This is a genomic window from Enterobacter sp. Lyrl_3, from assembly GCF_051948675.1.
GTDB classification, from domain to species: Bacteria; Pseudomonadota; Gammaproteobacteria; order Enterobacterales; family Enterobacteriaceae; genus Enterobacter; species Enterobacter cloacae.
This window is the reverse complement of sequence record NZ_JAYJLI010000013.1, coordinates 57,672-103,578: the sequence shown is the minus strand read 5'-3', so window position 1 is coordinate 103,578 and position 45,907 is coordinate 57,672. Positions and strand designations below refer to the sequence as shown.

The 45,907-nt window shown below is 54.3% G+C and carries 44 protein-coding genes (1 of these 44 running past the window's edge); 22 read left to right on the top strand and 22 right to left on the bottom strand.

Annotated elements, in window-relative coordinates; genetic code table 11:
* Positions 1-39 precede the first annotated feature (39 nt).
* Together mobB and mobA are read right to left on the bottom strand one after the other, a co-directional pair.
* Positions 40-543, bottom strand: a complete 504-nt coding sequence (mobB, locus tag VF709_RS19515; RefSeq protein WP_038420850.1) for a molybdopterin-guanine dinucleotide biosynthesis protein MobB — start codon at positions 541-543, stop codon at positions 40-42.
* On the bottom strand, positions 543-1,124 hold the full coding sequence (gene mobA, locus VF709_RS19510) for a molybdenum cofactor guanylyltransferase MobA (protein ID WP_038420849.1): 582 nt from the start codon (positions 1,122-1,124) through the stop codon (positions 543-545). The genes mobB and mobA overlap by 1 nt, the downstream gene beginning before the upstream one ends.
* 68 nt (positions 1,125-1,192) lie before the next feature.
* Between mobA and VF709_RS19505 the strand changes: the two genes are divergently transcribed.
* The 3 genes from VF709_RS19505 (at position 1,193) to dsbA (ending at position 3,175) form a co-directional block, all read left to right on the top strand.
* Positions 1,193-1,462: a YihD family protein gene (locus VF709_RS19505; protein ID WP_013099387.1), complete on the top strand. Its 270-nt coding sequence runs from the start codon at positions 1,193-1,195 to the stop codon at positions 1,460-1,462.
* A 75-nt stretch (positions 1,463-1,537) separates the two neighbouring features.
* Entirely contained in the window at positions 1,538-2,524 is a 987-nt protein-coding gene (locus tag VF709_RS19500) for a serine/threonine protein kinase (RefSeq protein WP_038420848.1), read from the top strand.
* A gap of 27 nt (positions 2,525-2,551) precedes the next feature.
* Positions 2,552-3,175: a thiol:disulfide interchange protein DsbA gene (dsbA, locus tag VF709_RS19495; RefSeq protein ID WP_013099385.1), complete on the top strand. Its 624-nt coding sequence runs from the start codon at positions 2,552-2,554 to the stop codon at positions 3,173-3,175.
* Positions 3,176-3,198: 23 nt separating this feature from the next.
* Here dsbA and VF709_RS19490 read toward each other — a convergent pair whose 3' ends face one another.
* On the bottom strand, positions 3,199-4,107 hold the full coding sequence (locus VF709_RS19490) for an acyltransferase (protein WP_013099384.1): 909 nt from the start codon (positions 4,105-4,107) through the stop codon (positions 3,199-3,201).
* Between the two features lie 439 nt (positions 4,108-4,546).
* On the opposite strand from VF709_RS19490, the gene polA reads away from it, so the two are divergent.
* Positions 4,547-7,339 carry a DNA polymerase I gene (gene polA, locus VF709_RS19485; protein ID WP_020686869.1) on the top strand — a complete coding sequence of 931 codons (2,793 nt, stop codon included), beginning with the start codon at positions 4,547-4,549 and terminating at the stop codon, positions 7,337-7,339.
* A gap of 166 nt (positions 7,340-7,505) precedes the next feature.
* Entirely contained in the window at positions 7,506-7,553 is a 48-nt protein-coding gene (locus tag VF709_RS19480) for a spot 42 RNA, inhibition of DNA synthesis (protein ID WP_071892919.1), read from the top strand.
* 97 nt (positions 7,554-7,650) lie between these two features.
* Here the strand turns inward: VF709_RS19480 and yihA are convergent, their stop codons facing one another.
* Positions 7,651-8,280 carry a ribosome biogenesis GTP-binding protein YihA/YsxC gene (yihA, locus tag VF709_RS19475; RefSeq protein WP_020686870.1) on the bottom strand — a complete coding sequence of 210 codons (630 nt, stop codon included), beginning with the start codon at positions 8,278-8,280 and terminating at the stop codon, positions 7,651-7,653.
* Positions 8,281-8,859: 579 nt separating this feature from the next.
* On the opposite strand from yihA, the gene yihI reads away from it, so the two are divergent.
* Entirely contained in the window at positions 8,860-9,375 is a 516-nt protein-coding gene (yihI, locus tag VF709_RS19470) for a Der GTPase-activating protein YihI (protein ID WP_013099380.1), read from the top strand.
* A gap of 188 nt (positions 9,376-9,563) precedes the next feature.
* A complete protein-coding gene (hemN, locus tag VF709_RS19465) occupies positions 9,564-10,937 on the top strand; it encodes an oxygen-independent coproporphyrinogen III oxidase (protein ID WP_013099379.1) in 1,374 nt (457 codons plus the stop codon).
* Positions 10,938-11,004: 67 nt separating this feature from the next.
* On the opposite strand, the gene VF709_RS19460 is transcribed toward hemN, so the two are convergent.
* The 4 genes from VF709_RS19460 to glnA all read right to left on the bottom strand — a co-directional run bounded on the left by VF709_RS19460 (position 11,005) and on the right by glnA (position 15,294).
* Positions 11,005-11,115, bottom strand: a complete 111-nt coding sequence (locus tag VF709_RS19460) for a YshB family small membrane protein (RefSeq protein ID WP_032618432.1) — start codon at positions 11,113-11,115, stop codon at positions 11,005-11,007.
* A gap of 110 nt (positions 11,116-11,225) precedes the next feature.
* The gene (glnG, locus tag VF709_RS19455; protein ID WP_013099377.1) at positions 11,226-12,638 is read right to left on the bottom strand and encodes a nitrogen regulation protein NR(I); all 1,413 of its coding nucleotides are present in this window, start codon (positions 12,636-12,638) and stop codon (positions 11,226-11,228) included.
* An 11-nt stretch (positions 12,639-12,649) separates the two neighbouring features.
* Entirely contained in the window at positions 12,650-13,699 is a 1,050-nt protein-coding gene (gene glnL, locus VF709_RS19450) for a nitrogen regulation protein NR(II) (RefSeq protein ID WP_008501857.1), read from the bottom strand.
* A 185-nt stretch (positions 13,700-13,884) separates the two neighbouring features.
* Positions 13,885-15,294 carry a glutamate--ammonia ligase gene (glnA, locus tag VF709_RS19445; protein WP_013099376.1) on the bottom strand — a complete coding sequence of 470 codons (1,410 nt, stop codon included), beginning with the start codon at positions 15,292-15,294 and terminating at the stop codon, positions 13,885-13,887.
* A gap of 386 nt (positions 15,295-15,680) precedes the next feature.
* Between glnA and typA the strand changes: the two genes are divergently transcribed.
* Positions 15,681-17,504 (top strand): ribosome-dependent GTPase TypA, encoded by a 1,824-nt coding sequence (gene typA / locus VF709_RS19440; RefSeq protein ID WP_013099375.1) that lies wholly within the window; start codon positions 15,681-15,683, stop codon positions 17,502-17,504.
* 80 nt (positions 17,505-17,584) lie between these two features.
* Here the strand turns inward: typA and ompL are convergent, their stop codons facing one another.
* From ompL to yihU, 7 genes are all read right to left on the bottom strand, one after another.
* Positions 17,585-18,271, bottom strand: a complete 687-nt coding sequence (gene ompL / locus VF709_RS19435; protein WP_013099374.1) for a porin OmpL — start codon at positions 18,269-18,271, stop codon at positions 17,585-17,587.
* A gap of 74 nt (positions 18,272-18,345) precedes the next feature.
* Positions 18,346-19,770: an MFS transporter gene (locus VF709_RS19430; RefSeq protein WP_044159142.1), complete on the bottom strand. Its 1,425-nt coding sequence runs from the start codon at positions 19,768-19,770 to the stop codon at positions 18,346-18,348.
* Positions 19,771-19,812: 42 nt separating this feature from the next.
* Positions 19,813-21,195: an MFS transporter gene (locus VF709_RS19425; RefSeq protein WP_013099372.1), complete on the bottom strand. Its 1,383-nt coding sequence runs from the start codon at positions 21,193-21,195 to the stop codon at positions 19,813-19,815.
* A 45-nt stretch (positions 21,196-21,240) separates the two neighbouring features.
* Positions 21,241-23,265, bottom strand: a complete 2,025-nt coding sequence (locus VF709_RS19420) for an alpha-glucosidase (protein WP_149896926.1) — start codon at positions 23,263-23,265, stop codon at positions 21,241-21,243.
* Positions 23,266-23,282: 17 nt separating this feature from the next.
* On the bottom strand, positions 23,283-24,524 hold the full coding sequence (gene yihS / locus VF709_RS19415; RefSeq protein ID WP_013099370.1) for a sulfoquinovose isomerase: 1,242 nt from the start codon (positions 24,522-24,524) through the stop codon (positions 23,283-23,285).
* A gap of 14 nt (positions 24,525-24,538) precedes the next feature.
* Entirely contained in the window at positions 24,539-25,414 is an 876-nt protein-coding gene (gene yihT / locus VF709_RS19410) for a sulfofructosephosphate aldolase (RefSeq protein ID WP_149896927.1), read from the bottom strand.
* A gap of 17 nt (positions 25,415-25,431) precedes the next feature.
* Positions 25,432-26,322 carry a sulfolactaldehyde 3-reductase gene (gene yihU, locus VF709_RS19405; protein WP_013099368.1) on the bottom strand — a complete coding sequence of 297 codons (891 nt, stop codon included), beginning with the start codon at positions 26,320-26,322 and terminating at the stop codon, positions 25,432-25,434.
* A gap of 155 nt (positions 26,323-26,477) precedes the next feature.
* Here yihU and VF709_RS19400 point away from each other — a divergent pair, with 155 nt between their 5' ends.
* From VF709_RS19400 to fabY, 6 genes are all read left to right on the top strand, one after another.
* Positions 26,478-27,374 carry a sugar kinase gene (locus VF709_RS19400; RefSeq protein ID WP_044159133.1) on the top strand — a complete coding sequence of 299 codons (897 nt, stop codon included), beginning with the start codon at positions 26,478-26,480 and terminating at the stop codon, positions 27,372-27,374.
* Positions 27,375-27,408: 34 nt separating this feature from the next.
* Positions 27,409-28,209 (top strand): DeoR/GlpR family DNA-binding transcription regulator, encoded by an 801-nt coding sequence (locus tag VF709_RS19395; RefSeq protein WP_020686879.1) that lies wholly within the window; start codon positions 27,409-27,411, stop codon positions 28,207-28,209.
* 119 nt (positions 28,210-28,328) lie between these two features.
* Positions 28,329-28,928: a glucose-1-phosphatase gene (gene yihX, locus VF709_RS19390; RefSeq protein WP_013099365.1), complete on the top strand. Its 600-nt coding sequence runs from the start codon at positions 28,329-28,331 to the stop codon at positions 28,926-28,928.
* The gene (locus VF709_RS19385) at positions 28,922-29,803 is read left to right on the top strand and encodes a virulence factor BrkB family protein (RefSeq protein ID WP_013099364.1); all 882 of its coding nucleotides are present in this window, start codon (positions 28,922-28,924) and stop codon (positions 29,801-29,803) included. The genes yihX and VF709_RS19385 overlap by 7 nt, the downstream gene beginning before the upstream one ends.
* Positions 29,800-30,237, top strand: coding sequence for a D-aminoacyl-tRNA deacylase (dtd, locus tag VF709_RS19380; protein ID WP_013099363.1), 438 nt, complete (start codon positions 29,800-29,802; stop codon positions 30,235-30,237). The genes VF709_RS19385 and dtd overlap by 4 nt, the downstream gene beginning before the upstream one ends.
* A 44-nt stretch (positions 30,238-30,281) precedes the next feature.
* The gene (fabY, locus tag VF709_RS19375) at positions 30,282-31,223 is read left to right on the top strand and encodes a fatty acid biosynthesis protein FabY (RefSeq protein ID WP_013099362.1); all 942 of its coding nucleotides are present in this window, start codon (positions 30,282-30,284) and stop codon (positions 31,221-31,223) included.
* Between the two features lie 12 nt (positions 31,224-31,235).
* Here fabY and VF709_RS19370 read toward each other — a convergent pair whose 3' ends face one another.
* Positions 31,236-32,153 (bottom strand): alpha/beta hydrolase, encoded by a 918-nt coding sequence (locus tag VF709_RS19370; RefSeq protein ID WP_114519389.1) that lies wholly within the window; start codon positions 32,151-32,153, stop codon positions 31,236-31,238.
* A 199-nt stretch (positions 32,154-32,352) separates the two neighbouring features.
* Between VF709_RS19370 and VF709_RS19365 the strand changes: the two genes are divergently transcribed.
* Both VF709_RS19365 and VF709_RS19360 read left to right on the top strand, forming a co-directional pair.
* Positions 32,353-32,595: a ribbon-helix-helix domain-containing protein gene (locus VF709_RS19365; RefSeq protein ID WP_020686881.1), complete on the top strand. Its 243-nt coding sequence runs from the start codon at positions 32,353-32,355 to the stop codon at positions 32,593-32,595.
* A 2-nt stretch (positions 32,596-32,597) separates the two neighbouring features.
* Positions 32,598-32,969 carry a type II toxin-antitoxin system VapC family toxin gene (locus VF709_RS19360; RefSeq protein WP_080292722.1) on the top strand — a complete coding sequence of 124 codons (372 nt, stop codon included), beginning with the start codon at positions 32,598-32,600 and terminating at the stop codon, positions 32,967-32,969.
* Positions 32,970-33,008: 39 nt separating this feature from the next.
* Here VF709_RS19360 and fdhE read toward each other — a convergent pair whose 3' ends face one another.
* The 4 genes from fdhE to fdnG are packed head-to-tail and all read right to left on the bottom strand — an operon-like array spanning position 33,009 to position 38,532.
* A complete protein-coding gene (gene fdhE / locus VF709_RS19355; protein ID WP_047354398.1) occupies positions 33,009-33,938 on the bottom strand; it encodes a formate dehydrogenase accessory protein FdhE in 930 nt (309 codons plus the stop codon).
* The gene (gene fdoI, locus VF709_RS19350; RefSeq protein ID WP_013099357.1) at positions 33,935-34,570 is read right to left on the bottom strand and encodes a formate dehydrogenase cytochrome b556 subunit; all 636 of its coding nucleotides are present in this window, start codon (positions 34,568-34,570) and stop codon (positions 33,935-33,937) included. The genes fdhE and fdoI overlap by 4 nt, the downstream gene beginning before the upstream one ends.
* Positions 34,567-35,469, bottom strand: coding sequence for a formate dehydrogenase subunit beta (fdxH, locus tag VF709_RS19345; protein WP_014833793.1), 903 nt, complete (start codon positions 35,467-35,469; stop codon positions 34,567-34,569). Before fdxH ends, fdoI begins: the two co-directional genes overlap by 4 nt.
* Positions 35,470-35,481: 12 nt before the next feature.
* A complete protein-coding gene (gene fdnG / locus VF709_RS19340; RefSeq protein ID WP_440232183.1) occupies positions 35,482-38,532 on the bottom strand; it encodes a formate dehydrogenase-N subunit alpha in 3,051 nt (1,016 codons plus the stop codon).
* Positions 38,533-38,915: 383 nt separating this feature from the next.
* On the opposite strand from fdnG, the gene fdhD reads away from it, so the two are divergent.
* The 6 genes from fdhD (at position 38,916) to VF709_RS19310 (ending at position 44,973) form a co-directional block, all read left to right on the top strand.
* Positions 38,916-39,752 carry a formate dehydrogenase accessory sulfurtransferase FdhD gene (gene fdhD, locus VF709_RS19335; protein WP_149896928.1) on the top strand — a complete coding sequence of 279 codons (837 nt, stop codon included), beginning with the start codon at positions 38,916-38,918 and terminating at the stop codon, positions 39,750-39,752.
* 114 nt (positions 39,753-39,866) lie between these two features.
* Positions 39,867-40,079: a DUF1471 domain-containing protein gene (locus tag VF709_RS19330; RefSeq protein WP_013099352.1), complete on the top strand. Its 213-nt coding sequence runs from the start codon at positions 39,867-39,869 to the stop codon at positions 40,077-40,079.
* Between the two features lie 406 nt (positions 40,080-40,485).
* Positions 40,486-41,184, top strand: a complete 699-nt coding sequence (locus VF709_RS19325) for a DUF1120 domain-containing protein (protein WP_013099351.1) — start codon at positions 40,486-40,488, stop codon at positions 41,182-41,184.
* Positions 41,185-41,258: 74 nt separating this feature from the next.
* Entirely contained in the window at positions 41,259-41,942 is a 684-nt protein-coding gene (locus VF709_RS19320; RefSeq protein WP_038420837.1) for a fimbria/pilus chaperone family protein, read from the top strand.
* Between the two features lie 20 nt (positions 41,943-41,962).
* Positions 41,963-44,392: a fimbrial biogenesis outer membrane usher protein gene (locus VF709_RS19315; RefSeq protein WP_187170891.1), complete on the top strand. Its 2,430-nt coding sequence runs from the start codon at positions 41,963-41,965 to the stop codon at positions 44,390-44,392.
* Positions 44,383-44,973, top strand: a complete 591-nt coding sequence (locus tag VF709_RS19310; protein WP_045901596.1) for a hypothetical protein — start codon at positions 44,383-44,385, stop codon at positions 44,971-44,973. Before VF709_RS19315 ends, VF709_RS19310 begins: the two co-directional genes overlap by 10 nt.
* A 39-nt stretch (positions 44,974-45,012) precedes the next feature.
* Here the strand turns inward: VF709_RS19310 and VF709_RS19305 are convergent, their stop codons facing one another.
* The gene (locus VF709_RS19305; protein WP_020686891.1) at positions 45,013-45,336 is read right to left on the bottom strand and encodes an AzlD domain-containing protein; all 324 of its coding nucleotides are present in this window, start codon (positions 45,334-45,336) and stop codon (positions 45,013-45,015) included.
* Positions 45,336-45,907, bottom strand: the 3' portion of a protein-coding gene (locus tag VF709_RS19300; RefSeq protein WP_038985297.1) for an AzlC family ABC transporter permease. 88 nt of this gene lie beyond the right edge of the window; 572 of the gene's 660 nt are visible here — the last part of the coding sequence; the start codon falls outside the window, past its right edge; the stop codon is at positions 45,336-45,338. Before VF709_RS19300 ends, VF709_RS19305 begins: the two co-directional genes overlap by 1 nt.

The window sequence follows — 45,907 nt, the reverse complement described above, 5'->3', positions numbered from 1 at the left end:
TGCTTTTTGTTTTTCTCCCTCTTCCTGCGGGAGAGGGCATCAGACCGCACACCACCCCACAATAAACTCAGCAATTCTATCCTCATCATTTAAATCCAGCACCGGAACCTCAACATCGAGAGCGACATCGCTGGCCACCGCAATGACATGCTCATCCAGCGTTAACTCGCTAACATCATGCCCGGCATCGTTTCTGAACAGCAGGATCTTTGCAACGGCCTCATGCTTAAACCCCTCAACCAGCACCAGATCAAGCGTGGAGTGATCCATCCGACTGACCAGATACGCGAGATCCAGCGGTGCTTCATCGGGCGTTTCCGTCATTAATGCCCACCGCTCACGACTTGCCACCATGGTTTGCGCGGCACCTGCCTTACGCAGTTCATAGCTGTCTTTACCCGGTTTATCGACGTCCATATTGTGGTGGGTATGCTTAATCAGCCCTGGGCGGATGCCTCTGGCACAAAGTGCGGGTATCAGCTTTTTAAGCAGCGTCGTTTTCCCGGTACCACTCCAGGCGGCGATAGCTAAAACAGGCGTCATTATTTCTCCTGCATGGTCTGTAAATCTTCCGTCGTATTCACGTTCACAAAGGCAGACTTCCAGTCGCTAAAATCAACGGAGTGGCCGCCTGACTGACGCATAAACACCATGACTCTTCGCTCTCCCGCCGTCAGGTAATCCTGCAGCGCTGGAACTAATGATCTATGACTCAGCGTAATAGCAGGATGGTCGCGCTCACCGTCATGCACCCAGACAACCGGTGCACCATCACGAAATTGCACGAGACGCTCCACAAGGCAGGAGGGAATAAACGGCGTATCACACGGGCAGAAAACAAACCACTCTGCCTCAGACTGCTGCATGACCGAGAGCATGCCGGCCAACGGTCCTGGGTAATCCCCAAGAGTATCCTGATAAACGGGGTATCCGCTGCGCTGATAAATATCGATATGGCGATTGGCACTGATGGCCATTGCCGCAACCTGATCTGCAAGCGTGTCAGCAACATGCTGCCAAAGTGGCTTACCGTTAAGCTGCTGAAGCCCCTTATCTTTTCCCGCCATGCGCGTTGCCTTGCCACCCGCCAGAACCACTCCGATGATTTCCTGACCCGGATTCACGAATATCGCCTCTTTTATTGTGGGATTGACCCTGCTAACGTGTCACTCTAAATGAAAGGAGCACCACCATGAAATGTAAACGTCTGAATGAAGTCATTGAACTCCTCCAGCCAGCCTGGCAAAAAGAGCCAGAGCTGAATCTGATGCAATTTTTACAGAAACTGGCGAAAGAGTCAGGTTTTGAAGGTGAACTGACAGACCTTTCTGACGACATCCTGATCTATCACCTCAAAATGCGTGACTCTGCCAAAGATGCTGTTATTCCTGGTATTCAGAAAGATTATGAGGAAGATTTTAAAACCGCATTGCTGCGCGCCCGAGGCGTAATTAAAGAGTAAAAGCTTGTAAGCGGCGGCACCGAAATCGCCACAAGATGATATCCTGAATCATTCGTATAATTTCCGGATGATCGGATGAACGACCAGGCTTTTACTTTCCAGACATTACACCCGGATACCATTATGGATGCGCTGTTTGAGCAGGGTATTCGGGTGGATTCCGGGCTAACCCCGCTAAATAGCTACGAAAACCGCGTCTATCAATTCCAGGACGAGGATCGTCAGCGCTTCGTTGTTAAGTTCTATCGCCCCAAGCGCTGGTCCGCTGAACAAATTCAGGAAGAGCATCAGTTTGCTCACGATCTACTGAATGACGAAGTTCCTGTTGCCGCACCGATAAAATTCAATAACCAAACGCTGCTTACGCACGAAGGGTTCTACTACGCTATATTTCCCAGTCTGGGTGGTCGCCAGTTTGAAGCGGATAATATCGACCAAATGGAGTGGGTTGCCCGCTATCTGGGACGCATCCACCAGACGGGACGCAAAACGTCGTTTATTGCCCGCCCGACTATCGGTATTCAGGAATACCTTATTGAACCCCGCCAGGTCTTCGAAACCTCAGCGCTTATTCCCTCTGCATTAAAGGACGCGTTTCTCAGCGCGACGGATAAACTTATTGGGGCGGTAAAAGCCTGCTGGCGCGATGATATTTCTGTCCTGCGTTTGCATGGTGATTGTCATGCCGGGAATATTCTCTGGCGCGATGGCCCTCTGTTTGTTGACCTCGATGATGCGCGGATGGGGCCAGCGGTGCAGGATTTGTGGATGTTGCTCAACGGCGACAAAGCCGAGCAACGTATGCAGCTTGAAACGATTATTGAAGCCTATGAAGAGTTTAGCCCTTTTAATTCAGACGAAATTGCCCTGATAGAACCTTTACGTGCGATGCGTTTTGTTTATTATCTCGCATGGTTAATCAGGCGTTGGGATGATCCCGCATTTCCTCGTAATTTCCCGTGGCTTACCGGAGAGGATTACTGGCGCAACCAGATATCCACATTTACTGAGCAGGTTAAGGTTCTTCAGGAACCCCCACTGCAACTAACGCCGATGTATTAATTGGACACACCCAGGAGAGAGTTAATCATGAAAAAAATTTGGCTGGCGCTGGCAGGTATGATTCTGGCATTTAGCGCTTCTGCTGCACAGTTTACCGACGGCAAACAGTACATCACACTGGACAAGCCTGTCGCTGGCGAGCCACAGGTTCTCGAGTTCTTCTCGTTCTATTGCCCACACTGCTATGAGTTTGAGCAGGTGCTGCATGTTGCTGACAACGTGAAGAAAAAGCTGCCGGAAGGCACCAAAATGACTAAATACCACGTTGAGTTCCTGGGCCCATTGGGTAAAGACCTGACTCAGGCGTGGGCGGTTGCGATTGCGCTGGGTGTGGAAGATAAGATCACCTCCCCTATGTTTGAAGCGGTGCAGAAAACCCAGACCGTCCAGACCGCAGCAGATATTCGTAAAGTGTTCGTTGACGCAGGCGTGAAAGGTGAAGACTACGACGCCGCGTGGAACAGCTTTGTCGTGAAATCGCTGGTTGCTCAACAGGAAAAAGCCGCAGCCGATCTGCAGCTCCAGGGCGTTCCGGCGATGTATGTTAACGGCAAATATCAGCTGAACATGCAGGGCATGGACACCAGCAGCATGGATATCTTCGTACAGCAGTACGCAGACACCGTGAAATACCTGGTCGAGAAGAAGTAAACCCAATGATATAAAAACGCCGGTCAATGACCGGCGTTTTTGTTTGAAGCTTTGATGTTCTCTATCTGCTCATCTTTCTCTTTCCAGAGCGTATTAAGCCAAAGCTGGAAACGACGTTTGAAGTTCTTATCGTTAACGTAATCCCCATGCAGTTCGGTATCAATTGGCACCAGATCGACACGAACCACGATACGCGTCAGCTTGCCGCTAAGCATATCGAAGAAAGGCGTCTTGTCGTTTTCCGGATAGCAGAGCGTCACGTTCAGTAATTTATCGAACTGTGCCCCCAGCACGTTAAGCGCCATGGCAATACCCGCCGCCTTGGGTGGCAGCAGGTTCTGATAAGGGGAGCGAGTCTGAAGACGCTTCTCTTCTGTAAACCGCGAGCCTTCGACAAAATTCACAATCGTTGTCGGATGTGCGCGAAACTTCTCGCAGGAACGACGCGTCGTTTCCACATCCTTACCCCGCCGCTCCGGGTGGCGAATCAAATAGCTGCGCGAATAGCGTTTCATAAACGGCATATCCAGCGCCCAGCAGGCCAGGCCGATAAACGGTACCCAGGCCAGCTGCTGCTTCAGGAAGTATTTGTTCATCGGGATATGCTTACGGAACAGCACACATAACACCACGATGTCGGCCCAGCTGTGGTGATTACAGATCAGCAGATACCAGTTCTTTTTGTTGAGTCTTTCCAGACCCTCAACGTCCCACTTCAGGTGAGGATTCAGGCGCAGCAGGATGGCCAACCCTTCGCACCAGCAGTACATCATGAAATTACAAAACGCCGACACGGCTCGCCAAACCGTAGGCAAAGGTAACAGCAGTTTAATTATCCCGGCGATGATGATCGGTACAGAACAGGCGATCGTTACCAGAATAGTTAAAATGATGCTTAACAGTAATGTTATTGCAGCGAGCAATCTCGACATGATGAGCTTTTTCAAATGGTTAGCTGTAAGTTAGCGACCGACTATCCGGTGCAGGGCGCTGATTTTATCAGAAATCAGACAAAATAATGGGGCTTTCATACGGAGAGTTGACAGGCAGCATCTCGCTGCAGAAGATTTCACTACTATTACGCAGCAAACCGGGCATATATCCACATATGCTATATTCTCATTAGCTAGCAATATAATTCATTATTCTCATATAACTAATTGATAAATAGATGATAATTATGTGTCTTTACGCTTTTTTTGCCTTTGTTAGTCATATGAAGTGAAAGTATTCACAAACTTATCCACAGTTTAAATTTTGCGAGCGATCCTCACGATCGTAAAATCTTTTCCTGTATCAGGCGCTAATAACTGATGTTTTCATCCTTCTGTGGCATCCTTTAGTCATAAATTGATTAAAGGCACGGACATTATGGTTCAGATCCCAGAAAACCCTCTTATTCTCGTCGACGGCTCTTCTTACCTGTATCGGGCGTATCATGCGTTTCCTCCTCTGACCAATAGCGCAGGGGAACCTACCGGCGCGATGTACGGTGTACTTAACATGCTGCGTAGCCTGATCCTTCAGTATCAGCCAACCCATGCGGCAGTCGTTTTTGATGCGAAAGGCAAAACTTTCCGCGACGAGTTATTTGAGCATTACAAATCTCACCGTCCGCCAATGCCTGACGATCTGCGTGCGCAGATTGAGCCGCTGCACGCGATGGTGAAAGCGATGGGGCTGCCACTGCTGGCGGTTTCTGGTGTTGAAGCGGATGACGTCATTGGCACCCTGGCGCGTGAAGCCGAAAAAATGGGCCGTCCGGTTCTCATCAGTACTGGTGATAAAGATATGGCGCAGCTGGTGACGCCAGGGATCACTCTGATTAACACCATGACCAACACCATCCTCGGCCCTGAAGAGGTGGTCGCAAAATATGGCGTGCCGCCAGAGTTGATTATCGATTTCCTCGCGTTGATGGGCGACTCATCGGATAACATCCCAGGCGTGCCAGGCGTTGGCGAAAAAACGGCACAGGCACTCCTTCAGGGACTGGGCGGGCTGGATACGCTGTATGCAGAGTCTGACAAAATCGCCGGGCTCTCCTTCCGTGGCGCAAAAACCATGGCCGGGAAGCTGGAAGAGAATAAAGAGGTGGCTTATCTCTCCTATAAGCTGGCGACGATTAAAACCGATGTTGAGCTGGAACTGGGATGTGAGCAGCTTGAGGTGCAACAACCATCTGCGGATGACCTGCTGAGCCTGTTTAAGAAATACGAATTTAAGCGCTGGACCACCGACGTGGAAGCCGGTAAATGGCTGCAGGCAAAAGGCGCCAAACCGGCTGCGAAGCCAAAAGAGACGATTGTCATTGATGCCGACGATCAGGCTGAAGAAGAAGCCGCAGCGCTCTCTTTTGAGCACTACGAAACCATTCTTGAAGAGTCACAGCTGGTTGCCTGGATCGAGAAACTGAAAAAAGCACCGGTGTTTGCTTTCGACACGGAAACCGACAGCCTGGATAACATTACCGCCAATATGGTGGGCCTGTCCTTTGCGACAGAGCCGGGTATCGCTGCCTATGTTCCCGTCGCGCACGATTACCTGGACGCACCGGAGCAACTCTCTCGCGAACGCGTGCTGGAACTGCTGAAGCCGATTCTGGAAGACGACAACGCGTTGAAGGTGGGGCAAAACCTCAAATACGACCGCGGTATTCTGCAAAACTACGGTATTGAGCTGCGCGGTATCGCGTTTGATACCATGCTGGAATCTTACATTCTGGACAGCGTAGCAGGCCGTCATGATATGGACTCCCTGTCTGACCGCTGGTTAAAGCACAAAACCATCACGTTTGAAGAGATTGCCGGTAAGGGCAAAAATCAGCTCACCTTTAACCAGATTGCGCTGGAAGAGGCGGGACGCTATGCGGCAGAAGATGCCGACGTCACGCTGCAGCTACACCTGAAAATGTGGCCAAAACTGCAGAAGCACGAAGGGCCGCTAAATGTATTTCAGAACATCGAGATGCCGCTGGTACCTGTTCTTTCACGAATCGAGCGCAACGGCGTAAAAATCGATCCGACGGTACTGCATAACCACTCGGGCGAACTCGCCCAGCGTCTGACCGAACTGGAGCAAAAGGCGCATGAGCTTGCCGGTGAGCCGTTTAACCTCTCATCGCCAAAACAGCTGCAAACCATCCTGTTTGAAAAGCAGGGGATCAAACCGCTGAAGAAAACCCCTGGCGGCGCACCGTCCACCTCTGAAGAGGTACTGGAGGAGCTGGCGCTGGATTATCCACTGCCAAAAGTCATTCTGGAGTACCGTGGTCTGGCAAAGCTGAAATCGACTTACACCGATAAGCTGCCGCTGATGATCAACCCGAAAACGGGTCGTGTGCATACTTCATACCATCAGGCTGTGGCGGCCACCGGACGTCTCTCCTCGACCGATCCAAACCTGCAGAACATTCCGGTTCGAAATGAAGAAGGGCGTCGCATTCGTCAGGCGTTTATTGCACCTGATGACTATCTGATTGTTTCTGCTGACTACTCGCAAATCGAGCTGCGCATTATGGCGCACCTCTCGCGTGATAAGGGCCTGTTGACGGCCTTTGCCGAAGGGAAGGACATCCACCGGGCAACCGCTGCGGAAGTCTTTGGTCTGCCGCTGGACAGCGTGACAAACGAGCAACGCCGCAGCGCGAAAGCAATCAACTTCGGCCTGATTTACGGCATGAGCGCCTTCGGTCTTTCACGTCAGCTTAATATTCCGCGTAAAGAGTCGCAGAAGTATATGGATCTCTACTTCGAGCGATATCCGGGCGTACTGGAATATATGGAACGCACCCGCGCGCAGGCGAAGGAAAAAGGCTACGTTGAAACCCTGGACGGTCGTCGTCTCTACTTACCCGACATTAAATCCAGCAACGCGGCGCGCCGTGCCGGGGCAGAACGCGCTGCAATCAACGCCCCGATGCAGGGAACCGCAGCTGACATCATCAAGCGCGCGATGATCGCCGTGGATGCCTGGCTGGAAAAAGAGAAACCGCGCGTGAAAATGATCATGCAGGTACACGATGAACTGGTGTTCGAAGTGCACAAAGACGATCTCGATAGCGTGTCGAAGACGATCCACGAACTGATGGAAAACAGCATGAAACTCGATGTGCCGTTGCTGGTGGAAGTGGGAAGTGGTGAAAACTGGGATCAGGCTCACTAATGGTTCGGCGAATAACGCGCTTTTTATGTAAGTTAGCAACATAACGACGTGCGTTTTGTGACGATCATTAGAATTCCCTATGTAAAGAATGAAAAAAAACTACAAAAAGTGCTTTTTCTGCAGCAAAAAAAGGGGTAGAGTTAGCGGCGTAGGGTACAGAGGTAAGATGTTCTATCTTTCAGACCTTTTACTTCACGTAATCGGATTTGGCTGAATATTTTAGCCGCCCCAGTCAGTAATGACTGGGGCGTTTTTTATTGCGGCAAAGAAAATTTCGGACAAAAAAAGCGCGGCCATGGCCGCGCCCGGTATTACTCTTCTTCCGCTTCTGTTGCGGGCTCCAGCTCACTGAACCAGCTGTCGAGCTTCTGACGCAGCTTATCCACACCCTGCTTTTTCAGCGAGGAGAACGCTTCAACCTGCACATCTCCGTTGAATGCCAGTACCGCTTCACGAACCATATTCACCTGCGCTTTACGCGCGCCGCTCGCCAGCTTATCCGCTTTTGTCAGCAGCACCAGAACGGCAATATCGCTTGCCACAGCCCAGTCGATCATCTGCTGATCAAGGTCTTTCAGCGGGTGGCGAATATCCATCAGCACCACCAGGCCTTTCAGGCACATGCGCTTTTCCAGGTATTCACCCAGCGCGCGCTGCCACTTGATCTTCATCTCTTCCGGTACCTGCGCGTAACCGTACCCCGGTAAATCGACCAGGCGTTTGCCTTCGGCCACTTCAAACAGGTTAATCAGCTGGGTACGGCCAGGTGTTTTTGAGGTACGCGCCAGGTTCTTCTGATTGGTCAGCGTATTCAGTGCGCTGGATTTCCCCGCATTCGAGCGGCCAGCAAAGGCCACTTCGATGCCGGTATCAGAGGGCAGGTGGCGAATATCGGGCGCACTGGTGACAAAATGCGTCTGTTGGTAGTTCCAGGTAGTCACGTGGTCGTCTCCAAAAATCGTAATCTGCGGGGGATTATACCTGAATGCAGGCAAAAGGCTTTTTTGATTGCACCTGGTCTGTAGGCTTAAGCCCTGGCCGATGTGAGACATCGGCTATAGATGTTATGAGAAATTTCAGAGAAATCGCAGGTGTAAAAAAATACAAACTGTTTTAAATCATAAGATTAATATTGAGTGATTATCTGAAAATCCGTTTTTGTACCCTTTCGTTGCTTGTTAGTTTAAATGAACAAGGTAAAGTGTGCGTCAAGGCGGGGATGCCAACAGGATAATGACTTAGGGATAAGGGTCAGGAGCGCCAGGAGGCGAAGACGCAGGATTGTCAGGATGACCAGCGCCTGGAGGCGTTTTAACAGGAAAAGGAACCGTATCACGGACGGTATCAGCCAACGGATAAACAGGGTTTGTTGTAGGCAAACACGGAATGTCTGACCCGTTAAGGGTTATGAGTCAGGAAAAAAGGCGACAGATTGCTCTGTCGCCTTTTTTCTTTGCTTGCTTTCTGCTAGATTTCGCCGCAATTCTATACTGAAGAAAACGACTTAAAGATAAAACATCATGAAAAAACCGACCTCCGCAGCGGGCGCGAAACGCCCTGCCAAAGCACGCCGCAAAACGCGCGAAGAACTGAACCAGGAAGCGCGCGATCGCAAACGCGAAAAAAAACATCGCGGTCATGCTGCGGGTAGCCGTGCAAACGGTGGCGGTGCATCTGGCGCTTCTGCTAAAAATAAGCCGCAGAAAGATCCACGTATCGGCAGTAAAACTCCCATTCCACTGGGCGTGACAGACACCCCGGTCACTAAGCAGCACAAACCAAAGAGCGAGAAACCTATGCTTTCACCGCAGGCTGAGCTGGATTTGCTGGAGAACGATGAGCGCCTGGACGCGCTGCTGGAACGTCTTGAAGAGGGTGAAACCCTGACCGCTGAAGAGCAGTCCTGGGTGGATGCCAAACTGGATCGCATCGACGAACTGATGCAGAAGCTGGGCCTGTCATACGACGATGACGAAGATGAAGAAGAAGACGAAAAGCAGGAAGATATGATGCGTCTTCTGAAGGGTGGAAACTAACATTTGCACCCGGCAGGAACGATAGTCCTGCTTATAACCCTTCCGGTTATATGTTATCTGGTGTGGTTATTCGTTAAACTACGGCGGTTGTCGCGGCGACAGAAGTGGCTGCGCACCCGAATGATGGTCCGCAATGGGGCCAGAACGGGCCGCCGTATACGAACGCGACACCAACGGAAGGAGTGAGCATGTCTGTACCATCTATCGACTGGGATTTGGCCCTGATCCAGAAATATAACTATTCCGGGCCGCGTTACACCTCATACCCCACCGCGCTGGAGTTCTCCGATGCCTTCGGTGAGGGTGATTTTCAGCAGGCCGTCGCGCGCTATCCAGAACGCCCGCTGTCGCTCTACGTCCATATTCCGTTCTGCCATAAGCTCTGCTATTTCTGCGGCTGCAATAAAATTGTCACCCGTCAGCAGCATAAAGCCGATCAGTATCTGGATGCGCTGGAGCAGGAAATTTTGCATCGCGCGCCGTTGTTTACTGGCCGTCATGTCAGCCAGCTTCACTGGGGCGGCGGTACGCCAACCTATCTGAATAAAGCGCAGATCAGCCGTTTGATGGCGCTTCTTCGCAGCAATTTCCATTTTAATGACGACGCCGAAATCTCGATCGAGGTCGATCCGCGTGAAATTGAGCTGGATGTGCTGGATCATTTACGTGCCGAAGGCTTCAATCGCCTGAGTATGGGCGTTCAGGACTTCAATAAAGAGGTCCAGCGTCTGGTGAACCGCGAGCAGGACGAAGAATTTATCTTTGCCTTACTCAACCATGCGCGTGAAATTGGTTTCACCTCAACCAATATCGATCTGATTTACGGCCTGCCAAAGCAGACGCCGGAGAGCTTTGCTTTTACGCTGAAACGCGTGGCTGAACTTAACCCGGACCGCCTGAGCGTGTTTAACTATGCGCATCTGCCGACGCTCTTTGCCGCGCAGCGCAAAATCAAAGATGCCGATCTGCCTTCTGCTCAACAGAAACTGGATATTCTCCAGGAAACCATTACCTCGCTGACCGAGACCGGATATCAGTTTATCGGTATGGATCACTTTGCCCGTCCGGATGACGAGCTGGCTGTTGCTCAGCGCGAAGGGGTACTGCACCGTAATTTCCAGGGCTATACCACCCAGGGCGATACCGATTTGCTGGGGATGGGCGTTTCCGCCATCAGCATGATTGGCGATTGCTACGCGCAAAACCAGAAAGAGTTGAAGCTCTACTATCAGCAGGTGGATGAAAAGGGCAACGCGCTGTGGCGCGGCATCGCGTTAACACGTGACGACTGCATTCGTCGTGATGTGATTAAGGCGCTTATCTGCAACTTCCGTCTCGATTTCAGCGACGTTGAGTCGCAGTGGGATCTGCACTTTAGCGATTATTTTGCAGAAGACCTGAAGCTGCTGGCACCGCTTGCGAAGGACGGGCTGGTGGATGTGTCGGAGAATGCGATTGAGGTCACGCCGAAAGGACGTTTATTGATTCGTAATATCTGCATGTGCTTTGACGCTTACCTTCGGCAGAAAGCGCGTATGCAGCAGTTCTCGCGGGTGATTTAAGCCGCAAAAGCATGAAACGTAGGCCGGGTAAGGCGAAGCCGCCACCCGGCTTTTACATTTTTACCCGCTAGCTAAACAGACCAACCAGCGCCGCACACAACACTGCAGCAACTGCGGTTTGCGGCGTGTGGCTTTCTGCGGCTCCGCTAGAGAGCATATGTACTAATGTTTCCAGCATGATGTTCACCCCCAATTTCCGGGCACGATCATACAAAACTCATCGACACAGTAAAGCGCAAAATAACGGCAATTTGCGCTCAATTAGTAATCTTTACACAGCGGTGAAGATTACTCCATTCCAAGCTCTTTAAGCTTACGCGTCAGGGTATTACGTCCCCATCCCAGCAGGCGGGCTGCTTCCTGTTTATGGCCCTGCGTATGACGAAGCGCGGTGGTTAACAGCGTGCGTTCCATCTCCGGCTGCGCCTCAGAGAGCAAATTTTGATGACCGGAACGCAGCGCGCGATCGGCCCACTGCGCCAGCAGCGTCGCCCAGCTGTCCGGCAGCGCATGGCCCGTACTGCTTTCAGGGGCAGTTGCTTCAAACAGCTCGGCCGGCAGATCCTGAATCAAGACCTCCTGTCCGGCGGCCATGACGGTGAGCCAGCGACAGGTATTTTCCAGTTGACGCACGTTACCCGGCCAGGCCAGGCGGGTGAGGGCGGCATCGGTTTCCGGGTGAAGCTGTTTGGCTTCGACACCCAGTTCACGCGCGGCGACCTGCAGGAAGTGACGCGCCAGGCGAGGGATATCTTCGCGACGTTCACGTAGCGGCGGCAGATGGACGCGGATGACGTTCAGGCGATGGAATAAATCCTCACGGAATTTTCCCTCCTGCACGCGTTGCTCCAGGTTCTGGTGTGTCGCGGCAATAATGCGTACATCCACTTTCACCGGCGCATACCCGCCCACGCGATAAAACTGTCCGTCGGCCAGCACGCGCAGAAGACGGGTCTGAACATCCAGCGGCATATCGCCAATTTCATCCAGGAATAATGTCCCCCCGTCAGCCTGTTCGAAGCGGCCCTGACGAATGGTATTTGCCCCGGTAAAGGCGCCTTTTTCATGGCCGAACAGTTCGGATTCAATCAAATCTTTCGGGATAGCCGCCATATTCAGGGCGATAAACGGCGCTTTTGCCCGCGGGCTATGGCGATGTAAGGCGTGCGCGACCAGCTCTTTACCGGTGCCCGATTCGCCATTAATCAATACGCTGATGGACGAACGCGACAGACGGCCAATAATGCGAAACACATCCTGCATCGCCGGTGCTTCGCCAATGATGTCCGTGGTAGGGCCGAAATCGGGCGCATTACGGGGCTGTTGCTGCTCCTGGTAATGGCTAATGGCGCGCTCAACCAGCGCGACCGCTTCGTCGATATCAAATGGCTTGGGCAGGTAGTCGAATGCCCCTTGCTGATAGGCGCTAACGGCGGCATCCAGATCGGAGTGTGCCGTCATTATGATGACCGGAAGCATAGGGTGGCGTTGTTTGATCTGCTTTAAAAGCGCCAGCCCGTCCATACCCGGCATACGAATATCCGACAGCAGAACATCCGGCGTTTTGGTGGTGAGTGCGTCGAGCACTTCGCTGCCGCTCTCAAACGTCGTGCAGCTTAATCCCGCCCCTGTGAGCGCGCGTTCAAGCACCCAACGGATGGAGCTATCGTCATCGACTACCCAGACTATCCCTCGTTGCATAAACGTCACCTTTATTTTTTAATCGGCAGGAAAACCGAAAACTCGGTATGTCCCGGCCAACTGGTAAATTCAATTTTTCCAGAGTGTTGATCGATCAAACTGCGGGCAATGGATAATCCCAGCCCGGTACCGCCTTCGCGACCGCTGACCATCGGGTAGAACAGGGTGTCCTGCAGATGAGATGGGATCCCCGGCCCGTTGTCCTCAACGTCGATGCGTGCCGCCAGCCGATAGCGCACGCCATGCAAGGTGAGCTGGAATGCGGTACGGGTACGCAAAATGATTTCGCCGCCTTCCGGTCCCAGAGCCTGCAGCGCATTACGCACAATATTCAGCAGGACCTGCTCAATCTGGTCCGGATCGTGCGCCAGTTCCGGCAGGCTGGGGTCATAATCACGCACCAGCGTAACGTTCTCCGGCAGCTCCATTGAGACGAGCTTCACCACCCGTTCAGCCACTTTATGAATGCTTTCGGTGACGTGCATACCCGGCTGTTGCGGCCCGAGCAGGCGGTCAACCAGGTTACGCAGACGATCGGCCTGCTCAATGATGACGTTGGTATACTCCGCCAGCGCAGGGTCCGGCAGCGCTTTGGTTAACAGCTGCGCCGCCCCGCGTAATCCGCCCAGTGGGTTTTTGATTTCATGCGCCAGGCCCCGCACCAGATCGCGGGCAGCAATTTGCTGCGCATGCTGAAGTTGCTCCTGGCTCAGTCGGCGCTGATTGTCCATCGGCGCCATTTCGAGCAGGATCAGCCCTTCAGGAAGACGTTGCGCGGTAAGCGACAAAATATGCGAGCGCCCGTCGATCACCAGCGTCACTTCGTTATCGGTGAACCCCTGACCGGCCTGCAGACTTTCCTGCATCAGGCCAATGTTCAGCGAAAAATAGCTCAATAATTCTGGCAGCGGAGTGCCAAACAGTTTGCGTGCGCTTTGGGCGAGCAGTTGCTGCGCCGCCGGGTTGGCGTAATGAACAGCCAGCTCGTCGTCGACCAGCAAAATGCTGTTAATTAACGAATTGAGGATCTGCCCAGCATCGGGCAGCGTGCCAGTTGCCATTCAGCAGTCTCCTGGAGTTGGTTGCACTAATTTAGTGCAGTATAGCTTTTTCGTCGTAAAAAGCGCGTGAGATCAGGTTGTTGGTGGAGAAAAAAGCCCATCCGGAGATGGGCTGAAAGTTTCCACGGCAACAAAAAAAAGCTTTCGGGGCCGCGCCTGAAGGGTGGCGCGAAACCCGTTGTAACTTAAACGCTGTAGTACAGTTCGAATTCAACCGGATGCGGAGTCATGCGCACGCGGTCGTTCTCTTCAGTACGCAGGGCGATGTAGGCATCGATAGCGTCGTCAGTGAACACGCCACCCGCAGTCAGGAACTCGCGGTCAGCGTCCAGTGCCTGCAGGGCTTCTTCCAGAGAGCCTGCAACCTGTGGGATCTCTTTCGCTTCTTCTGGCGGCAGGTCATACAGGTTTTTGTCCATCGCTTCGCCTGGGTGGATCTTGTTCTTGATACCGTCCAGACCGGCCATCAGCAGTGCTGCGAAGCACAGGTATGGGTTAGCTGCTGGATCCGGGAAGCGCACTTCGATACGACGCGCTTTAGGAGAAGCCACCACCGGGATACGGATAGAAGCAGAACGGTTACGCGCTGAGTAAGCCAGCATAACAGGTGCTTCGTAGCCTGGGACCAGACGCTTGTAAGAGTTGGTGGTTGGGTTCGCCAGGGCGTTGATCGCTTTAGCGTGTTTGATTACGCCGCCAATGTAGTACAGCGCCTGCTCAGACAGACCTGCATATTTGTCACCAGAGAACAGGTTGGTACCGTTCTTGGACAGGGACATGTGGCAGTGCATACCGGAACCGTTGTCGCCAAACATTGGTTTTGGCATGAAGGTCGCGGTTTTACCGAAACGGTGTGCAACGTTGTGCACAACGTATTTGTAGATCTGAATTTCGTCCGCTTTTTTGGTCATGGTATTGAAGCGGGTTGCCACTTCGTTCTGACCAGCAGTCGCCACTTCGTGGTGGTGAGCTTCAACTACCAGGCCCATCTCTTCCATCACCAGACACATGGTGGAACGGATGTCCTGTGAAGAATCGACCGGAGGAACCGGGAAGTAACCGCCTTTCACGCCAGGACGGTGACCTTTGTTACCACCTTCGTATTTGGTGGAGGAGTTCCATGCACCTTCGATGTCGTCGATAGCCACGTGGGAGCCAGAGATAGAGGCACCGAAACGAATGTCATCGAACAGGAAGAATTCTGGCTCTGGCCCGAACAGAACGGTGTCTGCGATGCCGGTAGAACGCAGGTACTCTTCTGCACGTTTAGCGATGGAGCGTGGGTCACGGTCGTAGCCCTGCAGCGTGCCTGGCTCGAGGATATCGCAACGGATGATCAGGGTTGGCTCTTCGAAGAACGGATCAATGACCGCCGTGGTCGCGTCTGGCATCAGAACCATGTCAGATTCGTTAATGCCTTTCCAGCCACCAATGGAGGAGCCGTCAAACATTTTGCCTTCTTCAAAGAATTCGGCGTTTACCTGATGAGCAGGAATAGTGACGTGCTGTTCTTTACCTTTAGTATCGGTGAAGCGCAGATCAACAAACTTCACTTCATGTTCGTTCAGCATCGTCAAAACGTGTTCAGCGGACATACTTAACTCTCCAGATTGGTCATTGTCGTCGTGGTAACGAGGTCTTCAACTTCTATCAAGGTGGCTATGAGGCCATCTTTTTGCCGTATTTTTATAAAGCGAAATCTGTGCCAACTTTTAAAACACCCCAAAAAGGCGTTATCATGCGCACCATAGTGCAAAAGTGCTGCACCACAATGGTTATGTTGCACCAGTATAGTGCTTCAGTGTGAACACTGAGCACCATATTGGTGCAATTTTCGTTAAAGTGCCCTTTTTACGCTCCGTGAAAGCGATCACAAAGCATCTCTGCAATACTTGTTTGCGGGGGATGTTTGTGATCCTGTTTTGTAGTGCGATTAATCCGTGTACAATAACGCGCTATTTCTAATGCCTGAGGCAAAGTTGTGATCGAAAATTTGCGTAACATCGCCATCATCGCGCACGTTGACCATGGTAAAACTACCCTGGTTGATAAGCTGCTGCAGCAATCCGGTACGTTTGATGCACGTGCCGAAACTCAAGAGCGTGTGATGGACTCCAACGATTTGGAGAAAGAGCGTGGGATTACCATCCTCGCGAAAAACACCGCTATCAAATGGAATGACTACCGTATCAACATCGTTGATACCCCAGGGCACGCCGACTTCGGTGGTGAAGTTGAGCGCGTGATGTCCATGGTGGATTCCGTGCTGCTGGTGGTTGACGCCTTTGACGGCCCAATGCCGCAAACGCGTTTCGTGACCAAAAAAGCATTTGCCCATGGCCTGAAGCCTATTGTTGTTATCAACAAGGTTGACCGTCCTGGCGCACGTCCTGACTGGGTTGTTGATCAGGTGTTTGACCTGTTCGTGAACCTTGACGCGACCGACGAGCAGCTGGACTTCCCTATCATCTACGCTTCGGCGTTGAATGGTATTGCGGGTCTGGATCACGAAGATATGGCGGCAGACATGACCCCGCTGTATCAGGCGATTGTCGATCACGTACCGGCTCCGGATGTTGATCTTGATGGTCCTCTGCAGATGCAGATCTCCCAGCTGGACTACAACAACTACGTTGGCGTTATCGGTATCGGCCGCATCAAACGCGGTAAAGTGAAGCCGAACCAGCAGGTTACTATCATCGATAGCGAAGGCAAAACCCGTAACGGTAAAGTGGGCAAAGTGCTGACTCACCTGGGTCTGGAGCGTATCGACAGCGATCTGGCTGAAGCGGGTGATATCATCGCGATCACCGGTCTGGGCGAGCTGAACATCTCTGACACCATCTGCGACCCGCAGAACGTGGAAGCGCTGCCAGCCCTGTCTGTTGATGAACCAACGGTAACCATGTTCTTCAACGTCAACACCTCTCCGTTCTGTGGTAAAGAAGGTAAATTCGTTACCTCTCGTCAGATCCTTGACCGCCTGAACAAAGAGCTGGTGCACAACGTTGCGCTGCGCGTTGAAGAAACGGAAGACGCTGATGCCTTCCGCGTATCCGGTCGTGGTGAACTGCACCTGTCTGTTCTGATCGAAAACATGCGTCGTGAAGGTTTCGAGATGGCGGTTTCCCGTCCGAAAGTTATCTTCCGCGAAATCGACGGCCGTAAACAAGAGCCGTTCGAAAACGTAACGCTGGACGTTGAAGAGCAGCACCAGGGTTCTGTGATGCAGGCTCTGGGTGAGCGTAAAGGCGACCTGAAAAACATGAATCCAGATGGCAAAGGCCGCGTACGTCTCGACTACGTGATCCCAAGCCGTGGCCTGATCGGCTTCCGTTCTGAGTTCATGACCATGACTTCCGGTACCGGTCTGCTGTACTCCACCTTCAGCCACTACGACGACGTACGTCCGGGTGAAGTGGGCCAGCGTAACAACGGCGTGCTGATCTCTAACGGTCAGGGTAAAGCGGTTGCGTTTGCGCTGTTCGGTCTGCAGGATCGCGGTAAGCTGTTCCTGGGTCACGGTGCTGAAGTGTATGAAGGCCAGATCATTGGTATTCACAGTCGTTCTAACGACCTGACGGTAAACTGCCTGACCGGTAAGAAACTGACCAACATGCGTGCGTCCGGTACTGACGAAGCAACGGTTCTGGTTCCACCGATCAAGATGACGCTGGAGCAGGCTCTGGAATTCATCGATGACGACGAACTGGTAGAAGTGACTCCACTGTCTATCCGTATCCGTAAACGTCACCTGACCGAGAACGATCGTAAACGTGCAATGCGCGGTGCGAAAGAAGAGTAATACGGTCAATCCGTTAGCCGGGTAAGCGCATGCGCCGCCCGGCAGTAAAAAGCCGCTGATTGCTCAGCGGCTTTTTTTTATTAGAACGAATACCGCAATCCCAGGCGAATCCGGTACTGCTCCCGGTTGTAATCATTCCATCTGTCCAGCCACTGCAGTTCAAGATATGGCAGCCAGTTTTTGTCGATCTTGTAGCTGAATTTATTGGTAATTTCCCAGTGATGATCTTTGCCATTTTTGCTGTGGTAATCATTCACCCGCTGGAAAAAGTGCGGTTCAAAGGTATAAAAAAACGCATCCGTCACTTTGAAATTCCAGTAGTTAGCAAACTCGTGCGTATCGTTCTTATCCATCTGCCCGTTATAGTCCGGCGTATCGTAATTGTTATGGTTATAGCGATAGCGGAACGTCAGGTTGAACCCGTCCGTAAATTTATAATTGGTATCTAAATAGACCGCACCACCCGATCCTGCGCTGCTGTCGTTAATCAATCCGCCGGGCTGGAAGGTGAGCTTGTCGGTGGGTTTAAAGAGCGGATACCACCCCTCTATTTCGTTATAGCTGTGCTTAAGCTCATCCCATTTCCCCACGTTATAGGCATTGGTGAACATCAGCCCCGCGCCCATATCGAAGTTATAGCCTGCACGCAGGATCACCTCGTGCAGCTCAGAGGCCGTATTGTATGCTTCGCGGGTTTCGACATAAGCCCCGGCGAATACCGGGCAGGACACAGACGACACGATCAGTACAGTAATGATTCTTTTCATAATTTGTCCATGTATCAGGTACAGAAAGGCCTCCCTCCTGATGAACAGGAAGGACATAGTGGCCGGTTTTATTGTTATAAAGTGACTGCTGACGCTTTATTGTTGGTGGTTATCTCAGGGGTATTCGCGGTTTGTTTTTTCCGTTTTCCAATCTCCTCGATAATAAAGGCGAAGCGCGCTTCGTTGAGTTTATAAAACAGCCCCATGGTTACGGCGGCAACGACGGCCAGGCCGCACGGCCAGAGGAAAATAAGCTGACGCAGGCCAAGTAGCGTGCCAGCGCTCTGCACCGCATGGGGAACGTAGCCAATCTGGGTCAGCATGATGCCAGGCAGAAAACCGGCGAGGGCGGCAGAGATTTTGCGTGAGAAGGTATAGCCGGTATAAACCGACCCTTCAGCACGAATGCCTGTTTTCCACTCGCCGTAATCAACGGTATCCGGTACCAGTGCCCAGTTCAGGCTGTTCACAAACGCCGTGCCGAAAAACGCCATGCAGGAAAACAGCACGAACAGCAGGGAACTGGTCCCCCAGAAGAAGTTCAGCACGTCGCCCACCGCCCACAGCGCCAGCCCGCCCAGATAGACCGGTTTTTTGCCAAAGCGCTTCACCGCGCCGGGCACCAGAAACACGCCAATCAGAATGCATCCCATGCTGAAAAAGCCCATCCACGACAGCAAATGCAGATCGTTTAGCACGTACTGGGTGTAATAGACCTGAATCGCCAGCTTGATGTTAAACGCGGCAAGGGTACACAGGTTGGCGATACACAGCACCAGCAGCGGCGGATTGCGGAAAATCGCGCAGAATGATTTCAGAATGCCGGGCTTATGGTGATCGGGCGTAAGCTCCACGTAGCGCTCTTTCACGCCGCTGTAGCACCACCACATGCAGAACAGGCCACCGGTGACGAACACCAGCGCCGCCACCAGATAGCCGAGGGAGGGCTGGCTGACGAACAGCGCCTGAATGGGCATAAAGCCGACGGTGCAGAGCAACAGCCCCACGGTTGCGCCGCCCTGACGCCACGCCGCAAGCTGTGCGCGCTCGTTCGGGTTTTTGGTAATGGCCGGTACCATCGCACCGTAGGCGCAGTTCATCAGGCTATAGCAGAGGCCAAACATCATGAAGAGCACGGTGGCGAGCGCCGTTTTCACCGTCAGGCTAAAGTCGTTGGCCATAAACTGCGCCGTCGCGACCAGCGCCACCGGGACGGAGGCATAAAGAATGAATGGCCGGAATTTTCCCTTCGCGCCGATGTTACGCCGGGAGTCCAGCAGCACGCCGGTCAGCATGTCGGTGAACGCGGTAAAAAACTTCGCTACCAGGAAAATAATGCCGCCATAGAAGGCGGGCATGCCCAGTTCGTCGGTGTAAAACTTCAGCAGATACAGCGTGCCAATACACAGCATCAGATTCGAGCCAAAATCGCCCATCCCGTAGGCGCACTTCTCTCGCAGGCTCAATTTCAGGGTTAACGGATCAGTGTTATGTGTCATGGTCGATCCTCAGAGCGCCCGCAGGGCGCTCTCTCTCGTCATTTATGCCGTACGTTTACGCAGTTCGATCTCTTCCACGATGCGCACATACATCTTCTCGTTGAGATTGTAGAAACAGCCCATCGCCACAATGGTGATGACCGCCAGCAGGCTCGGATAGATAAAAATCAGCTGCCGCAGTCCTTCAACCGTTCCGGCGGATTGCACCACGTTGGGCACATAGCCAATTTGCGTGAGCATGATCCCCGGGAAGAAGCCCGCCAGTGCCTGAGATACCTTTCTGAAGAAGGTAAAGCCGGTGTAAACCGTTCCTTCAGATCGCACGCCGGTGCGCCACTCGCCGTATTCCACGGTATCGGATACCAACGCCCAGTTCAGGCTGTTCACGAACGCGGAGCCGAAGAAGGCCAGGCAGGAGAACGCCACAAAGCTCACCGAGCCGCCGCCGAAGAAGTAGTTGAGCAGATCGCCCGCCACCCAAACCATCAGCCCGCCGATATAGACTTTTTTCTTGCCGAAGCGCCGCACCGCGCCGGGCATCATAAAGACGCCGATAAAAATACAGCCCATGCTGAAGAAACCCATGTAAGACAGCAGGATCGGGTCGTTCAGCACGTACTGCGTGTAGTAAACCTGGATGGCGAGTTTGACGTTAAAGGCACCCAGCGTGCAGAGGTTGGCGATGCACAGGATAAACAGCGGACGGTTTCCGGCAATGGCGCGAAACGACTGCAACAGCCCCGGTTTTTGCGCCGGATGAGCAGGCTGCGTCTCGACGTAACGCTCGGTCACGCCTTTGTAGCACCACCACATAAAGAACAGCCCGAACAGCGAGAAAAGCGTGGCGGCAAAGATATAGCCAAGCTGATCGTTGCCCTCAATCAGGTTCATTACCGGGACAAAACCGACGGTACAGAGCAGCAGGCCAAGCGTGGCGCCGCCCTGACGCCAGGCGGCCAGCGAGGCGCGCTCGTCCGGGTTTTTGGTGATGGCGGGCACCATCGCGCCGTAAGAGCAGTTCATCATGCTGAAGAACAGGCCGTACAGCATGAACAGCACCGTTGCCATCACTGTTTTACCGGTGATTTCAAACGGCGTGCCGACGAAGTTGGCAATCGCCAGCAAGGTCACCGGGAAGGCGGCATACAGCACGAACGGGCGGAATTTCCCTTTCGGGCCGATGTTGCGCCGGGAGTCGAGCATGATCCCGGTGCCCATATCGGTGAAAGCGGTAAAGAATTTGGCAATCAGGAAGATAATCCCGCCGTAGGTACCCGGCAGGCCCAGCACGTCGGTATAAAACTTCAGCAGATACAGCGTGCCGATATCCAGCAGGATGTTAGAGCCGAGATCGCCCATCCCGTAGGCGAGTTTTTCTTTAAACGGCAGGCGTAGGGTTGCCGGATCAGAAGTATGTTGACTCATTATTGTTCTCCGTCTGCCCGCAGGTTTCCCCGCGGGCGAGCCTTATCAGATATGACGTAAGGTATTAAACAGATCTGCCCATTCGCTTTGCTGGCGATAGAAAACCGGCGGTTTGCCGAGCGGGGCAGCAACGGTCACCTCACCGCCCTGGCAGGTTTCACCCGTCCACACATTCACCCAGTTGTCCTGCGGCAGATAGAGCGTCCAGTCGTGGCGGCCCTCTTCATGAACCGGTGCCACCAGCAGATCGCGGCCAAACAGGTACTGGTATTTCAGCGTGTAGGCGCGCGCGTCGTCTTCATAATGCAGGAACAACGGGCGCATCACCGGCAGGCCACTTTTCGCGTTCTGCGCAACCGCAGCTTTGATGTACGGCTTCAGGGTGGTGAACACGGTGGTCATACGTGCAAAGTGCGCGATGGTTTCGGCGTCGCCGTCGAACTGCCAGTTGTCACCTGGGCGGTTACCTTCGTGGGTACGCATCATCGGCGTAAAGGCGCTGAAGTCGCACCAGCGCAGCAACAGCTCTTTGGTGCGTTTCATCTCGAACAGGGTGGTATAGCCGCCGATGTCGCTGTGGTGTAGCCCGTGACCGGTCATCGCCAGAGACAGCGCAGCAGGTACGACGGACGCCAGACCGTCGTCCAGGCTCCAGTCGACGTTCTGATCTCCCGCCCACATCATCACCGAGTGCTTCTGGCTGCCGGTATAACCCGCGCGCATGAAGAACAGGATCTCGCCGAGCTTGCCGGTCTCTTCCAGCGCCTCGTAGTTACATTTGGCCCACAGGGCAGGCCAGGCGTTATGCATGATCTCCGCGCTGACGCCGTTGTGCAGGAAGGTATCGGTTGGCAGATATTCGCCAAAATCGGCCATCCAGCCACTGCAGCCCAGTTCGATCAGGTTCTTTTTGATCACCTCTTTGTACCAGCCGTAGGCTTCCGGGTTGGTCAGGTCGATGACGCCCGCGTAAAACTCGCCAAACTCGACGTGGTAGTCCTTGCCGTCGGCATTTTTGGTCAGATAGCCGCGTTTTGCCGCCTCTTCACAGAGATCTTTGTCGCTGGCGACGTACGGGTTGATATAAGAGAGGAACTGCACGCCTTCCTGTTTCCACTGTGCAATACGCTCATTAAGCTGCGGATACAGCTCGCTGTTCCACTTCCAGTTCCACATCACGCGTTTGCCAAAGGAGGTCATGCGGATGCCGGACCAGTCCTGCGCCCAGATGCCGTTCACCTTCACCCCGCCCTGACGCATGACGTCGAGCTTGTGCTGACACACCCCGGTGCCGCCCTGAATGCCCAGCGTCACGCCGTCGTAAACCCAGTCCGGCAGCTCCGGCTGACGCCCCAGCAGGCCGGTGAGTTTTTCCAGCAGATCGACGTAGGTTTCTGCACATTCGAAGCGCAGCGTGGCGTTATCTTCCCAGAACGCCAGTTCGTGGAAATCCGGCGCGCTGAAGTCGAAGTTCATGTAGCAGCTGTTATCCACGTGGCAGTAGTACTTCTGGGTGCTCACGAAGGTAGGCTGGGGGAAGAAGGTCCAGTAATAATTGCCGCCCGCATTCTCTTTGCAGTCGGCCTGCCAGGTCACGTAGGTCTGCTTATTGCGGCCCACCCCCTGTTCGCTGGTCCACAGCGGGAATGGCTTGCCGCGCAGATCAAAGTACGAGAACTGTTCGCCGCAGCCGTAGATATGATCTTCAGGCTGGGCCGCCAGCCGCAGCCAGATGCGGTTGTGACAGGTGGCATCATTTTTCAGCTTCAGTTCCAGACGGCCTTCCGCATCCACACCCACCAGCAGCGTCGCGCTCACCGCATCGCCACGGGTAAAGCGGATCGCCCAGCCTGCGCTTTGCTGTGTAACGGTCGCGTCCGTCAGGGCGATTTTTTCGTTGAGCTTGTCTTTGATGCTGAAGTTGCCGCGAAACATATCGATATCGGCAACGCCCGCGCCGATCCACAGGCAAGGTTCATCGGTGGAGTGGGATAAAATCAGACGGTCCTGCCAGCGCAGGGTGAAGCCATGTTCGTTATTTTTCAGATCAATATTGTGTAGGGTACGCATAGAAAACTCCGTCTTTATTATTTGGCCTGGCTATCCAGTAATCCGGCGGCTACGGCAGGGGCTAAGCCCGGAGCCAGCGGCAGGCGGGGGATCACCAGGCAGTGCAGCAGGTGGTAAATATCCTGCTTGCCGTCCCAGACTTTGGTGGTCACTTCGTTGTTGGTGTCCAGCTCCTGCCACCAGGATCCGTTCTCGTAATCCATCAGGTATTTGATGCAGTAATCCCACCATTTCTGATACCAGGCTTCGTACTGCGCCTCGCCGGTTACGGTGTAGAGCGCATACGCAGTGCCCATCGCCTCGACGATCGGCCAGCGCACGCGTTCGCGCACGATAGGCTTGCCGTCCCAGCCAACGGAGTAGACGAACCCATCGGCTCCGTCTGGCGCCCAGGCATCGCGGATGGTGGCGTGGAACAGTCCTTTTGCGTCTTCCAGCAGCCACGCCGGTGGGGTTTCGAAGCGGGCTTCCAGCGCGGCACGCAGGTGCAGCATCAGGCGGCCCCACTCAATCCAGTGCCCTGGTGTGCCGCCGTAGGCGCGAAAACGGTGGGCGGGATTATCGATGTTGTAGTCGCGGATCGGGTTCCAGTTGGTATCGAAATGCTCGTTAACGCGATACTCACCTTTGCGCGCCACGTCGTGAATAATCACTGAGGCGATGCGCAGCGCGCGGTCGAGCCATTTACGATCGTGGGTTACGTCATACACGATGAGGAAGGCTTCCACGGCGTGCATGTTGGCGTTACCGCCGCGGTAATCTTCCGTTTTGCTGAACGCTTCATCCCAGGACTCCAGGCACATCTGCTCCTGTTCGCTCCAGAAGTAGCGCTCAATCACCTCAATGGCGTCGTCCAGCAGCCTGCGCGCCTGCGGGTGTCCGGTGGTGACGGCGCTCGCCGCGCCCAGCAGCACGAAGAAGTGCTGATAACCCTGCTTGGAGGCATCCACCACGCCTTCATCGTTAACACAGGCGTACCAGCCGCCGTACTGTTTGTCGCGCAGCGGGCCGTTCAGGGCATTAATGCCGTGCTCAACCAGGGCATACGCACCGGGACGACCCATGTTCGCCGCCACCGCGTAAACGTGCAGCATACGGGCGGTGATCCACAGATGCGTGCCCATATCGCTGCGAACCTGCCCGTTATTGCCCAGCCAGCCGAAGCCGGTCGGTACGGCTGCGTTTTTACCGAAATCAAGAATGCGGTCGGTCTCTTGTTCGAGCCAGCGGTTATGGCTCAGGGTGTTAAACCATTTCATGTTCGGGTCCTTTCTTAACGGCGAGCCATCATTTCGTCGACGATCTCACCCAGGCGCTGCAGTTTAGGTACGGAAATATCGCGAAGCATCAGCCCGGTGTCCGGCAGGCCAATCACCGATGACCAGACGGCGCGACCGGCTAAAAAGCCTGATGCCCCCGCCTGCATGGCAACGCTCACGGCGCGCGGGAATAATTTTTCGTCCACGCCGGAGGAGAGGATCACCCACGGCATGGCGATGTGCTCGTTCAGCTTCTGCGAGGCCGCCAGCAGTTGCTGCTGAGTGCCTTTACCCAACAGCGGCATCTCCACTTTGTAGAGGTCCGCACCGCTGTCACCCAGCTCTTTGGTCGCATCGATAATCGCCTGTTCGCGGTTAAACCCGGCGCCGCGACGCGGTGGACGCACCACCGGCTCGATAATGCTCAGCAGGCCGTTGTCGTGGCACAGGGAGTTAAATGCTTTCACCATCTCAAGACGCTGCTGCGCGTCTTCATCGCTACGCCACAGCACCAGTAATTTCAGCGCCTTGCCGCCATCGCGTTTGACCGCCTGCGCGTCGACGTTCTTGTCGATCGTCACGCTGTCGACGGGAATACCGTTCCCTGGAATAAACTCGTCGGCCGCCACAATCAGCGCGCAGCTTTTAGCTATGGCCTGCTGCTCCACAATCTGGCGATAGCAGAACTGCTGGTCGACGAGAATGGCAGAGGCGTACGGCGACAGAATTTTCGCCGCACTGACCTTAAAATCCGTCAGATGCTGGTCAGTGACCGGCACCGGCGCACCTGCTGCGGCAAACATCAGGCGCATCGCTTCGCGCTGATCGACGGCCAGCATCGCAAAACCGCCGGAAGGTCGGGTGATATCTTTCAGGGTGTACATCGTCATTCCTCAGTCCTTTCGTATCAGTGTGATTTTTTCAGCCCGGCAGATGCGCGAACCTGTTCAAGAATGGCTGTCCAGTCTTCGCGCCCGCGCCCGGCGGCGCGTGCCTGGTTGTAAACTTCGCGGGAAGCCGCGCCCAGCGGCATCGGAACGTGGAGCTGGTTGGCCACGTCCAGGGCGATCCCCAGATCTTTATGTGCAAGGTCGATCATGAAGGCGGGTGAAAGATCACCTTTCAGCACCTTGTTCGGCCAGGAGGTGGTGAAATGGCCTTTACCTGCAGGCGTGCCGCTCATGACCTTGAGCGCCACTTCAAAGGAGAGGCCGAGCGCTTCACACAGCACGGCCGCCTCGGCGGACAAGGCGTTTAGCGCAATGCTCATGTAGTTATTGATAAGCTTCACGCGGATGCCCATGCCCGGCCCGCCGGCGTTAATCAGCTCATTGCCCATCGCCATTAACACGGGGGTGGCGCGCTCAACCTGCTCGGCCGTGCCGCCAGCCAGCAGGAGCAGCGTGCCGGCGATGGCATGGTCTGAGGTGCGCCCGACAGGTACGTCCATCAGGCTGAAGCCACGCCCGGCCATGTCGCGGATCAACGCGTCGGTTTGCAGGGGATGAATGGTCGACATATCGATCACCAGCGCGTCGCGAGATAAGCCTTCGCAAACGCCATGTTCGCCAAACAACACGCTGCGCACCAGGTCGCCGTTGGGCAGCATGGTAATGACGAACTCGGCATCCGTTGCGGCCTGCGCGGGCGTTGCCGCCGCCTTCGCGCCGCTCTCCACCAGGATCTGAACCGCCTGCGGGTTCACATCAAAGACCTGAAGCTGGTGACCTTGCTTCAACAGATTCTTCGCCATTGGCGCGCCCATCTGCCCTAAACCGATAAATGCGATTGCTGACATGCCTCTCTCCTGTCATATCGTGTCAATTTTTGCGCGTTTATGTTGTCTGTTTTTGATCGTATTTGTAATTTATAGTCAAAAAATTGACAGGGGTCACTTTTTAAACATTTGATGAAATTAAAATGAAGGCATCAGAAATTGCAGAAGGAAGCACCATGACTCGCATCGTTTGTGTCGGCATTACCGTGCTGGATCGCATCTGGTATCTCGATGATTTACCAAAAGAAGGTGGGAAATATGTCGCAAAAGACTATACGGAAGTGGGCGGCGGCCCGGCGGCAACTGCGGCGGTGGCGGCGGCAAAACTGGGGGCATCCGTGGATTTTATTGGCCGGGTGGGTGACGACGATACCGGCAGAAGGCTGCTTGCGGAGCTGGAATCCCTGGGGGTGAACACCCGCTACACGCGCATAGTGAAAGATGCCCGCTCGTCACAATCGGCGGTGCTGGTGGACGGCAACGGGGAACGCATCATCGCGAACTATCCCAGCCCCGATCTTCCCGCTGCGGCAGACTGGCTGCAGGGCATCGACTTCTCGCAATGGGACATTGTTTTAGCCGATGTGCGCTGGCATGAAGGGGCGAAGCAGGCGTTTACCCTTGCCCGCCAGCAAGGCGTCCCCACGTTGCTCGATGCGGACACAACCCCTCAGGACATCGCGGAACTTATCGCCCTCAGCGATCATGCTGCCTTTTCCGCGCCGGGGCTGCGTCGGGTAAGCCATCTTGAGGAAACGGAAGGTGCGCTTAAAAAAGCACAAACGCTCACAAATGGACATGTCTATGTCACGCAGGGCCGGGACGGCTGCTTTTGGCTGGAGAACGGTGTCCAGTGCCATCAGCCGGGTTTTGAGGTCGAGGTGGTTGATACCACCGGGGCGGGGGATGTTTTCCACGGTGCCCTGGCGGTCAGCCTGGCGCAACGGTTATCTCCAGCGCAAGCCGTGCGTTTCGCCAGCGCCGTCGCCGCGCTGAAATGTACTCAGCCCGGCGGTCGCGCAGGTATACCCGACTGTGATCAAACCCGCTCTTTTTTGTCACTTTTTGTATAAAATGCGGGGCGTGATGGTTTTCAGAGGACAGCCTATGAGCCTTACCGAACTGACCGGCAACCCGCGTCACGATCAGCTGCTGACGCTGATAGCCGATCGCGGATATATGAACATTGATGAACTGGCGCAGCTGCTGGACGTCTCGACGCAAACCGTGCGCCGGGATATCCGCAAGTTGAGCGAACAGGGACTGATTACGCGACATCATGGCGGTGCGGGCAGGGCATCCAGCGTGGTGAACACGGCCTTTGAGCAGCGCGAAGTGTCGCTGACTGAAGAGAAGCGGGCGATTGCCGAAGCGATTGCAGACTATATTCCTGATGGTTCGACTATTTTCATCACCATTGGCACGACCGTGGAGCACGTGGCCCGTGCACTGCTCAACCATAACCATCTGCGTATCATCACTAACAGTCTGCGGGTGGCACACATCCTTTATAAAAATCCGCGTTTTGAGGTGATGGTGCCCGGCGGTACGCTGCGTCCACATAACGGCGGCATTATCGGTCCGGCGGCGACGGCGTTCGTGTCTGGCTTTCGGGCGGATTATCTGGTGACCAGCGTGGGGGCGATTGAACACGACGGCGCGATGATGGAGTTTGACGTTAATGAAGCCAGCGTGGTGAAAACGATGATGGCTCACGCCAGACATATTTTACTGGCGGCCGATCATACGAAATACACCGCCTCTGCCGCCGTGGAAATTGGCAACGTGGCGCAGGCAACGGCGCTCTTTACCGATGAACTGCCCGGCTCTGCGCTACATAATCATCTCAAATTCAGCAAGGTAGAAGTTGTCGAAGTCAGCACAGGCGACGAGCAGCAGGCTGGATAACCTTTCTGACGGCCCGAAAATCCCTTCGGGCCGTTCCTTTCTTTAAGCTGAATCTGGCGCATAGCCAAACCTTATCTTTCCCGCTACAGTTACTTTTCCACGGCGAGCAGGAGATAAACATGCTTTATATCTTTGACTTAGGAAATGTAATCGTCGATATCGATTTCAATCGGGTGCTGGGCGCATGGAGCGATTTTAGCCGTGTCCCGCTGGCGACGTTAAAACAGAGTTTCGCCATGGGCGAGACATTCCATCAGCATGAACGGGGTGAGATCAGCGACGAAGTGTTTGCTGAACGTCTGTGCCATGAAATGGATCTGCCGTTAAGCTACGAACAGTTCTCCCACGGCTGGCAGGCTGTATTTGTCGCAATCCGCCCTGAGGTTATCGACATCATGCATAAACTTCGCGAGCAGGGTCACCGGGTTGTCGTGCTGTCGAACACCAACCGCCTGCACACCACGTTCTGGCCAGAGGAATACCCAGAAGTTAAGGCTGCAGCAGATAAAATCTACCTCTCGCAGGAGATGGGGATGCGTAAACCCGAAGCGCGAATTTATCAGGCGGTACTGCAAGCGGAAGGATTCTCCGCGTCCGATGCGGTCTTTTTCGATGACAATGCCGATAATATAGAGGGAGCTAACCAGTTGGGTATTACGTCAATTCTGGTGACCGGAAAAGAGACGATACCGAACTACTTTGCGAAGCAGTTATGCTAAAAACCGTTCATCAAAAAGCCACGCACCATACTCGCCCGCTCAGGGCCTGGCTAAAACTCCTCTGGCACCGTATTGATGAGGACAACATGACCACGCTGGCCGGTAACCTCGCCTACGTGTCGTTGCTCTCCCTGGTACCGCTGGTGGCGGTTATTTTTGCCCTTTTTTCCGCTTTTCCCATGTTTGCAGAGGTCAGCCTGCAGCTGCGTCACTTCGTCTTTGCGAATTTTATTCCTGCCACTGGCGATGTGATCCAGAACTACATTGAACAGTTTGTCGCAAACTCCAGCAAGATGACGGCAGTGGGGGCGTGCGGGCTTATCGTCACCGCGCTGCTGCTGATGTACTCCATCGACAGTGCGCTTAATACAATCTGGCGGAGTAAAAAAGTCCGCCCGAAGGTCTACTCCTTTGCTGTTTACTGGATGATTTTAACTCTCGGCCCGCTGCTGGCGGGGGCGAGCCTGGCGATTAGCTCCTATCTGCTCTCCCTGCGCTGGGCCAGCGATCTCAACGGTGCCATTGATAACGTGTTGCGTATCTTCCCGCTGATTTTATCGTGGCTCTCTTTCTGGCTGCTCTACAGTGTGGTGCCGACCACGCGCGTGCCGAACCGTGATGCGGTTGTTGGCGCACTGGTGGCAGCGGTACTCTTCGAACTGGGCAAAAAGGGGTTTGCCCTTTACATCACCATGTTCCCCTCCTATCAGCTCATTTACGGCGTACTGGCGGTGATCCCCATTTTGTTTGTCTGGGTTTACTGGACCTGGTGTATCGTCTTGCTTGGTGCGGAAATAACTGTCACTCTCGGCGTATACCGCGAACTTAAAAAAGCAGCAGAAGCTGAAAAACAACAAGAAGCAGACCAACCATGATTGCATTGATACAGCGCGTAACCCGTGCCAGCGTCACCGTGGAGGGAGAGGTGACGGGTGAAATTGGCCCAGGACTTTTAGTGTTGTTAGGTGTCGAAAAGGATGACGACGAACAAAAAGCCAACCGCTTATGTGAACGCGTGCTGGGCTACCGTATCTTCAGTGATGCGGAAGGCAAGATGAACCTTAACGTCCAGCAATCGGGCGGAAGCGTGCTGGTGGTTTCCCAGTTTACGCTGGCCGCCGATACCGAACGCGGCATGCGCCCGAGTTTCTCAAAAGGTGCGGCCCCGGATCGGGCAGAAGCGCTTTACGAGTACTTTGTTGAGCGTTGTCGCCAACAGGAAATGAATACGCAAACCGGACGATTTGCTGCAGATATGCAGGTATCGCTGGTGAACGATGGCCCCGTCACATTCTGGCTCCAGGTATGAGCCAACTGGCGGCGTGGCCGCGGGTAACAAGAGAGAGTACAGCTATGTATCACCTTCGAGTACCGCAAACGGAAGAAGAGTTAGAAGCCTATTACCAGTTCCGCTGGGAAATGCTGCGCAAGCCATTACATCAGCCTAAAGGGTCTGAACGCGACGCCTGGGACGCCATGGCACATCATCAGATGGTGATGGACGAAGAGGGTAACCTCGTTGCCGTCGGGCGTCTGTATATTAATGCCGATAACGAAGCCTCTATTCGTTTTATGGCGGTCCATCCCTCCGTGCAGGACAAAGGGTTAGGTACGTTGATGGCCATGACCCTGGAGTCCGTGGCCCGTCAGGAAGGCGTTAAGCGCGTGACCTGTAGCGCCCGCGAAGATGCCGTTGAGTTCTTCGCCAAACTCGGTTTTGTTAATCAGGGGGAAATTACGACCCCGCAAACCACGCCGATTCGCCACTTTTTGATGATTAAACCCATCGCCACGCTGGATGATATTCTCCACCGCGCGGACTGGTGCGGACAGCTTCAGCAGGCCTGGTATCAGCACATCCCTCTCAGTGAAAAGATGGGGGTGCGTATTCAGCAGTACACCGGGCAAAAATTCATTACCACCATGCCGGAAACCGGCAACCAGAACCCACACCACACGCTATTTGCCGGCAGCCTGTTTTCGCTCGCCACGCTCACCGGCTGGGGGCTTATCTGGCTGATGCTGCGTGAACGCCACCTTGGCGGCACGATCATTCTGGCTGATGCCCATATTCGCTACAGCGCCCCCATAAGCGGCAAACCGAGCGCCGTGGCCGATCTCGGCTCTTTGGGGGGCGATCTCGACCGCCTGGCGCGCGGCCGCAAAGCCCGTGTACAGATGCAGGTTGAACTCTTTGGCGATGAAACCCCAGGCGCGGTGTTTGAAGGTACCTATATCGTTCTGCCTGCGAAGCCGTTTGGCGCGTATGAAGAGGGCGGGAACGAGGAGGAGTAAGGTTCCCCGATGTTATCGCCGGGCGGAGTTGATCCGCCAGGCGATGTCCCGAAGAACGTCTCGCGCTGATGGACTGACGCCGCCAAGCTGGAAGAAGCCGTGGATGACACCCAGCCAATGTTGCGCTGTGCAAATAACCCCTTGTTCTGTCATATGTTGATAAAGCGCCTGACCCTCGTCGCATAGCGGATCGTACTCGGCGGTAATAATATGTACCGGCGGCAGGCCGTTGAAATCATCCCGCCAGAGTGGGCTGGCTTCAGGGTCCCGGCGGTCTGTCTCTGCCAGGTACATGTCATAACCACTCAGCAGCGTATCGCGCGTGATAACGTAGTCCTGCCCATTATGGGTGTAGCTTGCAAAGCTGGCTGTGGCGTCGAGCATAGGGTAGATAAGGATAAGCTGGGCCGGATTCCACTGTGTTTTAGCCTTGAGCCGTAGCGCGGTGACCAGCGCCAGATGGCCGCCTGCACTGTCACCACAAAGCGTGATGCGGTTTTTATCCACGCCGACTTTTTCTGCATGTTGCCAGACAAGCTCCGCCGCTCTCTCTGCATCATCATGTGCAGCGGGGAAGGTATGCTCCGGTGCCAGCCTGTACTGAACCGCAATCACCCGACACTGACCGTAAAACGCCAGCTGGCGGAGCTGATTGTCATGGGTTGCAAACCCACCGCTGACAAAACAACCGCCATGGTAGTAGAGGGCACAAGGTAACGTTTCAGCGACATTGAGAGGCGAGAATACCCGAAAGGTAAGGCCATCAATGACAAGCGTTTCAACCTGCACGCGGGTTTCGGTCTCGCCGGCAAGTACAGTGCTGGCTACATATCCGGCTCTCCGGTCATCAATACTCTGCTTACGCGCGCCAGGTCGGCCTGCAGCGATAAAATCCTGCACAAGCTTATCAATACCCTTTTCCAGTGCCATGGTGATGTCCTTTTGCTGTATGTATATACAGATTTATAGCCTGATTTAGTGCAGATGAAAACAGCGAAATCTGAGGATGCGAACGATATGGAAAGCGGCTCGCAAAATTGATTACTCTCGAAAAAATGCCCTTTAACCCTAAATTGATAAGGTGTATTTTGCCTGAAAATTAACCGCAGATGATATACTAAGGTGATATATGAGTGTTTTGGCGGAACTGGATATGGGCAGAATACTGATCGATTTATCTGATGACGTTATTCAACGGCTAGATAACCTCAAGCAACTGCGAAATCAGCCGCGCGCTGAGCTGCTACGGGAGGCGATAGAGCTGTATCTCGACCAGCAGAGTTCGTCTGTTATCCGCGCTGCGCTTGGCTTGTGGGGAGACAAGAAAGAAGACGGACTGGAGTATGAACGTAAGCTGCGTGAGGAATGGTGATCGTGAATAATATGGCCGTGTTTGATACCAATATTCTCATTGATCTCTTCAACAACCGTGTCGAAGCTGCGGATGCGATTGATCATGCCGCGTCACATCGAGCCATTAGCTTAATTACCTGGATGGAGGTGATGGTGGGCGCACGCAGGCATGGTCATGAAGCGAAAACGGCAGCCGTGATGGGCGCTTTCGAAATTATTGATGTGTCTCGGGATATCGCGGAAAGAAGCGTTTTACTGCGTGAAAAGCATGGAATGAAACTGCCTGATGCCATCATTCTGGCCACAGCCCAGAGCAGAAAATGTCCGTTGATTTCTCGAAATACAAAAGATTTTTCGGGTATTGATGAGGTCGTTACGCCTTATCAACTGTAGGCCGGGCAAGCTTGCGCCGCCCGGCACTATTACAGGAGATTACTCCCCTTCACCCGGGAACAGGAACGGGTTGATAGAGCTACGGGCAAAGCCCTCTTGCTCCATTTTGGCGTCCAGAATCAGCGAGGCGAGATCGTCGGCCACCGCTTCAACTTTCGGGTCTTTTTCCTGATAAAGAATCTTCAGATACGTTCCGCAATCGCCGCAACTTTCGGCTTTTACCGCCGCCTCTTCATTTTCCAGTGACCAGTAGTTCAGATCGCGGGTCTGCTCGCAGTTGCTGCACTTCACGCGCACCACATGCCACTCGGTTTCACACAGGTTGCAATGCAGGTAGCGCAGCCCCTGGGTGGTGCCGATCTGTACCATGCTGGAGACTGGCATTGAGCCACACACCGGACAGAACTGGCGCGCTTCGCCGTATTCGGCGCGCGCTTTACCGGGGATCAGACTGGCCATTTGTGCCCAGTAGAGCGACAGCGCAGCCCAGATAAACGGCGCTTTATCGCTGCTGACCAGCGAGAAGTCAGAGGCAAACAGCGCGCTCGCCATCTCTTCCAGCTCCTGATCGGAGGCTTTTTCCAGGTTCTCAATGACCGCCAGTGCGGTGCCGCTCATCTCGGGCTTCAGCTCGGCAATCAGAGAATGCAGCAGCTTATGCCAGTGCTTGTCACGCGGCAGGACGTGAATATCCAGCGGCGGCTTGCCCTGCTCACTGGCTTCTTTGATGCGCGCAGTCAAATCCATTTGCAGCGGGTGGTCGTACAGCACCACTTCCTGCGCATGGGCAACCAGCGCGGCAAAACGCAGAAAATCGCCCAGCGGGTTGTTCTCTGCCAGCTCGCGCAGGCGCTCTGCACGGCGGTTGTAGAGGTTCTTGAGTCTGGGGAATAACAACGGCGGAATATATTCCGCCGTGCGTTTCTCGCTCGACCCCAGCTCATCTTGCGGGATTATGCGAATACTCATTCAGATGACTTTTCCTGTTTCTGGCGGACTTCACGGTACCAACGCGGGTGATGTTTCTTCGCCCACGTTTTGGTTACCCATCCTTCCACCATCGCGGTAATGGTGCCTTTCACCCAGAGGGCGGCGTAAATATGCACCATGATAACCACAATTAACGCCACTGCGGCAAATGAATGCAGCATCAGCGCGAATCGGATCACCGGGATTGAGAAAGCAGGCGCAAAGTACGGACGCCAGATGATCACGCCGCTCACCAGCAACAGGACCAGGAAGATAATCGCCGCCCAGAATACGCACTTCTGGCCGAAGTTATAACGCCCGGTGTCACCCACTTCCTCGTTGACGACGATCTTACGAATATTCTTCGCCCAAAAGATATCATCCCGATTGATTAGGTTATGGTGCCAGTAACGGAAAAACATGATGATAAACGAGGCAAACATCACCACACCCACGAACGGGTGAAGGATGCGCGCCAGCTGTGGCGTACCCAGTATCTGCATCAGCCAGTTGAAGGACGGGAAGAAGAACCCCAGCCCGCTTATCGCCGCCAGCATAAAGCAGAAGGCGGTGACCCAGTGGTTGATGCGTTCCGGCGCGGTGTAGCGCACGATGGTGTCACGTTTTTTCATTTGCGCACCTCGTCTTTCTCTTCATGCAGGTTGTCGTCTTCCTCTTCCGCGCGGTTCGGACCGACGCCGACGTAGTGGAAGATGCTCGCTGCGAAGGTGGCAGCAAAGCCTACCGCTGCCAGCGGTTTCCAGATGCCTTTCCAGAACTTCACGGTGGCGCTGATTTCCGGGTTCTCCGGCAGGCCGTGATACAGATTCGGCTTGTCGGCATGGTGCAACACGTACATCACGTGCGTACCGCCCACACCGGCCGGATCGTACAGGCCAGCGTTATCGTAACCACGGGTTTTCAGTTCACCCACGCGTTCGGCCGCCAGCGTTTTCATATCCTCTTTGGAGCCAAAGTGGATGGCGCCGGTTGGACAGGTTTTCACGCAGGCTGGCTCCTGGCCAACGTTCACGCGGTCAACGCACAGCGTACATTTGTAGACGCGGTTGTCTTCCGGGTTCAGTCGCGGCACGTCAAACGGGCAGCCCGCGATGCAGTAGCCGCAGCCGATGCACTGCTCGGACTGGAAGTCGACAATGCCGTTGGCATACTGAATGATAGCCCCTTCTGACGGACACGCCTTCAGGCAGCCCGGATCCGCACAGTGCATACAGCCGTCTTTGCGGATAAGCCATTCCAGTTTGTCGTTCTGCTCCACTTCAGAGAAACGCATTACCGTCCAGGATTTGGCGGTCAGGTCGGCCGGGTTGTCGTACACCCCGACGTTGTGACCCACTTCGTCACGGAGGTCGTTCCACTCTGAACAGGCCACCTGACAGGCTTTACAGCCGATACAGGTGGTAACGTCGATAAGCTTCGCCACTTCCTGCTGGTGGTCCCGCGCCTGAGGCGCGGGCGTGAAACCGTTAGTCGCGGAACGACGAATAATGTCCTGAGATTGATAAGCCATAAGTCGTCTCCGTTACACCTTTTCCACGTTCACGAGGAAGGCCTTAAACTCCGGCGTCTGCGTGTTCGCATCACCGACGAATGGCGTCAGGGTGTTCGCAATGAACCCTTTCTTCGCCACGCCCTCATAACCCCAGTGAATCGGAATACCGATGGTATCCACCTGCTGACCGTGTACGTTCAGCGTGCGAATACGCTTGGTCACTACCGCCTTGGCCTTGATATAGCCACGGTTGGAGGAGACCTTCACGGTATCGCCATGGGCAATGCCGAGCTTGTTCGCCAGCTTCTCGCCGATCTCCACAAACTGTTCCGGCTGCGCGATGGCGTTAAGCAGCGCGTGCTTGGTCCAGTAGTGGAAGTGCTCGGTCAGACGGTAAGTGGTGCCCACATACGGGAACTTGTCTTTTTTACCCAGCGCTTCAAAGTCGCCCTTAAAGATACGGGCAGCCGGGTTAGAGACCACGTTCGGGTGCAGCGGGTTAGTACCCAGCGGCGTTTCAAACGGCTCGTAGTGTTCCGGGAACGGCCCTTCCGCCATTTTATCGATGGCAAACAGGCGTCCCATCCCTTCAGGCTGCATGATAAACGGCCCGACATCGCTGCCTGGTGCGGCAGTGCTGTAGTCCGGAATATCCACGCCGCCCCATTTCGCGCCGTCCCATTTCAGCAGCTGACGCTTCGGATCCCACGGGTTACCCTGCGGGTCAGCGGAGGCACGGTTATAGAGAATGCGGCGGTTCAGCGGCCATGCCCAAGCCCAGCCCAGCGTATTGCCAAGGCCCGATGGGTCAGCGTTATCGCGGTTGGCCATCTGGTTGCCTTTCGGCGTCCAGCTACCGGTAAAGATCCAGCAACCGCTTGAGGTGGTGCCGTCATCACGCAGGTGCGCGAAGGTGCTGAGCTGATCGCCTTTCTTCGCCAGCACGGTACCGGTGGCCGGGTCGATAACGTCCGCCAGCGCCTTACCGTTGCTCTCCATCGCCACTTCTTCCGGGGATGGATTCTCCGGCGTCGAGTAGTTCCAGGTCATGTTCAGAACCGGTTCCGGGTTCGCGCCGCCTTCTGCCGCGTACATCTTACGCAGGCGTAAGAAGATACCGGCCAGGATCTCGCCGTCGTTCATGGCGATGTCCGGGGCGTCCGCACCTTTCCAGTGCCACTGCAGCCAGCGGCCAGAGTTGACGATAGAACCGTTCTCTTCCGCGAAGCAGGTTGATGGCAGACGGAACACTTCGGTCTGAATTTTTGACGGATCGACGTCGTTCGATTCACCGTGGTTCTGCCAGAAGGTCGAGGTCTCGGTGTTGAGCGGGTCGATGGTAATCAGGAACTTCAGTTTCGACAGCGACTCGACAACCTTGTTCTTGTTCGGGAACGAGGCGACCGGGTTAAAGCCCTGGCAAATGTAGCCGTTGACCTGACCCTGGTGCATCATCTCGAAGTACTGCAGCACGTCGTAACCTTTGTCCCACTTCGGCAGCCAGTCAAAGCCCCAGCTATTTTCCGCCGTCGCTTTGTCGCCGTAGAAGGCTTTCATCAGCGAGACGAAGAACTTCGGATAGTTGCCCCAGTAGTTCACCTGGCCTTCAAGCAGCGGTTTTGGCGTGCTGGCTGTCAGATAGGTTTGCAGGTCCGGTTGTTTCTCGCTTGGCAGGTTCATATAACCCGTCAGGCTTTGTGACAGCAGGCCGAGGTCGGTCAGACCCTGAATGTTGGAGTGACCGCGCAGGGCGTTCACGCCGCCGCCTGCCATCCCCATGTTGCCGAGCAGCAGCTGAACCATCGCCATGGTACGGATGTTCTGCGCACCAATGGAGTGTTGCGTCCAGCCGAGGGCATACAGGAACGACGCGGTTTTGTCTTTCGCGCTGGTTTCGGCGATAAGCTCGCAGACCTTCAGGAAGTCAGCCTTTGGCGTACCACAGATGTTCTCAACAACATCCGGCGTATAGCGGGAAACGTGCTCTTTCAGCAGGTTCCACACGCAGCGCGGGTGTTGCAGGGTGGTGTCGCGCTTCGCAAAGCCGTTCTCGTCCAGCTCGTAGTTCCAGCTGGTTTTGTCGTACTTGCGTTTTTCGGCGTCGTAACCGCTGAACAGGCCATCTTCGAAGTGGTAATCCTCACGCACAATCAGGCTGGCGTTGGTATAGGCTTCGGTGTATTCGCGGTTGTATTTTTCGTTAGTCATCAGGTACAGCAATACGCCTGACAGGAAAGTGATGTCAGTACCTGAACGAATAGGGGTGTAGAAATCCGCCACTGACGCTGTACGCGTAAAGCGGGGATCGATCACAATCAGTTTCGCACCGTTGTGGATTTTGGCTTCCATCGCCCAGCGGAACCCGACAGGGTGCGCTTCAGCGGCGTTACCGCCCATCACCACAATGAGGTTGGCGTTCTTGATGTCGACCCAGTGGTTGGTCATCGCACCGCGACCAAATGTTGGAGCAAGACTTGCTACCGTTGGTCCGTGTCAGACACGCGCCTGGTTGTCGACCGCGAGCATACCGAGTGCGCGCGTGAATTTCTGGGTTAAATAGCCGGTTTCGTTACTGGAAGCCGATGCACAGAGCATCCCGGTCGAGAGCCAGCGGTTGACCGTCACGCCGTCGGCGTTCTTCGCAATAAAGTTAGCATCGCGGTCTTCTTTAATCAGTTTAGCGATGCGGTCAAATGCTTCTTCCCAGCTGATTTGCTGCCATTTATCAGAGCCAGGCGCGCGATATTCCGGGAATTTCAGACGGCTTTCGGAGTGGATAAAGTCCACCAGACCGGCCCCTTTCGGGCACAGCGCGCCGCGGTTGACCGGATGGTCCGGGTCGCCTTCGATGTGGAAGATAGACGCTTTGGCGTTTTTAGCACCGTCGCCGAGGCTATACATTAACAGCCCGCAACCGACAGAGCAGTACGTACAGGTATTACGGGTTTCACGGGTGCGCAGCAGTTTATACTGCCGCGTTTCCGCCAGCGCTACGCCAGGCGCAAAGCCCAGTGCCGCTGCCGTGGTGCCTGCCATACCGCCAGCGCAGATCTTAAAGAACTGCCTTCTGCTGACCTGCATGGGTCACTCCTTGTTTCGACATTGCTTACATATGTAGTTTTGACTTCGCGGTTGAATAATGACCGCAAAGGAGAAAAATTTGCGTTAATCCCTCATTTCTCCGGGGGATATCACCAGAATACCACAATGTCGGTACGCCTGTTCCAATGGCGTTAATACAAAGTGAACGTATTATCACCGTGTTGATTATAAAGTGTGATATCAATCACATTATTAACCCCGCATGTTACAGGGGTGTAGCATGGCGCCGGTTGCACCTCTCCAGAATGAGTAGGTAAACTTGAGGCGGTTGGGTGCTGAAAAGTTGATCCATACTATGCGTAAGGCCTGTGGTTTATGCTGCAATAGCAGGCTCACCTCCGTGGTTGTTCAGGAAAACCGTTGTGTCTAAACAAAACCGTGCTACCCACTCGTCACCGCTGCCAGCAGGCATTGAGGAGCTGTCGGTACATCGACCCCCTCACATTACCCACGCCACGCCCGATTTTCTGGCGGAAGAAGTTCCCGTCGCTCTGGTGTACAACGGCATCTCGCACGTTGTGATGATGGCGTCGCCAAAAGATCTTGAACTGTTCGCCATCGGGTTTTCGCTCTCGGAAGGCATCATTGCGCATCCGCAGGACATTTACGGCATGGATGTGGTTCAGGCCTGCAACGGTCTGGAAGTGCAGATCGAACTCTCCAGTCGTCGCTTTATGGGGCTGAAGGAGCGACGTCGCGCGTTGGCCGGGCGAACAGGGTGCGGCGTCTGTGGCGTTGAGCAACTGAACGATATCGGCAAACCTGTCGCGCCGCTGCCCTTTACGCAGACCTTCAATCTGGCCAACCTCGACCACGCGCTTGCCCACCTCAACGACGTGCAGCCCATCGGCCAGTTGAGCGGCTGTACGCATGCGGCGGCATGGGTTCTGCCATCAGGCGAGATCGCCGGTGGGCATGAAGACGTGGGACGTCACGTGGCACTGGATAAACTGATGGGGCGTCGGGCGCGGGAGAGCGATCTCTGGCAGCAGGGCGCAGCGCTGGTTTCCAGCCGCGCCAGCTACGAGATGGTGCAAAAATCTGCGATGTGCGGCGTCGAAATCCTGTTTGCGGTCTCGGCGGCGACGACGCTGGCGGTAGAGGTGGCAGAGCGTTGTAACCTGACGCTGGTCGGCTTCTGCAAACCGGGAAGGGCGACAATTTATACCCATCCGCAGCGATTAATTGTTGATCAGTAATTTTGAATGATAATAGCAAATCCTTCCGCTTTTAGTTGTCGGTTATGAGGTCTAGTATTTATCTCATCAAGGCACGGTGCCTTACCTGAACAACTTAACGAAAGGGTTTATATCATGAAAAGCATCAAAACTTTTGTCGCTGTAATCGCTCTGGCTGCTTCATTCGGTTCTTTCGCTGCACAGACTGTCACCGCTTCCGCCTCCACGCTGGATGGCGCAGAAGCGAAAATCGCCGCTCAGGCTCAGGAAGCGGGCGCGTCCTCTTACAAAATTACTCAGGCATTCTCTGGTAACCGCGTACATATGACCGCGGAACTGAACAAATAAGTTGTGTTGCCACTGTCCCTTGCTCTTCGGAGCGGGGACAGGTGTAAACATAAAGCCATCCTGCTTCTCGCTTGCAAAGGCGATACTTCCCCCCCTCTTCTCAATTGTTATTCCTGTTTAACGCTTATCGTTAAATAACCCTCTTAAATAATTTGTCTGATAAGACTGTCGATAACATAATTCCCTTCAATGCTTTTAAGCCGCTGGCGCTATTTACATTCATATTCCAAATAATTGATCTTAATAGTTAAGGAATTCCTCAGGTCTAAATCCTAAAGATGGGTCAGACAATTGATAGCGGTTATTGATGCTGGTATTTTCCGGCAATTAATATTGCTTATCGATACCCTCGGCCAAATGTTGGCATTTGGCTTTCTTTTGTATTTCACCTTAATAAGGAAATTGAATGAACGCATTGATCAAAAAAGGAATGCTGGTTACAGCGTTAGCCATGTCGGTTAATACAGCTATGGCTGCACAAAGCATTGATATTAAAGTAACAGGTAAAATCCTTCCATCCTCATGCACTCCAGCCTTCCCAAGCGGTGGCGGTGTGGCTGACTTTGGTACCATGAAGGTTGCCTCACTCAACTCGACCAGCATGACCCCGCTGACGGAAATGAAAGAAATTCCTGTTGCCATTACCTGTGAAGAAGCCACGCGTGTTGCTGTGAAGTTTACCGATTCGCGTGATGACTCTTCACCCACTGAAAAAGTCGTAATGGGTAATGGCTTTACCGGTTCGCCATCTACTGTGTTTGGTCTGGGAATGTATAACGATAAAAAAATTGGTGCCTATGCATTAGCGTTATTCCGTACTCAAGGTGCAAACACTAACAGTAATGGGGACCCGCTTTATCCATTGGCGAGTATAGATGGTGGAAAAGGCTGGGTTGTTAGAGGCGCCGACTATATGCAAATTTACAGTGACAATTCTGAAATTTATGCCTTTGCTTCAGATAAAACGAGTGGCGCGCCTTCTGCAGAAAGCAAGATCAACTTTAAGGTTGCTGTGAGCGCCACAATCAACCCAACCAACGATTTAAACGTCACGGATGAAGTGACGCTGGACGGTTTAACCAACGTTGAGCTGGTTTACCTCTGATTATCACAGTGCTGATAATTCACTGCTCCTCTGATTAGGGGAGCAGTCTCCATCAATATTAACGGACTAATATTATGATTCTCTCTAAAAAAACGTTGCTCTGCGTTTGCCTGCTTTCGTCGTTGCAGACATTTGCCGCCGGTATGGTGCCAGATACTTCCCTGCTGTTGATTAACGAAGACGAGCGGGGAGCGAGCATGGATGTGAAAAATAGCGACGATACCGCCCAGCTTCTTTATACCCGTATTGTCGATTTACCGGACGATCCCACACCCGGTGTTATTGTCACTCAACCGGTGGTACGTGTAAATGCCGGTAAAACGCAGCGTGTCCGCTTTGTCTTAAAAGACAGCGCGGAAAAATTAAAAACAGAACACTTAAAACGCGTCATTTTTTCCACTATTCCGCAACGAGAGCAGAATAAAGTGAAAATGGTGTTCAGCCAGAATCTCCCGGTCATTATTCACCCGGCGGGTCTCGACGTGAATATGGAGCCGTGGAAAGATCTGCGCTGGCAGATTAAAAATGGCAACCTGACGGTGGTAAACGATACGCCTTATGTGGTGCGTATGGAGCAAAACGCCACATTATTACCGTCACGAATTAAGGTCAAATTCGACAAAAGCTATATTCTTCCCGGCCAGACGATGATAGCGACGTCAGAAAACAAAATAACCGGGCAGAATAACAAGGTAGAAATGTACCCTGCTACCCGCTTTGGCTATAAAGCCAGTTCTTACGTTGCTGAAGTAAAATAATAATACCCGACGGAGTGGCCATGAATATTTCCCCCTGTAAAACAGGCGTGCTGGCATTTTGCCTGAGCGCGGTGGCATTCGGAATTCGTGCAGAAATTCTGCCAACGGCAGCGCCCAGTATGGAGCTGGCAAGAGCGTTTTTCGATACCCAGGCGTTAAAAGAGAATGGCCTCGATCCGGCTATTGCTGACTATTATGCCGTCGCCCCGCGATTTATGCCGGGTTACCATAATGTCACCGTGCTTATTAACGGCAAAAAGCGCGGCATTATGCCCGTGAAATTTAATGATGAAGGTCTTCCGTGTATTGATGGGGAATTTCTGGACGCCGCCGGGTTATATAAAAAGCTCAAGCGTGAAACGTGCCCTTCAATTCACCAGTACTGGAAAAACGCAACGGTCGTCACTTCTCCAGACGTAGACGAAATTTCACTGGTTGTTCCGCCGGAGGCCATTAACCCGGAAAGTGGCCGCCAGGTGGCTGACGTGCGTGGCGGACGCGCGGCTATGCTGAACTACTCCATGTTTGGCACCCATTACGACTTTGATGATGATAAGTCCGATCGCTTTCAGGCTTCGTTTGAATTTGGCTTTAACGCAGGCGACTGGATTGTGCGCAGTTCGCAGTTTATCAGCGACGGCAGCGGCATGTCGTTCGAGAGCGACTCGCTCTACACCTATGCACAGCGCACCTTTACCGACTACGGCGTGATGGTGCAGGGGGGGCAAATTAACATCGCCAACAGCCGCTTCAGTATCCCCGGCATCTATGGCGTACAGATGATGCCGGATAACGCTCTCCTGCCGGGCTACAGCAGCGGTATTGAGGTGAGTGGTATTGCCCGCAACGCCCAGGCGCGCGTGGACATTCGCCAGGGTGGACAGCTGATCTTCTCCACGCTGGTACCTGCCGGGCCGTTCACCTTAAGCGATGTGCCGGTTGCCAACCTGAACACGGATTTAAAGGTCACGGTGACGGAAACCGACGGCAGCGAAAGCCATTTTACGGTTTCCGCCAGCACCTTCCGTAGCAACCACGTGGGCCGCGCGCCGGGGTTTTCACTGGCCGTCGGGCGTGCAGAGGACATGGAGACAAACTTTACGCAGCCGTGGATTGTCGCCGCATCAAACGGCTGGTCCATTAACAACCGGATGAACTTTCTCGCCGGCATGGTGATGGCAGATAACCACTATTACGGTTTCTCCGCCAACATTGACACCGTGCCGATGCAGCATATGTATGCCTCGCTGGGTTTTCTCGGCTCCATTGATAACCTCTCGCAAACCGACGGTAACAAAACCACGCTGGATCTCGGCTACGCCTTACCGTGGGGGCTCGGCCTGTCCCTTGGCGGGAGCTACGGTACGCCGAAGTATCGTGAAATGCAGGAGTTATACAGCGATGACGATGACTACTCGACCACAAAATACGACACCAACGTTGGCGTGAGCTGGTCGAACCCGACGCTGGGCCGTTTCTCTCTGAGCTATTACAACAACCAGACATGGAACAGCGAATACGACAGCCGCCGCATCATTTCGTCATGGTCGCGGTCGTTCCGCTATTTTAACGTCAGCGTAAACTGGGAATCAGACATCAGCCACGGTGATAAGTACACCAGCGACAGCGATATGTTTTATGTGAACGTCTCTGTGCCGCTGGGCCGCACCGGCGTGTCCACCAACAGCTGGTACCGTGAAAACGAGGGCAAAGCCTCTTACGGGACCCGCGCCATGGGGTCATTTAACGATGAAAACACCTACACGGTGGGCGTCTCTCAGGATCACGATGACAGCGTAACCAACTGGGATGGTTCGCTGAACAGTAACCTGCACTACACCACGCTCGCGTTGGGGATTGGCGGTGACAATGAAAGTAACCGTAACTCCTCGATCGCACTGAGCGGCGGCATTGTCGCGCACGGTGATGGCGTTACCTTCTCACCTTATCCGGTAACAGATACCTATGCGGTAGTGGCGCTGGACAAGCCCGTTGCCGGGGTGGCGATAGGTACCCCGCGCGGTAACGTCTGGACGGACAAATGGGGCAGAGCGGTTGTGCCCGCCCTGACACCGTTCAGCGAAAGTACGGTTGAAATAGATACCCAAAGCCTGCCGGGCAATGTTGACGTCAGCAACGGTCATGCGTCGCTGAAGGCCTCCCACGGAGCATTTGCTCACTGGAAGTTCACCACGCTGAGCCAGCGCCGCGTGCTGCTGAACATTACGCGCGCGGACGGCACGCCGTTACCGAAAGGCGTTTCTGTCGTGAACGGGAAAGGGGAGTACATCACCTCTGCACCGGAAGACGGCATCATTTTCCTGAATGATATTTCCGCCAGCCAGACGCTGTATGCGAAGCAGGATGCTGGCCGTTGCACGCTGAGTTTCACTTTGCCGGAAGCGGACCCCACTCAATTCTACGAGGAGATAAACGGAAAATGTCTCTGATTATTCATCGCACGTGTTTACTGCTGCTGGCCTGCGTCGCCCTCAGCCATGCTCCCTTCGTCCTGGCAGAAGAAGAGTGTCAGGTGGTTTCGTCTGTAAAGAGTATCAATAATGGTCTGCTACGTCGGGAGGCGATGCGCGAGGTCAGCACGGATATTGCCGGAAAAACGTACCGGGGTTATGCCTCGTCAGAACGTGAGATCCAGGTGTCGGTGATCTGCCCGGACGCGCGCAAGATCCGCCTGCAGGTGGACGGCCCGGCCCGTGGAAATAAAGCGTATCGCTTTAGCGACAACGGTGTGCTGAAAATCACGGCGAAAGAGGCCCGCATGGATAATGGTGCCGTGCAGCTGGCGGCCGTGCCGCGCGGCGCGGCGCAGGTCACCGCGGGTGCAGCGGAGGTTACGCTGCCACCGGATACGTCGCTTGTGGCGGTGAACGGCAGCGAGGTGGCGGGCAAACAGCTGGTTGTTACGCTCTCGGTGGTCACTTATCTCAACGATAACGCGTTCAGGACCGGCAACACGGCGGAACTCGAAGAAATGCTGACGGTGAATTACGTTACCCTCGCGGCGCAGTAAACGCCGCCTTGCCCGACGGACGCGTGCTGTCGGGCTTTTTTATGCCATGCCCGCCAGACGCAGCAGCGCCGTAACGACCGCCGCCGCCACGATCACCACAATTAACGGCATTTTTCGCCAGGCCAGAAACACCGCAAACGCCACGCCCAGCACCCGCGCCATTCCGGCGAAATGTTCCCCTTCATAGAAGGTGGTCGCCAGCGCCACGGAAAACAGCAACACCGTTGCCGCATCCGACAGCAGTGCCTGAGATCGCTCGGACAGCGCCAGTCGGCTACCCAGTTTCGCCCCGCCAAGACGCATCAGATAGGTCCCTGCTGACAGAATGGCGATACCGAGGATAAAGAGGGTCATGTTTTCCATTATTTTTTCCTCGCGGCGAGACCGAGTAAAGAGAGCAGTACCGGTAAGCCCACCGGAGCGAACGGTACGGCGGCCAGCGACAGGGCGGCGCCGCTGCAAGCGCGGATGAACGTGGTGCGGTTTTTAAACGCCGGAACCACTAAGGCCAGCAAAATGGCCGGAAATACCGCGTCCAGCCCGATGGTTTCCGGGGCCGGCAACAGTTTTCCGACCATGGCACCCAGCAGGGTACCCAGCGGCCAGAGAATGGCAACGCCCAGGCCGCACAGCCAGTAGGCCGTTTTGCGCTGCTCCGGGGTTTTTTGCGACAGCCCAAACACCACGCTTTCGTCGTTCATGATGTGGCAGCCCAAAAAACTTAAACCGCGTTTACCCACCAGCTCGCGCACCGTAACGCCAAACGGCACATGGCGGGCGTTCACCAGCAGCCCGGCCGCGGCCGCCGCCAGTGGGTTACCCCCGCTCGCCACGATACCGATAAACATAAACTCCGAGGCCCCCGCCAGCACGGTAATAGACAGTACAAACGGTACCCACAGCGGGAAACCGTAGGCCATCGCCAGCGAGCCGT

Bases quoted from the DNA above. Each gene is read 5' to 3' on its own strand.
- polA (WP_020686869.1), top strand. From the start codon at position 4,547: ATGGTTCAGATCCCAGAAAACCCTCTTATTCTCGTCGACGGCTCTTCT.
- VF709_RS19500 (WP_038420848.1), top strand. From the start codon at position 1,538: ATGAACGACCAGGCTTTTACTTTCCAGACATTACACCCGGATACCATT.
- VF709_RS19365 (WP_020686881.1), top strand. From the start codon at position 32,353: ATGAGTGTTTTGGCGGAACTGGATATGGGCAGAATACTGATCGATTTA.
- fdxH (WP_014833793.1), bottom strand. From the start codon at position 35,469: ATGGCTTATCAATCTCAGGACATTATTCGTCGTTCCGCGACTAACGGT.
- VF709_RS19395 (WP_020686879.1), top strand. From the start codon at position 27,409: ATGAGCCTTACCGAACTGACCGGCAACCCGCGTCACGATCAGCTGCTG.
- VF709_RS19385 (WP_013099364.1), top strand. From the start codon at position 28,922: ATGCTAAAAACCGTTCATCAAAAAGCCACGCACCATACTCGCCCGCTC.
- mobB (WP_038420850.1), bottom strand. From the start codon at position 543: ATGACGCCTGTTTTAGCTATCGCCGCCTGGAGTGGTACCGGGAAAACG.
- VF709_RS19460 (WP_032618432.1), bottom strand. From the start codon at position 11,115: ATGCTGGAAACATTAGTACATATGCTCTCTAGCGGAGCCGCAGAAAGC.
- glnA (WP_013099376.1), bottom strand. From the start codon at position 15,294: ATGTCCGCTGAACACGTTTTGACGATGCTGAACGAACATGAAGTGAAG.
- VF709_RS19425 (WP_013099372.1), bottom strand. From the start codon at position 21,195: ATGAGTCAACATACTTCTGATCCGGCAACCCTACGCCTGCCGTTTAAA.
- VF709_RS19305 (WP_020686891.1), bottom strand. From the start codon at position 45,336: ATGGAAAACATGACCCTCTTTATCCTCGGTATCGCCATTCTGTCAGCA.
- fdoI (WP_013099357.1), bottom strand. From the start codon at position 34,570: ATGAAAAAACGTGACACCATCGTGCGCTACACCGCGCCGGAACGCATC.
- VF709_RS19310 (WP_045901596.1), top strand. From the start codon at position 44,383: ATGTCTCTGATTATTCATCGCACGTGTTTACTGCTGCTGGCCTGCGTC.
- VF709_RS19490 (WP_013099384.1), bottom strand. From the start codon at position 4,107: ATGTCGAGATTGCTCGCTGCAATAACATTACTGTTAAGCATCATTTTA.
- yihI (WP_013099380.1), top strand. From the start codon at position 8,860: ATGAAAAAACCGACCTCCGCAGCGGGCGCGAAACGCCCTGCCAAAGCA.
- VF709_RS19370 (WP_114519389.1), bottom strand. From the start codon at position 32,153: ATGGCACTGGAAAAGGGTATTGATAAGCTTGTGCAGGATTTTATCGCT.
- fabY (WP_013099362.1), top strand. From the start codon at position 30,282: ATGTATCACCTTCGAGTACCGCAAACGGAAGAAGAGTTAGAAGCCTAT.
- VF709_RS19325 (WP_013099351.1), top strand. From the start codon at position 40,486: ATGAACGCATTGATCAAAAAAGGAATGCTGGTTACAGCGTTAGCCATG.
- glnL (WP_008501857.1), bottom strand. From the start codon at position 13,699: ATGGCAACTGGCACGCTGCCCGATGCTGGGCAGATCCTCAATTCGTTA.
- VF709_RS19505 (WP_013099387.1), top strand. From the start codon at position 1,193: ATGAAATGTAAACGTCTGAATGAAGTCATTGAACTCCTCCAGCCAGCC.
- VF709_RS19315 (WP_187170891.1), top strand. From the start codon at position 41,963: ATGAATATTTCCCCCTGTAAAACAGGCGTGCTGGCATTTTGCCTGAGC.
- hemN (WP_013099379.1), top strand. From the start codon at position 9,564: ATGTCTGTACCATCTATCGACTGGGATTTGGCCCTGATCCAGAAATAT.
- dsbA (WP_013099385.1), top strand. From the start codon at position 2,552: ATGAAAAAAATTTGGCTGGCGCTGGCAGGTATGATTCTGGCATTTAGC.
- yihS (WP_013099370.1), bottom strand. From the start codon at position 24,524: ATGAAATGGTTTAACACCCTGAGCCATAACCGCTGGCTCGAACAAGAG.
- VF709_RS19430 (WP_044159142.1), bottom strand. From the start codon at position 19,770: ATGACACATAACACTGATCCGTTAACCCTGAAATTGAGCCTGCGAGAG.
- yihU (WP_013099368.1), bottom strand. From the start codon at position 26,322: ATGTCAGCAATCGCATTTATCGGTTTAGGGCAGATGGGCGCGCCAATG.
- ompL (WP_013099374.1), bottom strand. From the start codon at position 18,271: ATGAAAAGAATCATTACTGTACTGATCGTGTCGTCTGTGTCCTGCCCG.
- VF709_RS19420 (WP_149896926.1), bottom strand. From the start codon at position 23,265: ATGCGTACCCTACACAATATTGATCTGAAAAATAACGAACATGGCTTC.
- dtd (WP_013099363.1), top strand. From the start codon at position 29,800: ATGATTGCATTGATACAGCGCGTAACCCGTGCCAGCGTCACCGTGGAG.
- VF709_RS19400 (WP_044159133.1), top strand. From the start codon at position 26,478: ATGACTCGCATCGTTTGTGTCGGCATTACCGTGCTGGATCGCATCTGG.
- fdhE (WP_047354398.1), bottom strand. From the start codon at position 33,938: ATGAGTATTCGCATAATCCCGCAAGATGAGCTGGGGTCGAGCGAGAAA.
- yihT (WP_149896927.1), bottom strand. From the start codon at position 25,414: ATGACGATGTACACCCTGAAAGATATCACCCGACCTTCCGGCGGTTTT.
- glnG (WP_013099377.1), bottom strand. From the start codon at position 12,638: ATGCAACGAGGGATAGTCTGGGTAGTCGATGACGATAGCTCCATCCGT.
- VF709_RS19330 (WP_013099352.1), top strand. From the start codon at position 39,867: ATGAAAAGCATCAAAACTTTTGTCGCTGTAATCGCTCTGGCTGCTTCA.
- VF709_RS19320 (WP_038420837.1), top strand. From the start codon at position 41,259: ATGATTCTCTCTAAAAAAACGTTGCTCTGCGTTTGCCTGCTTTCGTCG.
- yihX (WP_013099365.1), top strand. From the start codon at position 28,329: ATGCTTTATATCTTTGACTTAGGAAATGTAATCGTCGATATCGATTTC.